Genomic DNA, 56,078 nt, shown 5'->3' with positions numbered 1-56,078 from the left:
ATGACATGCTCAGCGGCCAGTTATCCTACGCCATCGCCGGCCATACACTCGGCGGCGGCTATCAGACCTTGCGCGGGGATGCCGGGTTGCCCTACATCAGCGGCGCAACCGTGTACTCGTTCAGCAACGCCGGTATCGGCAAATTCATCGAGGAAGACGAAAAGACCTGGATGCTCAGCTACGGCTACAACTTCGCGGCCGCCGGGGTGCCCGGCCTGACCTTTTCGACACGCTACCTGAGCGGCGACGACGGCAAGTCCGCGACGACGGTCAAGGAGTGGGAGCGTGATACCGAACTGGCCTACGTGGTGCAAGCCGGCACGTTCAAGGGATTGGGGGTGCGCCTGCGCAACTACGTCTATCGCTCTGAATTCTCCCGGGGCCGCGACAGCAACCGCCTCTACCTCACCTATGACATCGCGCTCTGGTAGGTCGATGTTAGCGGCCCTGGTGGGCCGCTTTGCTGCGGCAAATCATGAAAAAGCTCGAGCAATACCTGCTCCAGGATGCCGAAGAAACATCGGATCTGCGCCTGCTTCAACGCCTGGGGCCGGGTGACCAGATAGACCTCCATATCGGGAAGTTCTAGCTCGGGGAACAGCTCGCTCAGGTCTTTGGCCAGGATACGCGGCAGGACAGCCACGCCCATCCCCTGGCGCACCGACTCCAGCTGTACGGCAAACGAGTTCACGCTGATTTGCGCACGGTCCAGGCCCGCCGCCTTTGCGGCACGCATTTGCGGCAACATATCCAGCGGAGGCAGCAAGGCGATATTGACCGCCGTCTCCAGGGTCACCGGTGGCGATCGCTTCAGATAGCCGGCATCCGCGAAGACGCCGTAGGCAAGCTTGCCGATGGGCCGATAGATCAGCGATGGCTCGCCCAGGTGCACGGTGCGGATCGCGATATCCGCCACGCCACGGACGATCTTGTGAAACTCGGCGGTGACCTGTAACTCCACGGAGCAGCGCGGATGCAGGGCCGTAAAACGCCGTGCGGCCTCCAGCACACCGGCAGAAAACCCTTCACCGGCACTGACCAGGACACTGCCCTGTAGTGTTGTGTGCTCCCCGGACAGGTCCACCGCCGTTTGACGCCGCAAGCCCTCCTCCGCAGCCAGGGCGACCTCCACCAGGGATTGGCCACGCGAAGTCAACCAACACCCTTCAACACCTCGCTCCACCAGCGGCTCACCGAGGGCCGCTTCCAGCTGGGTCAGGCGACGGGACACGGTGGACGCCGCGATACCCAGCAACTGGCCCGCCTGCAGAAAACTGCCACGCCGCGAGACGGCCAACAACAAACGAAGATCGTCCCAATTTGCCTGCACCGCCATACCCCTGATCCTCCATGGTCTGCAAATATGCAAAGCCATTATGCAGCAGTCGCTGTTTTTCAGGCGTGGCCTCAGCGGTATATCTACCGCCCTTCGAAACGACTGGAATGAAATGTATGACCAAGGGCCTCGACCATGACGCAGAACACGCGGTGATGCGCAACGTATTCGTTACGGGATCAACCGGCTTGCTGGGAAACAACCTGGTACGGGAACTAGTCGCACGGGGCTACGCCGTCAAAGCGCTTGTCCGCTCAAAAGCCAAAGGTGAACAGCAGTTCAATGACCTCCCCACCGTGCAACTAGTGGTTGGCGACATGGCCGACATCGACGCGTTCGCCCCCTCGTTGCGCGGCTGCGATACGGTGTTTCATACGGCAGCGTTCTTTCGCGACAACTACAAGGGCGGCAGCCACTGGGAAGCGCTCGAAAAAATCAATGTCGCCGGTACGCGAGACCTGCTTGACCAGGCCTACCGCGCGGGGGTCCGCCGGTTTGTGCATACCTCGTCGATTGCCGTGCTCGACGGCGCCCCAGGCTCCGCTATCGATGAGACATGCCTGCGTGCCGAAGCCGATGCGGATGACTACTACCGCAGCAAGATCCTCGCCGACCGTGTGGTGTTGACCTTTCTTGAAACGCATCCCCAGATGTTCGCCTGCATGGTGCTGCCGGGCTGGATGTGGGGCCCGGGTGATATCGGCCCGACCTCCTCCGGACAATTGGTCAAGGATGTCGTCAACGGCAAGTTGCCCGGGCTGATCCCCGGCACCTTCTCCGTGGTCGATGCCCGTGATGTGGCCTGGGCTCTGATTGCCGCGGCGCAAAACGGACGACGGGGCGAGCGCTACCTCGCGGCCGGTCGGAACCTGACCATGCGCCAGTTGGTGCCTGCCCTCGGCCGGATCGCCGAGGTCAAAACCCCTGCCCGGCAACTGCCACTGCCCGTGCTCTACCTGTTGGCGGCGGTGCAGGAAGTGTATGCGCGCCTGACCGGCAAGCCGGTTTTGCTGAGCATGGCGACGGTGCGCCTATTGGTAAGAGAGGAGCACCGCACCGGCTTCAACCCTCGCAAGAGTGAACAAGAGCTGGGCCTGAGTTTTCGAGGGCTGGAGCAGACCCTTTCCGACACCGTGGCCTGGTATCGCAAGCATGGCGGGTTCAACAAAAACCAGGGCGCAACAGACAAGGTCTGATGCGTCACGGTCCTGCACAGAACCGTGAACAGCGAATGGAATCATGCCGTCCGGGCGGCAATCGCTTCCACTTCCACCAGCGCACCGGGCAACGGCAAGGCCACCACTTGCAACGCGGTGCGCGTCGGTTTGTTGGGCTGCTGCGGCGTGCCGAAGAACTGCGTATAGCCGCGCTGCAGCCCGGCGAAATCCAGCTGGCCGGCGGTTTCCTCGGCGCCCACCAGAAACACGCGCAGTTGCACGATATCGCCCAGGTCGAGGTCTTGCTGGCGCAAGATCCTGCGGATTTTGTTGAACACCGAGACCGTCTGTATTTCGGTGGTGCCGTAGGCGGCCGGGACGTTAGGATCGACCAGGTCCGGCAAGGTACCGCTGACAAACACCAGGCTCGCCGATGCGGGCACGGTGACGGTCTGCGAGATCGGGAAATCACCGATACCGGTGCGTTGAATGCTGTCGCTCATGGTGTTGCTCCTTATGAAGCGGCCACTGCCGCCATCTGTCGTTGATGAGTCACCCGTTCAGCCAGTTGCCCGACCACATGCCGCGCCGAGTTGGCCGCCGATTCCTGCCAGATACCCACGCCGCTCTGCACCAGGCCGTCACCGGCGAAATACACACGGCCGTGGGGTTGCTCCAGCAAGGCGCTGGCGTCGGCCGGAAAGTGTTCGCGTTGCAGCCAGGGGCCTTCGCTGTAGGGGATCTGCTCCCACGACACCGCCAGCGGGTGGCGCAGGTGCCTGGAGTAACCCGGATGCAGCCACTCCACGGCGTCCCTGGAGGTGGCGTACTGCTGGGCCAACGCCTGTGCGCCAAACACGTCGGCGCCCTCCCCGGTCACGTAACCGGCCACCAACACACCTTCACGGGTGTTGAGGTCGTTGCTCGGATACCACAGCAGGCGTGCCGGGTGTTCGATCCAAGAGAGGCCGCCGTAGGTGCGGTAGTCGGTCTCCCAGAAGCGCGGGGATTGCCACGCCACCTTGGTCGCCTGATCGCTGCGCGTGCTATGCAAGGCGGCCTTGATCGGGTCGCTGAAGTCGGTGTCGAGCCTGGCCAGGAGCGGCAACGGCAAGGTCGAGACCAGATAATCAGCCCGCACCACCTGTTCGCGCCCGCTGCGCGAGTCGTGGTAGGTCACCGCCACACCGTCTTCAAGCTGGCGGATCTGCCGCACCTGGGCGCCCAGCTGCACCTGCCCACGCACGCGCTCGTAGAACGCCTCGGTGATGCGGTCCATGCCGCCCACGGGCTGGAACATGGTGGCCGAGAATTCCGGAAATTCGGTGTGCAACAACGCGCCCCAGAGTTCGGGGTGCAGCAGCCGATCCAGCGCCAGCGGGCGGCGGCTGGCGGGCAAGGCGCCGGGATGGGCCGGTGAGTCCAGGTGGCCTGAACGAAGCGTGCCTTCGAACGCCAGCTCTTGGGACAAGTCGCCATACACCTGCAAGAACGCCAGCAACCGGGTGCGTTCTTCGCCGCTCAAGACATCATCGAGGGCATCGCGTTGCACCGCCTTGGCCAGCAAACCGGACAGGTGTCCACGCGTGTCGTTGATCGCCTGGCCCACCGTGAACGCCGGCTGTTGCAGGTCCGGTCGCACCAGGGCGCCATGGCTGCTGTTGACCAGCACTTCCAGCGCCACCCCCAGCTCGCTGCAATAGTCGAGTATCGTGCGATGCTGGCTGGGAATCCGCGCCGGCCCCGCATTGAAGTAGTGGCCTTGGTCAAAGGCGGCGGTTTGCGTACGGCCGTCCAGGTAGTCCACGCGGTCGCCATTACGGATTGTCCACGTGCGCCCGCCGACTCGCTCGCGAGCCTCCAGCACTTGCACGCTGAACCCGGCGCGGCTCAGTTCCAGGGCGCTGACCAGCCCGGCGATGCCGGCGCCGAGCACCAGCACGCGGGTGCCCTGCCCCAAGCCTGCGTTGAGTTTCAGGGGTTGCGGCCGGCGGTGCGACGAAGGCCCCAGGCCCAATACCGCCAGGGCATCCTTGACGGCGTGCTCGCCGCCTATTGCAGCAATCGTCGAGAGTGCTTCACGTCGTGTCAGTCCCATGTCGTTGCTCCTAGTCCGGCAGGCCCGGTGGGTTGATCCGCGACTGGTCGACACGCTCCACATCCAGGCCCCAACGTTGCAGCACCTGTTCGTATTGACCACCGGCAATGGCGCCCTCCAACGCAGTGTGGATCGGCTTGACCAGACCGTTGTCCTTGCGGGTGGTCACGGCGATATCCGCCTGCAGCGGCCAGCCGCCATTCACGGTGCCGACACGCTTGATGCCGCCGGTGATCGCCGCCGAATAGGCATACACCGAATTGGGCCCGAACAACGCATCGCTGCGCCCCGACTGCACCGCCAACTGGGCGGCGGCCTGGTCGTCGAAGTACTGCAACAACGCAGGCTTGATGCCGGCCTTTTCATTGGCTTCGTTCCAGGCCAGCAGGACTTTTTCCTGGTTGGTACCGGAGCCGACAATGATCTTCAGCCCGGCAATGTCCGAGGCCTGCTTGATCTGGCTGATCTGGCTGGTGCTCTTCACATAAAAACCGAGCACATCCTGGCGATATGTAGCGAAGTCAAAACGCTTCTTGCGCGCCTCGGTCACGGTGACGTTGCTGATCACCGCGTCGTATTTGCCCGAGCTGACGCCCAGGGGCCAGTCTTCCCAACTGGTCTGCACCACGTTGAGCTGCAGGCCCAAGCTGTCAGCGACCAACTGCGCGGTGTCGGCTTCGCTGCCGATGGTGGTCTTGTCGTCATTGGCCAGCAGCGCCAGGGGTGGCCCGGCCACGCCGGACACGGCCACCGTGAACTTGCCCGGCTGGGCGAACTTGAAGCCCGGCGGGATCTGCGCGATGGCGGTTTCATTACGCGGCGCATGAATGCGCACGCGGTCGGGGCTGAGGTCGACCTGTTGCACGGCGTACACGCTATGCGCGGTGCCGACGGCGAGCGTGAGCAAGGCCAGGCGGGCGGTGTGGATGAGCATGGGCAGTCACTCCTTGAGCTAAAGCACTTTGCCGAGAAAGGCCACGGTGCGGGGATGTCGGGGTTGGCGGAAGATCTGTTCGGGCGGGCCTTCTTCGATCAGTTGACCGTCGCAGAGAAACACCACGTGGTCGGCCACTTCGCGGGCAAAACCGATCTCGTGGGTGACGATCACCAGGGTCACGCCCAGTTGGGTCAGGCCCTTGATCACGTCGAGCACTTCGCCCACCAGTTCCGGGTCGAGTGCCGAAGTCGGCTCATCGAACAGCAGCACCTTGGGGTCCAGCGCCAAGGCTCGCGCAATGGCGACCCGCTGTTGCTGGCCGCCGGAGAGCTGGCGTGGGTAGGCATCGGCCTTGTCCGCCAGGCCGACCTTGGCCAGCATCGCGGCCGCCTTGGCCGGCGCCTCGGTCTTGCTCCAGCGCTTGTGGGCCAGAGGCGCTTCGGCGATGTTTTCCCAGGCGGTGAGGTGCGGGAACAGGTTGAAGTTCTGGAACACGAAACCGACGTCGAGACGACGCTTGAGAATCTCGCGTTCCTTGAGCTCAAACAGCAGGTCGCCCTGGCGTCGATAGCCGACGTATTCACCATCGATGGTGATATGCCCGCTGTCGATCTTCTCCAGATGGTTGATGGTGCGCAGCAACGTGGATTTGCCCGAGCCGGAGGGCCCGAGGATCACCGTGACTTTGCCCGGGTCGATGGTCAGGTCGATATCCCGCAAGACCTGCTGGTGGCCAAAACGCTTGCCCACGCCCTGGATCTGAATGCGCCCGGCGCGTGCTTCAGCCATGGGTTTTCTCCTTGAACCAGCCGCGCACGCGTTGCAGCGGCGTGGGCGGCAATACGCGCGCGGTGCCACGGGCAAAGTGGCGCTCGACGTAGTACTGGGCGCTGGTGAGCACGGTGGTGATGATCAGGTACCACACGGTCGCCACGATCAGCAGCGGGATGACCGCCTGGGTGCGGTTGTAGATGACCTGCACGGTGTAGAACAGCTCGGGCAAGGCCAGCACGTAAACGATGGAAGTGCCCTTGACCAGGCCGATGATTTCGTTGAAACCCGACGGCAGGATCGAGCGCAGCGCCTGGGGCAGGATGATGCGAAAGATGCGCCGCGAGGCGGGCAGGCCCAGGGCTGCCGCCGCCTCATGCTGGCCGGCGTCGACACCGATCAGTCCGCCACGAATGATCTCCGCCGCATAGGCCGCCTGCATCAGGCTCAAGCCCAGTACCGCTACGGTGAATTGGCTGAGCACATCCACCGTCGACCACTCGGCGAACACCACCTCGGTGAACGGCACAGCGAGCACGATGTGGTCATACAGATAGGCGAAGTTGTAGAGGATGATCAACACCAGCAGTGCCGGTATCGAGCGGAAGAACCAGATGTAGCCCCAGGCCAACGCCGCCAGCAGCGGCGACCCCGACAGCCGCGCCAACGCCAGCGCGGTGCCGAGGATGACGCTGAACACAGTACTGAGCAGCGTCAGCAGCAAGGTCTGGCCCAAGCCGCGCAGCACCGACGGCGAGAAGAACCACTGGCCGAACACACCCCACTCCCAACGCGGGTTGGTGGCCAGGGAATGCACAATGGCGAGTAGCACCAATGCGGCGAATATCGACCCGGCCCAGCGCCAGGGATGCCGGGCGGGCACCACCTGCAGGGCCTTGATCGGCGGGGTGACGCGGGCCTGGCGAACCGGGCCGGCCTGATCAATCAGGTCATAGGATTTGGCGACGATCGGCATGTTCTGTTCCTCGCTCGTGCAGGCGTTAGAAGGCGTAGGTCAAACGGGTGTAGTAGTACCCGCCGGTAAAACCGTAGGGCGAATAGGTGCCGTAGCTGGCGAGCATGGTGCTGCTCGGCACGCCTTGTTTCTTGGGGTAAAGGTCGAACAGGTTCTTGGCACCGACGGCGATGTTCAGGGCTTTGGTGAGGTTGTAGCCAAGGTCGAGGTCGGTGATCCAGCGGGCGTTGTAGACTCGGTCGAGGTCACGATTGGCCGAGGAGTTGACCTCCTTGTACGACCCGTAGCGGGTCAACGCCAGGTTGAGGTTGAAACGGTCGATGCTCCAGTCGCCGCCCAGGATCAGCTTGGTGTTGGGTTGCACACCGGTGATCAGGTTGCGGGCCTGACGGTCCATCAAATCGTAGGCGGTGCCCAGAATGGTGGTGGATGCCTGGTAATTGAGGATCCGGGTCTGGTTCCAGTTGAACGCCGCCGTCCATTTCAACGCGCCGAATTGGCCGAGGTCCTGGTTGTAGTTGCCCACCAGGTCGAGCCCCTTGGTGCGGGTGTCGGCACCGTTGATGAAGTACTGGCCGCCGGACGTGGAATTGATGCCGTTGTTCTGCAACACCTGGGTGACTTCGGGGCCGAGCAAGGTACCGGTGAGGGTGATGCGGTCGCGCAAGTTGATCACGTAGGCATCGGCGGTGAAGTTCAAGCGGTCGGAGGGCGTGAAGGTGAGACCGAGACTGAAGTTGGTCGAGCGCTCGGGCTTTAGATCCTGCGCGCCGAGGGCTTTGGCCGCCGCCGAGCCCACCGGCAATACGCCGTAGTTGATCGATTGATACACACCATCAACCACGCCGTATGTGGTGGAACGCGCACTGAACAGGCTGTTAGCCAGGGACGGCGCACGAAAACCATTGCTGACCGTGGCCCGCACGGCCAGTTGCGGCGTGAAATCGTAGCGGGTGGTCAACTTGCCGCTGCGGGTGGCGCCCACGCCTTCGTTGTAATGCTCATAACGAAAGGCCGTGCCGACGTACCAGTCCGGCAGCGGGTTGAAACCCACATCGACGTAACTGGCCAGGCTGTTGCGCGAGGCGCTGCTTTCTTCAGCCGGCGAAATGCCGTTGGTGACCTGGGCCCCGGACGAGGCGCAATTACCCGGCGCCACGCAGTAGCCGCCGTTGGCATAGGAGGCGTAGTCACCGGCCTGCACCTCATACGTGTCGCGTCGATGCTCGAAGCCGTAGGACAGATCGAGCGGCTTTTGCAGGCCGATATCGAAGCCGCGCTTGAAGTCCAGGTTGGTAGTCAGCTCGGTGGAAACCCAGGTGCCGGAGGTAAAACTGTTCGGCGTGGCTTCACCCAGGGATGGGTTCTGGTTATGGGTGGTGCCCTGCTCCGCTTCGTTGCGCCCGTAGGTGGTGGACAAGTCCCAGTTCCACTCACCGACGCTGCCTTTGCCGCCGACGGCCGCCTGGAAATCGTCTTCGTCGATATACCAGGTAGGCGTGTAACCGGCCGGGTAACCATTGGGCCCGGTGGTGATGGTGTTGGTGATGGTCGGCAGGCGAAAGTTCTGGCCCTGCTCGGCCTTGCGCCGCGAATAGGTGGTGAAGGAGTACAGGCTGAGGCTGTCATCAATCGGCAGCTCGGCGTTGTAGCCCAGGGTCAGCAGATTGGTCTTGGGCGTGCCGTAGCCGCCATAAGTAGCCTTGCCCGCCAGGCCATACGCCTGCTCATAGGTGTAGCCGTTGGCGCTGGCTTTGTTGTCGTCATTCTGGCTGCGCGCATCCAGCGCCAGTTGCAGGATACCGCCGTCACCGATCTCGAAGCCTTTGTTGAGGCTTTGCTGCACGGTCTGCTTCTTGCCGTCGTAACCCTGGCCGATATTGGTGACCGAGGTGCCGCCGGTGTCGGCCTTGAGAATCACGTTGATCACGCCGGCAATGGCATCGGATCCGTACTGGGCGGCGGCGCCGTCACGCAGGACTTCCACATGGTCGATGGCACTGATGGGGATCAGGTCGAGATCGGCCGGCGCCGCCCCCGTGTTGATACCGTTGATGTTCAGCGTGGCGCTGGTGTGGCGGCGCTTGCCATTGACCAGCACCAGCACCTCGGCGGCGCTCAGGCCACGCAGATTGGGCGCACGGGCAATGCCGCTGGCGTCCCAGCCGGTTTTTTCCGGCAGGGTGAGCGACGGAATGACCGCACTCAAGGCTTCCATCAGGCCGGGCTTGCCGGTGCTCTGCAACTGCTTGGCGCTGACCACATCGATAGGCACCGGGCTGCTGGTGACCGTACGCTGCTCGGCGCCACGGTTGCCGGTGACGACCACCGTGGTCAGGGTACTGTCGTCCTGGGCTTGTGCAGCGTTGGCCAGCATGGCCAGTGCCAGCGCGGCGGTGGGTTGCAAGACTTGTTTCATATCCACTCCAGCATTTCCAAATCGCGAAGTCAGGCAGACACGCCGTCGTGGTGACGGCGCGGTGTCAGAAGGTGTTTCGGCGGTTTGGGCTAGGTGTGGCGAGGGGGTTGAATCGGCAACATGGGTTGAGCTCCCTTCCAACGATTCGCGGCGGGCTCAGGGGTTGATCACCCTGGCATGGTGCGCGGAATCTGAATCACGCTGGGTACCATCCGGGGTCAGGGGTAGGCTGTTGAGTCCAAACATAACGGAATGGATTTTAAAAATATAATGCTGTTTTGGTATAAGCTAATATTCTCTAATTTTATTATTTATAAAAATCTTTATTCATATTAAGAATGTTTTATGGATGATCTGAGTCCTGGTGATACTCGTGTGCTTTCGCGTTCGATCAAGTGGCACTCCAACCGACTCAATCGTTGCACCTCATGTTCAACCGGCAGTACGCCGAGACTTTCCAGCACGCGGGTCGCGGCCAGAACACCTATCTCCAATGCGGGCGGCTTGATCGTACTCAGGCTGGGCAACAGCATTTCGGCGAACGGATAATCGCCGAAACCCAGCACTGCGCAGTCCTGGGGGATGTTCACACCGGCGCGCTGACCGGCGAGCAATCCGCCGGCGGCCAGGTTGTCATTGCCAAAGAAGATTGCATCAGGCGGCGTGGCGTGGCGCATGAGCGCGTCCATTGCCTGCTTGCCGGCTTCGAACGGAGCGCTGCCGGCATCGGGGGTAAAGACTCTGGGTTGCACGCCCAGCTCTATCAGCGTCGCGGCAAAACCTTCACCTCGCTCCATCGCACTGAAGTCACCGATGGCGCTGTTCTGTACAAAAGCGATGCGGCGGTAGCCCTGGCCGTGCAGGTAACGCGCAGCGGTGACGCCCACTTCGTAATGGGAGAAGCCGATCTGTAACGGTTCGCGCTCGGGCACGTAATCCCAGGTTTCCACCACTGGAATATCGACGTCAGCGATCATCTTTTCGGTGCCGGCACTGTGAAAACGGCTCGTCAGCACCAGCGCCGCCGGCGACCAACCGAGGAATGCGCGCACCGCCCGTTCTTCCTGCTCGGCACTGAAGTAACTCGATGCCAACAAGAGCTGATAACCATGCTGAGCGAGGGTGTCGCTGACCCCCTGTAGAGTATTGGCGAAGATCGGCCCGGAAATATTCGGGATCACCATCGCCACGATGCGCCCTCGAGCCGACGCCAGCCCGCCAGCGACCAGGTTGGGCACGTAACCCAACTCGGCCACCACCTCGGCAATGCGTTCGCGGCGCTCCACCGAGACTTGCTCCGGCTGGTTGAAATAGCGTGACACGGTGATCGCCGACACGCCTGCCTGCCGGGCGACGGTGTTGAGGGTAACGCGCCCTGCGCCACGACGTTTACGCGGTTTCTCTTCGCTCACAAGGCCATCCTGATAAAAACCAAAAAGAATATAGGGCTAATTTTTAAATATTTGACGTTCTAAAACGCGCCCAACAATAATGTCGATGTTAGCGCTAACAAAGCGTAATGTCTGCTACTCGCTCGAGCGAATGCCAAAGACGATTTCACAGGCGTTACCGTCGTAGAACGGTAACGGTCCAGGGCATTTTTTGAGCGGGCAAAGCATGTACAACTTTCCAAGACACTCTCAACTACTGTTTCTCGCCGGCCTCACCATGCTGCCCTTGCCGGGCGCATTTGCGGCCGACGAGCAGGAACCGACGCTCAACGCCGTGACCGTCACTGCCACTCGCCGTGAAGAATCGCTGCAGAAAGTCCCAGTGGCCGTCTCCGTGCTGGATGGCGAACAACTGGAGCGTGACAACCGCAACGGTGTGGCCAGTATCGCCCAGCAGGTACCGTCGCTGAACTTCCGCACCGGCGCCTCGAACAAGGACACCTCGCTATTCGTGCGCGGCGTGGGCACCATCTCCACCTCCCCCGGTGTCGAGCCGACGGTGGCTACGGTGATCGACGGCGTGGTCTACGCCCGCCCCGGCCAGGCCACCCTGGACTTACTGGACCTGGAGCGCGTCGAAGTGCTGCGCGGCCCGCAAGGCACACTGTTCGGTAAAAACGCGTCGGCCGGTGTGCTGAACATCACCAGCAAAGCGCCCAGCGCCGAACCCCACGGCTATATCGACCAGTCCTGGTACGGCGGCAACGAAAGCCGCACCCGTTTCGGCATCGGCGGCAGCCTGGTGCCGGATGTGCTCAAGGGGTCGATCAGCACCTTGTTCGGCAGCTACGACGGTAATGTCGACAACAAGCATAACGGGCAAGAAGTAAACGGTTACAACCACAAGGGCATCCGCGGCAAGTTGGAATTTACCCCCAACGACGACGTGAAATTGACCCTGATCGCCGACTACATGCAGTCCCACGACGACGCGCCAAACGGCGTGGTGAGCAGGTCCCTGACCCCGGCGTTCGCCAACGCGCTGGCGCCGGTGCGCGCTTCCGGCGACAACCGCGACATCAACACCGACACCCGCAGCCATGTGGAAGACACCAACAAGGGGCTTTCGGCCCAATTGGACTGGAACCTTGGCGACTACACCCTGACCTCGATCACCGCGTGGCGCGGCTGGGATAACACTCAGTACCAGGACGGTGACCGCCTGGGCACGGTGACTTCCCCGTTCCCCGGCACCGCCGACAAAGGCGAGCTGGCGTTCGATCAATACTCACAGGAACTGCGCCTGGCCTCACCCAAAGGTGAGTTTCTTGAATACGTCGGTGGCCTGTTCTACATGCACGGCAAGGATGAAGAAACCTATCAGCGTACACTGACGACTCCGTCGCGCACCGACCGTGGCGTCGCCGACTACAGCACCACCAGCGACAGCAGTGCGGTATTCGGCGAGACCACGCTGAACTTCACCTCGCGCTTTCGCGGCATCGCCGGACTGCGCTACACCCACGACGAGCTGAAATATGCTCACCGTCGTGTCTCCACCTCGGCCACCACGGTCAGCGGGATTCAACCTGCCACGTCCAGTTCGGGCTCGGTGAACGAGGATGGATGGTCCGGCCGCCTGGGCGTGCAGTACGACATCAGCGACAACCTCACCAGTTACCTGACTTACTCGCGTGGCTACAAAGGCCCGGCGTACAACGTGTTTTTCAATATGCAACCGCGTGACACCAGCGCGCTCAAGCCAGAAACCTCCAACACCTGGGAAGCCGGGGTCAAGGCCACGGCCTGGAACAACCGCCTGACGACCAACCTGGCGGTGTTTCACAGCGACTACGACAACTATCAGGCCAACTTCTTTGACACGGTTGCCGGCCAGGTCGTGACACGCTTGATCAACGCCGGCAGCGTCAGCACTGAAGGTGTCGAGCTGGATTACGCCTTGCAGGCCACCCAACAGCTCAAACTCTCCGGCGCCCTGGCGTATACCCGTGCGCGCATCGATGAGTTCGCCTGCCCGGCCGGCGCAGCGGCAACCTGCAACGTCAATGGCAAGCCATTACCCTTCAGCCCGGACTGGAAAAGCTACGTCCGCGCCGACTACAGCATCCCGTTGGACAACGGCCTGGATATCGAACTGGGTACCGACTACAGCTGGCAGAGCGAAGTGCAGTACGACATCAGCCAGAACGTCGACACCCGACAAGGCGCCTACGGGATCTGGAATGCCAGCGTCGCCCTGGCCGACTACAGCCATGGCTGGCGCGTGGCCCTCCTCGCCAAGAACCTTGCCGACAAGTCCTACTCGCCGCTGCTGGCCAGCGGTGGCAACTACATCTACCGCGCCGTGCCCCGTGACGATGAACGTTACTTCGGCGTGCAACTGCGCAAGGACTTCTGAGCATGAGCCGTCAACTGAAGCTCGGCGCCTTTCTCATGGCCACCGGTCACCACGTCGCCGCCTGGCGTCACCCGGATGTACCGGCCAATGCCGGGCTGGATTTCGCCCAATACAAACATTTGGCACGCGTGGCCGAAGCGGCAAGATTCGATGCCTTGTTCGTGGCTGACAGCATTGCAGCGGCCACGGGCGAGATTGCCAGTCATATGGCGCGCTCGGACCATTTTGAGCCGCTGACCTTGCTATCGGCGCTGAGTGCCGTGACCGACCACATCGGCCTGATCGCGACAGCGACCACCACGTACAACGAGCCCTACCATGTGGCGCGCAAATTCGCCTCGTTGGATCACTTGTCCAATGGGCGGGCGGGCTGGAACCTGGTGACGTCTGACGCTGCCGCCGAGGCGCAGAATTTCGGCCGCGACGAACATCTGGGCCATGCTGAGCGCTACAGCCGTGCCCGGGAATTTCATCAGGTAGTGACCGGGCTGTGGGACAGTTGGGAAGACGATGCCTTCGTGCGCGATAAGGCCAGCGGCACCTACTACGACCCGGCGAAGCGGCATGTGCTGGACCACGTCGGCGAGCACTTTCGCGTCAAAGGCCCACTGAATGTGGCGCGCTCGCCACAGGGCCAGCCCGTGATCGTGCAGGCGGGCTCATCAGAAACCGGTCGTGAGTTGGCGGCGCAAACCGCCGAGGTGGTGTTTACCGCGCAGACGTCACTGGAACAGGCCCAGGCATTTTACGCCGACCTCAAAGGGCGCCTGGAAAGCTACGGGCGCGCGCAGGATTCGCTGAAAATCATGCCGGGCATGTTTGTCGTGGTCGGGCAGACCGAAGCGCAGGCGCAGGCGAAATTCGAGGCATTCCAGGCGCTGGGCGAGCCGCAAGTCGGCGTGGCATTACTGGGGCGCATGCTGGGCAATTTTGACCTGTCGGGCTACCCCCTCGACGGGCCACTACCCGAGCTGCCCTTGACCGACAGCGGCCAGCGCAGCCGTCAGCAACTGCTCAGCGAGCTGGCCAGTCGCGAGCACCTGACCCTGGCGCAACTGGGCCGGCGCATTGCCGGTGGCCGCGGGCATTACAGCGTGATTGGCACACCTGGGCAGATCGCCGATGAGCTGCAGCACTGGTTCGAAAACAACGCGGCCGATGGTTTCAATATCCTGGTACCGCACCTGCCGGGCGGGCTTGAAGATTTCACCCGGTGGGTGGTGCCCGAACTGCAACGGCGTGGCCTTTTCCGCACCGAATACACCGGCTCTACCCTGCGTGAAAACCTCGGTTTGGCGCGCCCTGCCAATCGTTTTGAAAGGACCTGACATGGGGATTTGTCTGCCGGAACCGCCTGCTGCCTAAAGTCATTGAAGTCAAAAACGCTGTCGATGGCGGCATTCGTGGATAAGATGGCTTTGCTGAAAAAATGCCGTCACCCAAGGCCGAGCACCTTGATCGCATTCTCTTTCAGTATCAAAGCATGGACTTCCTCTTTAAAACCGGCCTGGGTGAAATCCTTCATCCAGCGATCCGGGGTAATCAACGGATAGTCAGAACCAAACAACATCTTATGTTTCAGCAGGGTATTGGCGTACTGCACCAACTGAGGTGGGAAGTACTTGGGCGACCACCCCGACAGGTCGATGTAGACATTCGGTTTGTGCAGGCACACCGACAGTGCCTCATCCTGCCAAGGCCATGAGGGGTGCGCCAGGATGATTTTCATCTCGGGGAAGTCCGCTGCGACATCGTCCAGGTGCATAGGGTTGGAGTACTTCAAGCGCAACCCTCCTCCCCCCGGCATGCCACTGCCGACACCTGAATGGCCACTGTGGAAAATGGCCGGCAAGCCATATTCCGCAATGACCTCGTACAGTTGATAGGCCATGCGATCGTTCGGGAAAAAACCCTGGCAGGTCGGATGAAACTTGAACCCTTTGATGCCGAAATCCTCGATCAGACGGCGCATTTCCCGAACCCCCATTTTTCCTTTATGGGGGTCCACACTGGCGAACGCCATCATCATGTCAGCGTTGTCCTGAGCGGCGCGAGCCACCTCTTCGTTGGGCACCCGCCTGCGCCCGATCTCGAATTCCCAGTCCACGGTGAACATCACCAGACCAAGCTTGCGCTCACGGTAATAAGCAATGGTTTCGTCGATGGAGGGTGGTGAACCGGATTTGAAGTATTTGCGTTTGGCGTCTTCGAACTCGATGCGATAGTCATCATCCGGCTCATGACAGGAGAACTCGGCATGGGTGTGCACATCGATAGCGACCAGATCGGCGATGTTCATTTCAGCTCCTTCAACAGTCAGGCAAACGGCAAGCTAGCGGCGAACATTCGCCAGTTGCCGATCCGGAACGGTACCGGCATGCGGCGCCTCGGTTTTTTGGCGCGTCTACCGTTTTTGTTGAGGCGAAATTAGCTTTTCAAATTAGTTATGTCAATTAATTGTTTTCTACCGAAGAGCAAACCGACTGACTCGCCTTGACTCCAACACCCCTCCTCCAAACCTCGTAAATCTTGCAATATTAGACGACATCAGATCATTAAAATCAGGCTGACTTAACATTGACGAGGCCGTTTCCGACATCTAAAACCGAAAACTAGTTAATTAAATAAACCAAATAAAGGGCCCAGCGTTCATCTCCCGGGAGGGCAGCGGCTGCGACGCCTACCGCGAATGGCAAGTTTACGCCTGACCCGACCAAGCTCTCGTGCCAAACTCCAGCGACTCCTAAACCACGAACGGTGTTGAAATGGTGCGTTTGCTTGCTGTCTCGGGAAGTCTGCGTCAGGCCTCTTCCAACTCAATTTTGTTACGAGCAGCGGAGCGTCTCTGCCCCGAAGGGATATTGATCACGCATTACGAAGGCATCGGAGAATTGCCACACTTCAACCCGGACCTGCTCGAGGATCCCCCCGAGACCATCATGGCGCTACGCTCGATTATCTGACTGCCGGATAGACGAAAGAATGGGCCTCCAGTTCAGGGGAGGCCCAGCTTCTTAGCGCTTTTTATCATTCCTTCCGCTTGCTGCCGCTCCGACACCGAAGGATTTCGGTTGCCAGGCTGATTAACGCACTGAGTAACATCAACCACTCTGTGAGATGTGCCATGCATTACTCCTCTGGGAAAAACTCCCAACAGGTGATGCATAACGTCGGCAAATATCGTCGCCCCCCACTCCACCGCCCGGGCATGGCCCGGCAAGGACTACCCCATGCCTACAGAAAACAAAATTGAAGCTTTCTTTGCACTGTTGAGTGCGGATGACTGAGGGCCAGGATGAGGCGGTCTAAACGCGGATCAATCGACTTGCCTGGTGATCATCTATGGTAGGTATAAATCCACGACGCTTTTGCTGCTCAAGCCAAGCTCTGACCAACTCCTCATCGAAGCTCCAATCGCGAGACCTCAGCAGAATGAGCGCCGCGCTCGTGATTCGATAGTGCCCGCATTTTTGACAAATTCTTTCTTCGTAATCCTTGCCAACATCGGTTGCGAGCGCTTTTTCGCCGCAAATAAAGCATGTCATAGATCTGTCCTTAGGGATCATCTTCGAACTGTAGCCGACTCTTTAAACCTAACCACCTCCCGGGCATCGCCCGGCAAGCACTTTTCGTGAAGCGGGATTACCTCAGCGGCCCCGTGACCGGCCTGCCTGACGGTTGTGAAATCTCGTTATGTGGTCTGTTAAGACTTATTCGAAATTGCCGCATCCAGAAGAAACTTCACCCACTTGGAGTGAGCAGCATCGTAACGAGCGATCGCTTGAACCCATTCGACGCCTGCCGTCTTTCGGGAGGCAACGAGCTTCATCAATTCGGCAACTGAGGCATCAATTTCGAGCAGATGTTTGTGTGATTCAAATCGAAGATCGTCATTGTTGATCATGGTCTGAGCACCTGTTGTACGAAGTGAATGCTACCAGAAATAGTTGTACAACAACCTAGACCACGTACAACTTTTGAAAATTCCCTCCCCCTTCAAAGTCAGCCGCTATAGCAGGAACAGTCATGTCTGAAGAAAGCGTCTTGATCCAGCGGGCTGCCGTAGAGCGTGACAAGGACGGCTAGTGGTATCACCCCCGATATTCCAAGCTTCGGCGGTGGCGAAGACCCTGCGCCATACACTCAATGGACGAAAACACAAGGCCTTGAGTTGAAGGGATGGCATATAGATAGCGATCTGGATGGCCACCCATACGAATACGGAGCGGCTCACTATAATGGCTGGAACCCCGAATCACCTGGGCCTGAGTGGTTCCTGATGGGGATCTTCGATACGGAGGACGGTCCGTACGCCCAGTGGGCGCGCCGGGTGAAGCTATGATCGCCACCCCTGGTTCGCCTACGTCTTCATCTACAGGGGCCAAGGCAATGACACAGACAATGCAGGATCAGTTCGAGCAGGCATTCAGCGACGATAACGGCAAGATGCCGGTGGCATTCATCAAACTGCAGCGCCTGGGCGACAGCTACAGCGTGCCGCGCGTTGCCCGAGCTTGGTACTGGTTCAAGCGCCCGCGGGAAACCCTGGTGGTGCTGAATAGCGTGGCTAGGTCGATCATTGAAAAGCAGCGCGGTATCAGCAAAGAATGGGTTTTCCATACAACGGAACCGCGATGCACCGTATGAACGACTCGGCCTGGAAGAAGGCACGGGTGAGAGCGGCGAAACTCTGGCAGGAGGAATACCTTCGCCCCGCTCACCCTGGGTATGCATCCATAAGGACCCATGATCTCAAACACACGTTTGGCCGCCGACTGCGCGCAGCGGGCGTAACCGAGGAAGACCGCAAGGCACTGTTTGGACACAAGAACGGCAGCATCACCAGTCACTACTCGGGCGCTGAGCTCGGGCATCTGATCGAAGCTGCGAACATGGTATCAGCAACCGATTCGCGAGGACCGGTCCTGACAATTTTGAAGAGGAAGCAGGCGTGAAAATTGGACAAGTCACCCAAATGTCACGCACATGAAAAAGGCCGACGCTGTGAACATTGGCCTAAGTCATTGAAATATATGGTCGGGACGGAGTGATTCGAACACTCGACCCCTAGCACCCCATGCTAGTGCGCTACCGGACTGCGCTACGCCCCGACTAGGCGTGTTACTGGGTTCGCTTCGCAACGAAGCGATGAGGAATATACCGCAAGCTTTTGAAATGTGGAAGTATTTTAAAAGCCGGAATTATTTCTTCAAAACCACCAGCACATCTTCGAGTTCGGAGATCATCTGGCGGATCAGTTGCTTGTATTGGGTAGTGTCGTCTTTGGCTTCATCACCGGACATGCGCTGACGCGCGCCGCTGATGGTGAACCCCTGGTCGTACAGCAACGCACGGATCTGTCGGATCATCAGCACGTCCTGGCGCTGATAATACCGACGGTTCCCGGTGCGTTTGACGGGGTTGAGTTGAGGAAACTCCTGCTCCCAATAGCGCAACACGTGCGGTTTTACCGCACAGAGTTCGCTGACTTCACCAATGGTGAAGTAGCGTTTGCCTGGGATGACGGGTAGCTCGTCGTTATGACTTGGTTCCAGCATAAGCCTCAACTCGGGCCTTCAACTTCTGCCCTGGACGAAAGGTGACCACACGGCGAGCCGTGATCGGGATTTCTTCTCCCGTTTTTGGATTGCGGCCAGGCCGCTGGCGTTTGTCCCGCAGGTCAAAATTGCCGAAACCGGACAGCTTGACCTGCTCATTGTCTTCCAGAGCGTGCCTGATTTCTTCAAAAAACAGCTCGACCAATTCCTTGGCCTCGCGCTTGTTCAGACCCAGCTCTTCGTACAGACGTTCCGCCATCTCAGCTTTCGTCAAAGCCCCCATACGTCACTTCCTTAACGTGGCGTTCAACCTTTGTTCGAGCGAGGTGAGGATATTTTGTGTCGTGGTATTCACCTCATCGTCATTAAGAGTGCGCGATGGATGCTGCCAGGTCAAGCCAACTGCAAGGCTTTTTCTATGCGGATCAATGCCTTTACCCTGATAGACGTCAAATAGCCTGAGGTCTGTCAGCCATTCCCCTGCATTTTCACGGATTACATCCAGAACGGCAGTGGCGGCGACTTCACGGTCAGCGATCAGGGCCAGGTCGCGACGCACTTCAGGAAAGCGCGACAACTCGCTGAATTTAGGCATTTTGCCCGAAGCCACTTCAGCCAGGACCAGCTCGAACACGAAGACCGGACGATCAAGGCCCAGGGTTTTCGACAGCTCGGGGTGAATGGCACCCAGGAAGCCGACCAGGCGCCCTTCTCGCTCGATGCGCGCGGTCTGGCCTGGGTGCAACGCCGGGTGGCTGCCTGGCACGAACGTAAAGTCGCCCAGTGCACCGGCGAAGCCCAATACCGCTTCCACATCAGCTTTAACGTCGAAGAAGTCCACGGCATCGCGGCCTTGCGCCCAGCCTTCCGGCAAGCGACTACCGCAGACGACACCGGCCAGCATCGGCTCTTGCTTCAGCCCGTCCAGTTGCCCCACAAACCGCAAGCCGCTTTCAAACATGCGCACGCGATCTTGCTGACGGTTCAGGTTGTGCGAAAGTGCTTTCACCAGACCCGGCCACAGCGACGAACGCATGGCCGCCATGTCGTTGGAGATCGGGTTTGCCAGCAGCAGCGGTTCAACACCTGGGTTGAACAGTTCGAACTGTTTCGGATCGATGAAGCTGTAGGTCACCGCCTCCTGATAGCCACGGGCGACCAGCAGACGACGCAGCTCAGGCAGGTGCGCACGCGCCTCGGCCTTGGGTTGTGGCGCCAGGCGTGCTTGCGGATAACGAACCGGCAAGCGGTTGTAACCGTACAGGCGGGCCAGTTCTTCGATCAGGTCAACTTCCAGGCTGATATCGAAGCGATGGCTCGGCACTTCAACGCGCCACTGGCCTTCCCCACTAGAGGAAATGCCCAGGCCGAGGGCCGACAACAGTTGCTCGATTTCAGCGGGGTCAATGACCAGGCCAAGCATCTGTTCAACGCTTTTGGCACGCAGGGTGATCGGCGCAACGGACGGCAGGTGCTGCTCACTGACGGTTTCAGTGATCGGACCGGCTTCGCCACCGGTGATTTCCAGCAGCAGGCCAGTAGCACGCTCCATGGCTTCACGGGCCAGCTTCCAGTCCACGCCACGCTCGTAGCGATGCGAAGCGTCGGTGTGCAGGCCGTAGGAACGCGCCTTGCCAGCGATAGCAATCTGATCGAAGAACGCGCTTTCCAGGAAAACATCGCGAGTGGTCGCAGATACGCCGCTGTGCTCGCCCCCCATCACGCCGGCAATCGCCAGGGCGCGGGAATGGTCAGCGATGACCAGGGTATCGGCGCGCAGGGCAACTTCCTGGCCGTCGAGCAGAACCAGCTTTTCGCCTTCCTCAGCCATGCGTACGCGGATACCACCGTTGATTTCGGCGAGATCGAAGGCGTGCAGCGGCTGGCCCAACTCCAGCATCACGTAGTTGGTGATGTCGACGGCAGCATCAATACTGCGCACGTCGGCACGGCGCAGACGCTCAACCATCCACAACGGGGTTGGCTTGGACAGGTCGACGTTACGGACCACGCGCCCCAGGTAACGTGGGCAAGCGTTTGGCGCCAGCACTTCAATGGAGCGCACTTCGTCGTGCACTGCCGCTACCGGGGTCACAACCGGGCGCGTGACGGGTGCGTTGTACAACGCGCCGACTTCACGCGCCAGGCCCGCCAGGGACAGGCAGTCGCCACGGTTCGGAGTCAGGTCGACCTCGATGCTGGCATCTTCCAGCTCCAGGTAAACGCGGATGTCCTGGCCCACCGGCGCATCAGCCGGCAGCTCCATCAGGCCATCATTGCCCTCGCCCACCTGCAGTTCAGCCTGGGAGCACAGCATGCCGTTGGACTCGACACCGCGCAGTTTGGCCTTCTTGATCTTGAAGTCGCCGGGCAATTGAGCACCGATCATCGCGAACGGAATCTTCAGGCCCGGGCGCACATTCGGTGCCCCGCACACGACCTGGAAGGTTTCGGCGCCATTGCTGACCTGGCACACACGCAATTTATCGGCGTCGGGATGCTGCTCGGTGCTCAACACCTCGCCCACCACCACGCCGCTGAAAACACCGGCGGCCGGCGTCACACTATCGACCTCAAGGCCGGCCATCGACAGACGGGCAACCAGCTCGTCGCGATCTACCTGCGGGCTTACCCAGCCACGCAGCCATTGTTCACTGAATTTCATCCTGCTCTCCTAAAGATTCGTTACGACTAGCGAAATTGCGCGAGGAACCGCAAGTCGTTGTCGAAGAACAGACGCAAGTCGTTCACGCCGTAACGCAGCATGGCCAGACGCTCAACGCCCATGCCGAAGGCAAAGCCCGAGAACTCTTCCGGGTCGATCCCGGACATACGCAGCACGTTAGGGTGCACCATGCCGCAGCCCATCACTTCCAGCCAGCCGGTCTGCTTGCAGACGCGGCAGCCTTTGCCGCTGCACATCACGCATTCCATATCAACTTCGGCGGATGGCTCTGTGAACGGGAAGAACGAAGGACGGAAGCGCACCGCCAGCTCTTTCTCGAAGAACACCCGCAGGAACTCTTCGATAGTGCCTTTGAGGTCGGCGAAATTGATGTCGCGATCGACCAGCAGGCCTTCGACCTGGTGGAACATCGGCGAGTGGGTGATATCCGAGTCGCTACGGTACACACGGCCTGGGCAGACGATGCGGATCGGCGGTTTGTTCGCTTCCATGGTGCGGACCTGTACCGGCGAGGTATGGGTGCGCAACAGCATGTTCGCGTTGAAATAGAAGGTGTCGTGCATCGACCGGGCCGGGTGATGGCCTGGGATGTTGAGCGCCTCGAAGTTGTGATAGTCGTCTTCGACCTCAGGACCTTCGGCAATGCCGTAGCCGATATGGGTGAAGAACTGTTCGATACGTTCCAGAGTCCGGGTGATCGGATGCAGACCGCCCGAGGCCTGGCCACGGCCAGGCAAGGTTACGTCAATGGACTCGGCCGCGAGCTTGGCTGCAAGGTCAGCCTCTTCGAGCGACGCCTTGCGCGCATTGAGAACCTCTGTGACACGCTCCTTGGCGACGTTGATCAGCGCACCGACTTGTGGGCGCTCTTCAGCCGGCAAATTTCCCAGGGTCTTCATCACCTGAGTCAATTCACCCTTCTTGCCAAGGTAGTGAACCCGGATTTGCTCCAGGGCATTGATATCTTCAGCGCTTTGCACAGCCTCAAGAGCTTGAGCGACGAGCGCGTCCAGGTTTTCCATGTACAGACTCCAGATACAAAATAGGGGAAGAGCTTGAAGGCTCTTCCCCTATTTAAGACGTTTACCACCTTGGGCTGCAGGAGCAGCCCAGGGTGACTGTCGGGGGTACTTAAGCCAAGGTGGCTTTAGCTTTCTCGACAATCGCAGCAAACACCGCTTTTTCGTTCACGGCCAGTTCAGCCAGAACCTTACGGTCGATTTCGATGGACGCTTTTTTCAGGCCAGCGATGAAACGGCTGTAGGACAGACCGTTAACACGAGCACCAGCATTGATACGAGCGATCCACAGAGCGCGGAACTGACGTTTTTTCTGACGACGGTCACGGTAGGCGTATTGGCCTGCCTTGATTACCGCTTGCTTGGCAACACGGAATACGCGTGAACGCGCGCCGTAGTAGCCTTTAGCAAGTTTCAGAATTTTTTTGTGACGCTTACGGGCAATGACGCCACGCTTTACACGAGCCATGAGTTACTTCCTCTATTCTTGATCCAAAAATTAACGAAGGCGCAGCATGCGCTCGACTTTTGCCACGTCAGACGGATGCAGCAAGCTGCTACCGCGCAGTTGACGCTTACGCTTGGTCGACATTTTGGTCAGGATGTGGCTCTTGAAAGCGTGCTTGTGCTTGATACCGTTAGCAGTTTTCAGAAACCGCTTAGCAGCACCACTTTTAGTCTTCATCTTTGGCATGTTCGGATACTCCGCATTCAGTTGATAAACATAATCAGAAGGCCTGCCGTGCCCTGTTGATTACTTCTTCTTTTTCGGGGCGATGACCATGATCAGCTGGCGTCCTTCCATCTTAGGATGCTGTTCGACCGAACCGTACTCGAGCAGGTCTTGTTCAACCCGCTTGAGGAGTTCCATCCCCAGCTCCTGGTGGGCCATCTCACGGCCGCGGAATCGCAAGGATACCTTGGCCCTGTCCCCATCACTCAGGAAACGTACCAGGTTGCGCAGTTTTACCTGGTAATCCCCTTCCTCCGTCCCTGGACGAAACTTGATTTCTTTTACTTGAATCTGCTTCTGGTTCTTCTTCGCCGCAGCAATCTGCTTCTTCTTTTCGAAGATCGACTTGCCGTAGTCCATCACCCGGCAAACAGGCGGGACTGCGTCGGCGGAGATTTCCACCAGGTCCAATTTGGACTCTTCAGCGATACGAAGCGCTTCATCAATCGAGACGATGCCAATCTGCTCGCCGTCAGCGCCAATTAACCGAACCTCGCGTGCCGAGATATTCTCGTTGATCGGGGCTTTCGGTGCAGCTCGTTTATCTTGTCTCATTTCACGCTTAATAATAATTACTCCGAATCTGGGCGACCACGCCGGGAAACCGCTTGCGCGAGGAACTCAGCGAACTGGGCGACAGGCATCGAGCCCAGGTCAGCACCTTCACGAGTACGCACAGCGACAGTCTGCATCTCGACTTCCCTGTCTCCAATAACCAAAAGATAGGGAACCTTGAGCAAGGTATGCTCGCGGATTTTAAAGCCGATCTTTTCATTTCTCAAGTCGGACTTGGCACGAAACCCGCTTTCGTTGAGAGTTTTTTCAACTTCAGCGGCAAAATCTGCCTGTTTATCAGTGATATTCATGATCACTGCCTGGGTCGGAGCAAGCCACGCCGGGAACGCACCCTCGTAGTGCTCGATCAGGATCCCGACGAACCGTTCGAACGAACCGAGGATCGCTCGGTGCAACATAACCGGGTGTTTACGGCTGTTGTCTTCGGAGACGTATTCGGCGCCCAGACGGATCGGCAGGTTAAAATCGAGCTGCAGGGTACCACACTGCCAGACGCGACCAAGGCAATCTTTCAGCGAGAACTCGATCTTCGGACCGTAGAACGCGCCCTCACCCGGCTGCAGATCGTACGCAAGCCCCGCACTATCGAGCGCTGCGGCCAGTGCCGACTCTGCGCGATCCCACAGCTCGTCGGAACCGACGCGTTTTTCCGGACGAGTGGACAGTTTCATCTCGACTTCGGTAAAGCCGAAATCGCGATAAACTTCCATGGTCAACTTGATGAACGCGGCGGATTCGGCCTGCATCTGCTCTTCGGTGCAGAAGATATGCGCGTCATCCTGAGTGAAGCCGCGCACACGCATGATGCCGTGCAGCGCACCCGAGGGCTCGTTACGGTGGCAGGCACCAAACTCGGCCAGGCGCATCGGCAGCTCGCGGTAGCTCTTCAGGCCCTGGTTGAACACCTGCACGTGGCAAGGGCAGTTCATCGGCTTGATGGCGTAGTCGCGGTTTTCCGACTGGGTGGTGAACATGTTGTCGGCATAGTTGGCCCAGTGCCCGGATTTCTCCCACAGGCTGCGGTCAACCACCTGAGGCGTCTTGATCTCCAGGTAGCCGTTTTCGCGCTGGACCTTGCGCATGTACTGTTCAAGCACCTGATACAGAGTCCAGCCGTTCGGGTGCCAGAACACCATGCCCGGCGCTTCTTCCTGGAGGTGGAACAGGTTCAGGCGCTTGCCGATCTTGCGGTGATCGCGTTTTTCGGCTTCTTCGATGCGCTGGATGTAGGCTGCCAGCTGCTTCTTGTCAGCCCACGCAGTGCCGTAGATCCGCTGCAGCTGCTCGTTCTTCGCATCACCACGCCAGTAGGCGCCGGACAACTTGGTCAGCTTGAACGACTTCAGGAAGCGCGTGTTCGGCACATGCGGACCGCGGCACATGTCGACGTATTCTTCGTGGTAGTACAGGCCCATGGCCTGCTCGTCCGGCATGTCTTCGACCAGGCGCAGCTTGTAGTCTTCGCCACGGGCAGTGAATACGTCGATCACTTCGGCGCGCGGCGTGACCTTCTTGATCACGTCGTAATCTTTTTCAATCAGCGCATGCATGCGCTGCTCGATGGCCGCGAGGTCGTCCGGAGTAAAAGGACGCTCGTAGGCGATATCGTAATAGAAGCCTTCGTCGATGACCGGGCCGATGACCATCTTCGCGGTCGGATACAGTTGCTTGACCGCATGGCCAATCAAGTGTGCGCAAGAGTGGCGAATGATCTCCAGCCCCTCTTGATCCTTGGGCGTGATGATTTGCAGGCTGGCATCGCGGGTGATCAGGTCGCTGGCGTCAACCAGCTTGCCGTCGACCTTGCCGGCCACGGTGGCCTTGGCAAGGCCCGCACCAATGGATGCGGCGACCTCGGCTACGGAAACCGAATGATCGAATGAACGTTGACTGCCGTCGGGAAGAGTAATAGTTGGCATGGCGCCTCCTCTCCTAGTGGTGACCCCTACCAAAGGTCACGTGGGTTGGGATGAGCCAGTACAAGATCCAACACCAGGCCGTTCAGTGATGAACGCCTGCCTTACAGCGGCAGGAGCCTTTCGGCCAACCGATAATCGAACCAGAGTGACTGGAGTGAGCTAAAAAGACATGGCGAGGCGGCAAATGACGCGCCTTGGAATAGCCAGGAGGCGGATGCTAGCACAGATGAACGGTCATCGTGCTGGCACCTCTTCATGCAATAGCAAATTCCAGGCTTTATGGTCGCGAAAGTGAACTTGAGCTGTACGCTACCCCTCAAACCCACTGAGAATTGCCGTTCGTCCTCAAACCCCAGGAGCATTTCATGATGCGTTTTACCTCCAGCCTCGCCCTCGCTGCCTCCCTGACCCTCCTTTCGCTCGGTGCGCAGGCAGCAGCCCCCTCGAACTGGCCAGCGGGCGCACGGGACAGCTTTATTAATGACTGCAGCGCGGCAGCCAGCCAAAACGTGGATGCCAAAACCGCAAAGACTCACTGCGAATGCGGCGCTGACAAGATCAACGCAGAATTGAGCACCGCCGAAATCAAGGAACTCATGACCAACCAGAACGCCAGCCCGGAGCTTAAAAACAAAGCCGTCGCGGCAATTTCGTCCTGCAAAGTCGTGAAGAAAAAGTAAGATTTTCCACTGACACCACTGCTTTGCGCTGAGCAAAACAGCCCAAAAACTGCCATTTCTCACAAAATACGCAGCTTTTACGGCTTTTTTTATCAGTTGATATTTCGAGCCAAAGCCCCGTAGATCGGGGCTTTCAGCCGATCCAAACCCGCAATGCAGCGCTATTGATGAGCAAACAGTGCCTTGGGGGGGCTCCCAAGTCGAACATTTCGACTATGATAGCTCGGTGTGCCCAGTTGGCCTGAGCAGCACAGTACTACTGAAAATATATGTTTCTTGGAGATACACCATGTCTAATCGCCAAACCGGCACCGTTAAATGGTTCAACGATGAAAAAGGCTTCGGCTTCATCACTCCTCAAGGTGGCGGTGACGACCTGTTCGTACACTTCAAAGCTATCGAAAGCGACGGTTTCAAAAGCCTGAAAGAAGGCCAAACCGTTTCCTTCGTGGCTGAGAAAGGCCAAAAGGGTATGCAAGCTGCACAAGTTCGCGGCGAGTAATTCCCCGCTGAGCTAAAAAAACCCCGTCCATGTGATGGGGTTTTTTATGGGCGCTATAAAAGAGGCGCTATCAGCCGCAATTGACCCGCGTGATCACCAGGTTGTCGTCGGTGTTCAGGTTCAAGCGGTCGGAGCGATACTCCAGCGTGATCATATCGTTGGGCTTGAGGATACGTGCGTTCTGCGCGCCGGCACGCGTACGCGCCTGCTCCAGCAGTTGCGGCGAGGCTTTCTGGCCGATCGCGAACTCGGCGGCCTTCGACTCACAGCGGCTATGACCGGCATCGGTCACGGTGGCATCTTTGCCTGGCTCAGAGGCACCCGGGGTGCTGCAACCCGCCAACGCGAGTGCTGCCAACAAAGTACCGAATGATGCGAGCTTCCAAGGCATGAAGCCTCCTATGATAAAAAATGGACAGAGATCGTGCGACAGCAGTCAAGGCGATTGGTTTCAAGACGTTAACCGCCTGCGCGCAAGTCTGCCTGACTCACGGCCGGCAGGCGCCCGGTCAATCGTGACTAGATATGAACGTATTCAGTAGATGTCGATGTAGTCAGACGCTGGTTTTGGCCAGTTCTGTTTGAGCGCGTTGAAAATCTGCATGACCCAGACTTCATCGCTGGCCGCCACGATGCCGACATAGCCGGACCCTTTGGCCCAGGTCTCCAGGCGAAACAGCAGGCCATCAACCTCAGCCCCTCCGACCACCCCTGACGAAATGTAGGCGATGCCCGCCTTGCTGACCCGCAATTGGGTATGTTCATCGTCACTGGCGCTGCCAAGCAGTTGGCGCACAGCCTCCAGCGTAAGGTTATCGGGCTTGTTCAAATCGATTTGCACGCGCAGTTTCCCGGCCGTTAAACAGGGCGCCAGTGTCGCACAGCCCCCTCCCTCATGCCTAAGTAGCAGTGCCAAATGCCCCGCAAAATGCTTAACTGCGCCCGCTGGAACCGCTTTCCAGTGCATTGCCTCGTATTTTCAGCCCGTGAGATTTCCATGACCACCGTAACGCTCCAAGCCGATATCAAAGCCAAATGGCCCCAAGGCCAAAGCTCCTACAGCCCTGGAAGCGCTGAAGAACTGGCGATCATTGGTATCGACCTGCTGGTCAAGGAACTGGGCACACAGGCGGCACAAGCGTTCATCGGCCAGGTATTCGAGAAATACCCGGCCGACTACATGGGGGCGCAAACGCGCGATTAAGGACCGGACGACGAACGTCGACCGGGTCAAGCACCCTACTTCAGACGCGCCAGGCGCTCGGTCAGCAGATCGAAAAAGCCCTGGGCGTCGCCGTTCTCGACCCAGAACACATTCTTCGGCTGCTTGAGGCCATCGTACCAGTCGACGATGGTCTGGCCGAAGGTGGGGCCCTCACGGCTGTCTACGACCATATTGGCCTCGCGACCGCTGAACAGCGAAGGCTTGAGCAGGTACGCCACCACGGTAGCATCATGGACCGGACCACCCGGAATCCCGTAGTGCTCCATATCGCCTTTGACATACTCATTCAGAATGGCGCTGACCACCTTGCTCGCGTTGTTATTCAGGTCGGCAATCTTTTTAAGGCGGGCGTCGCTGGTGAGGACCTTATGAGTCACGTCCAGCGGCAGGTAAGTCAGCTTCACACCACTTTTGAGCACAATCTCAGCCGCGACCGGATCGGCGAACAGGTTGAACTCGGCCACGGGCGTAATATTACCGCCATTGAAATGCGCGCCGCCCATCACAACGACTTCCTTGATGCCCTGGGTGATTTCCGGCGCCTGGGTCAACGCCAGCGCCAGGTTGGTCTGTGGGCCAAGCATGGCGATGGTGATGCTGTGCGGCGCGGCGCTGCTCAGGGTCTTGATCAGGTAGTCAACGGCGTTACCTTCGGCCAGGCCCTTCTTGGGCTCATGCACGGTGACGCCGGAAATCCCTTCTTTGCCATGAATATTCTCTGCGTAGATCGGTGTGCGCAGCAGCGGTTTTGGCGCACCTGCGTACACCGGAATATCTTCGCGCCCTGCCCACTCACGCGCCAGGCGCGCATTGCGAGAGGTCTTGTCCAGGCGCACATTACCGGCGACGGTGGTCAGCGCACGAATCTTCAACTCCTCCGGCGAGGCCATGGCAAACAGCAACGCCACCACATCATCGGCCCCAGGGTCGGTGTCGATGATCAGGTCGATTTTTTCCGCCGCTTGGGCGCTTGCAGCAGTGAGCGCGGACAAAAGCAGAACACTCCGGAAAAGGTTTTTCAGGGTATGCATAAAACACTCCTTGTCATAAGGGGGGACGCTAGAACGTTACGCCGGACACCAGCGCGATATTGCAATAAGGTTGGCACTCGCCCGTGCGCACGACCGCGCGGGCATTGCGGCTCAGTTGCTTGAATTGGTCATGGCTGAGTAGGCGCCTTTCACCCAGCGCCGCCTGCTCTGCGAGCGCATCAAGCTCGCCCAGTGCAGGCGGTTGTTTAAGCAGGATTTCCTCCGCCAGCACGTGGCTTTCAACCTGCATTTCGCTCAGCACGATGCGCAAGGTGCTGATGAAATCCGGAATACCCTGGGTCAGCGCCAGGTCGATCAGCTCCACGCCGGGAGGCACCGGCAGACCCGCATCACCGATAACCAGGATGTCACCATGGCCCAGCGATGCGATGACCCGCGACAGGGCGATATTCAGCAAAGGTGTCTTTTTCATGAGGGCACAAAACCTTGTACGTCTTGCAGTGTAGGAATGGATGGCTGAGCACCGGCACGGGTCACTGACAACGCCGCCGCCACCTGGCCGAAACGGATCGCCTCGGCCTCGCTCTTGCCTGCGGCCAGCGCGGCGGCAAAGCCACCGACAAAGGTATCGCCAGCGGCCGTGGTATCGACCGCCTTGACCTTCGGCGCCACCCACTGTTCGAAGCCTTTGCCGTCGGCAAACAGTGCTCCCTGGGCGCCAAGGGTGATGATGACCTTGCCCGCCCCCGCCTTGATCAGCGCGGTCGCGGCGACCTTGGCGCTGTCGAGCGAGTCGACCGTCACACCGCTGAGGGCAGTGGCCTCACTTTCATTGGGGATCAGGTAATCGATCGAGTGATACCACTCGGCAGGCAACGGTGCGCTCGCCGGGGCGGGGTTGAGAATGACTGTCTTGCCCAGCTCACGCCCCCGCTTGAGTGCCTGCCCAACGGTATCCATCGGCACCTCAAGCTGACAGATGATCACATCTGCCGCCTGTAACACCGCGTCGCAGCTTTTCAGAGACGCTGGCGTCAACTGGTCGTTGCTGCCCGCCACAATCACAATGGCGTTCTGGCTGCTGTCATCCACCACGATCAACGCCACACCGCTGGAGCCTTCCACGGCACTGACCGCCTGGCAATCGACCCCCTCCACCAGCAGCGCTTCCCGCAATTGGCTGCCGTAGGCGTCAGTGCCGACGCAACCGACCATCGCGACATCCGCGCCCAGACGGGCCGATGCGACGGCCTGGTTCGCGCCCTTGCCGCCGGGAACGGTGGAAAACGTCTGGCCGATCAGGGTTTCACCGGCACGTGGCAAACGACTGGCGCGGGTGACCAGGTCCATGTTCAAGCTGCCTATTACCACTACTTTTGCTGGCATACATCAGTACTCATCAATTCGGTTCAGCGGTATTGGGCGAACACATCGGCCAATGGCGCGGTCGACTCACGCAAAACAATGCTGGGCGTCACGATGCGTTGATCGATCGGCAGTTGGGGGGTTGCTATTCGTTGCAGTAATAATTCGGCCGCCGTCTCGCCCAATTGCAGGATCGACTGCCCGACCGTCGTCAGCGCGGGGTAGACATAGCGCCCCATCTGAATGTCATCGAAACCGATCACCGACAGCTCGCCCGGCACACGCAGATTGCGCTCCGCGGCGGCGCGCAGCACGCCAAAACCAATCATATCGTTGCTGGCGAAAATCGCACTGGGCGGGTTTCCCGACAACAACTGCACGGCTGCGGCATAACCTCCGGTGCTGGTGAAGTCACTTTCCAGGATACGGCTGGCCGACACTTCGACCCCCGCCTCGCGCAACGCGCGCTGGTAACCCGCCAGACGCATCTGTGCTACCCGGGTATGCACCGGGCCACCGATACAGGCGATGTCCCGATGCCCCAGTTCCAGCAGGTGGCGGGTGGCGAGATAAGCGCCCTCTTCGTGATCGATGCGTACCAGATCGACATCAATGCCATCCAGCGCCCGGTCGACAATCACCATGGGCGTGCGCACCGCACTCAAGCCGGCGGCAAGACCACTGTCATCGCCGCCCACAGACGTCACGATCAAGCCGTCGACGCGTTTTTCCAGCAACACGCGCAAATAACTGCGCTGTTTTTCAGCGTCGTCGTCGGAGTTGCAGAGAATCACGCAGTAGCCATTGCGCTCGCAGTAATCCTCGATGCCACGCGCCAGCTCCGCAAAGTACGGGTTGAGGCTATTGGGCACCAGCAAGCCAATGGTGGCCGTGGTCTTGGCCTTGAGCGAGCGCGCAACGGCGCTGGGCACGTAGTCCAACTGCTTGATCGCCGCCTCGACTTTGACGCGTACCGGCTCGCTGACCGGGCGCGTCTTGTTCACCACATGGGACACCGTGGTATAGGAAATACCCGCAAGCGCCGCCACATCCTTGATCGTTGCCATGGTTCAGCCCCGCCGACTGGCGCGCTGGCTGCGATAGGTATCGAGGACCACGGCAATCACAATGACAGCACCGGTAATGATGCGTTTAGTGGGTTCCGTAGCACCGATCTGCGCAAGGCCAGCCGCCAGCACCGAAATAATCAACACCCCGAAAAAGGTACTGATGACCGAACCGCGCCCACCCATCAGGCTGGTACCGCCGATCACCACAGCGGCGATCACTTGCAGCTCCAGGCCGGAACCGGCGTTCGGGTCTGCCGCTTCAAGGCGCGAGATCTGGAACAACGCCGCAACACCGGCCAACAAGCCCATCAGGCTGAATACCAGGATTTTGTAGGGCTTGGGATTGATCCCCGCCAGACGCACAGCCTCCTCGTTTGTGCCGATACCAATGAGGTAGCGACCGAATACCGTTCGGGTCAACACCAGTTGCGCCGCGATGATCACCAGCAACGCAATGATGAACGACGGAGAAATACCAAAGGCAATCGGGTTGGATAACCAGGCAAACGAGTCACCGATGTAAGCGGTGCGCGAGCCGGTCATCTGATAGGCCACGCCCCGCGCCATTTCCAGCACACCGAGCGAGACGATGAACGACGGAATCCGCCAGGCCACGGTGATCGAGCCGGTGATAGTGCCGGCCAGCGCCGCGCAACCCATGCCGAGTATGGCGGCCGGCAACACGCTCCAGCCCCAGCCGAGAATCGCCACGCTGACCGCCGATGCGGCCAACGCCAGCACCGAGCCCACCGACAGGTCGATACCGCCGATGATCAGGATGAAGGTCATGCCCACCGCCAGCACCATCAGGTCCGGAATCTGGTTGGCCAGGGTGCTGAAGGTGTCATAGGACAGGAAGTGGTCGCTGAGCACCGAGAACAGCGCAATCATCGCCAGCAAGGCACCGGCCAGGCCCAGGTAGGTACCCAGGCCGTAGAAGTTACCGCCGGTTTTGCCGGGGGAAGTTATTGTTTTCATGGGGTATCCCTAAGCACTGCGTCGTTGAGCAGCGCATCACGTTTTTGATAGCCGGCAAAGGCGGCGGCAAGCAGTTCGTCCTGGGTCCAGCTGTCGCGCTCGAAGGTTTCGATCAGGCGTCCGGCGGAGAGCACGCCGATCCGATCACAGATCAGCATCAGCTCTCGCAGATCGCTGGACACCACCACCAGCGCCTTGCCCTGGCGAGTCAGCTCGCCCAGCAAGGCATAGATGTCGAACTTGGCACCAACGTCGATGCCACGGGTCGGTTCGTCGAACAGCATCACCGCACAATCGCGCTCCAGCCAGCGACCAATCACGACTTTCTGCTGGTTGCCACCCGACAGCTCGCTGACCAATTGCGCCGGGCTGGAGCTGCGGATGCGCATGGCATCTACCTGACGCTTGGCCAAGGCGGTTTCGTCACGGTTGTTCACCACGCCACCACCGGAAATCTTGGGCATGTTGCCCAGCGCGATGTTGGCACTGATGGATTGGGTCAGCAGCAAACCTTCACCTTTGCGGTCCTCGGTGATCAAGGCAATCCCATGCCCCACCGCGTCCACTGGCGAACGAATGCTCACTACCTGGGCAGGCGAGCCCAGGGCAATGGTGCCGCTGTCGGCCAGATCAGCACCAAAGATCAGGCGCAACAGCTCGGTGCGGCCGGCGCCGATCAAGCCGGAGATGCCATAGATTTCGCCGGCGCGCACTTCAAAGGACACATCGCGAACCTTGTCCGAACGGGTCAGCCCTTTCACGGTCAGGGCGGGACCACCAATGGTCCGCGGGCCCAGGTCAATCTGCTCACCCAACTCACGGCCCACCATCAGGGTGACCAGTTGCTCGCTGTTGTAGTTGGCCATCGGCTCGACGCAGACCAGCTTGCCATCACGCAGTACCGCAATGCGCTGGGCAACACGGGCCAGCTCCTCGAGCCGGTGCGAGATGTAGATGATCGCCACGCCGCGAGCCTGCAAGCGGGTGATTTGCTCGAACAGCATCTCGACTTCACGCGCGGTGAGCATGGCCGTGGGCTCGTCGAGGATCAGCACATGGCAATCGCCGATCAGGTTGCGCGCAATCTCGACCATTTGTTGATGCCCGATACCCAGGCTGCCGACGAGGGTGTCCGGGTCGATGGCGTCCAGGCCAACCTGGGCCATGGCTTCGATTGCGGCCGTGCGCAGTTGCTTGCGGCTGATCCAGCCGCACCGGCTGGGCAGGTTATCCAGGAACAGGTTTTCGGCCACGGTCAGCGTCGGCAGCAAGTTGAGTTCCTGCATGACCATGCGCACGCCCAGCTCTTCGGCCTGGGTACGGCTGGCCGGGCGGTAATCCTGACCGTTGAACTGCATGTGCCCGGTGGTCGGCGTGACCAAGCCGCCGATAATCTTCGACAGCGTGCTTTTACCTGCACCGTTTTCACCGGTCAGCGCCAGCACTTCCCCGCGATTAAGCGTCAGGGTGATGTCGGCCAGAACCGGTTGGGCATAGGTTTTGCCGATACCGCTGACCGAGAGGACAGCGTTCGGGGCGGAAGATGACATAGGAAAATCTCCAGGCGCCCGCTCAGGACGAGCGGACGCTGTTGGGTACTGCCAGGATTACTTCTTGAGGACGAGTTCGACAGGGGTTTCGATCACGCCGTCTTTGGCATCGACTTTCTCACCCTTGACCAGCTTGAGCGCGTTCTGGATACCGAACACGGCTTGCTGGGCAGCAGCCTGGTCGGCGGTCGCAAGTACACGGCCGTCTTGCAGCATCGGCTTGATGGCTTCGATGTTGTCATAGCCGACCACCTGCACTTTGCCAGTCTTGCCTGCGGCACGTACGGCAGACACAGCGCCCAGCGCCATGTTGTCATTGCCGGCCAGCAGTGCCTTGAGGTCTGGGTGTTCGCTCAACATGGCGGACGCCACTTTCTGGCCCTGGTCGATTTCCCAGTTGCCGGACTGGGTGGAAACGATCTTCATACCGGCAGCGTCCATCGCATCCTTGAAGCCTGCGGTGCGCTGCTGGGCATTGGTGGTGGTGGGTACGCCTTCGATGATCGCGACTTTGTCACCCGAGGTCAGGTGCTTGGCCAGGTAATCGCCTACCAGCTTGGCGCCTTTGCGGTTGTCCGGGCCTACGAACGGAATGTCGAGGTTTTTGCTTTTCAGGACGTCAGGGTCCAGGCGGTTATCAATGTTGACGACCTTGATGCCCGCGTCCGAAGCCTTCTTCAGCACGGTAACCAGCGCCTTGGAGTCGGCAGGAGCAATCACGATGGCGTTAACCTTGGCGAGGATCATCTGGTTGACGATATCGATCTGCGCGCTGGTATCGGTTTCGTTCTTGATGCCGTTGGTGATCATGTCGAAGTCGGCGGCGTGGGCTTTCTGGTAGTCCTTGGCACCGTCCTGCATCGTGACGAAAAACTCATTGGCGAGGGACTTCATGACCAGGCCGACCTTGGGTTTGAGGGCGGCATCATCGGCAAATGCAGAGGAGAGAGGCAGGGCAGCGGATGCGGCGGCAAGCACAGCGACAGCAAGAAGGCGTCCAGCAAATGGCAGCTTCATGGGTTCACTCCGATCTTATGATTATTGTGAGCAACGCTTGCACCGAAACCCTCTTCGGCAGCCGCCCCACCCGGGGGGCTGAAACGAGCGGTCACGACACACCAGAAGCGCTTCGTGAAACATCTCGCAAACGTTTGCGTTATTCAAACTATGAGAACCTTGTCGAGGTTTGTCAACGGGGTAATCCGTCTTTCATCCAAGGTCCTCAGCGCCGCAGATGCGCACCCTGAGATGTGTTTGAACATCGACTCACCAGGTCCTGCGCCGAAACGACAGGCTGTGACACCAAGGTCATGCAGGAGCCAGGAATATTCCGTCATCTTTTTCGGACAACCGAACGAAATACCCGCGCACTGTTCGGAAAGCCGGACAAGCGTCCTTTTCGCACCGTCAGAAAGTCAAATTAAGTTGTTTTAAATCAATACGTTAATTTATATCCCTGCGCACAATCCGCCTGGTACAAATCCTGCTCTTTCTCAGCACCCGAGGCGTTCAGAGTCGCCCGGGTGTTCTGGATGAAACTGCCACCGCACTCATCAAAAACCAGAGAGAAAAATAATGAAATCTGCATTGAAGAACTTTGTTCCGGGCGCCCTCGCCCTTCTGCTGCTGTTCCCTGTTGCCGCCCACGCAAAAGAAGTTGAAACCAAGACCAAACTGTCCAACGTGGTGATCCTCGCCACCGGCGGTACCATCGCCGGCGCTGGCGCCAGTGCCGCCAACAGCGCCACCTATCAGGCAGCCAAAGTCGGCATCGAACAACTGATCGCCGGCGTTCCCGAGCTCTCCCAGATCGCCAACGTGCGTGGCGAACAAGTGATGCAGATCGCCTCCGAAAGCATCAACAACGAAAACCTGCTGCAACTGGGCCGCCGCGTGGCCGAACTGGCCGACAGCAAGGACGTTGACGGCATCGTGATCACCCACGGTACCGACACCCTTGAAGAAACCGCCTACTTCCTGAACCTGGTGGAAAAAACCGACAAGCCAATCGTGGTGGTCGGCTCCATGCGCCCAGGTACCGCGATGTCCGCGGACGGCATGCTTAACCTGTACAACGCCGTGGCCGTGGCCGGCAGCAAAGATGCGCGTGGCAAGGGCGTGCTGGTGACCATGAACGACGAGATCCAATCGGGTCGCGACGTCAGCAAAATGATCAACATCAAAACCGAAGCGTTCAAGAGCCCATGGGGCCCGCTGGGCATGGTAGTGGAAGGCAAATCCTACTGGTTCCGCCTGCCAGCCAAACGTCACACCATGGATTCGGAATTCGACATCAAGACCATCAAGAGCCTGCCTGACGTTGAAATTGCCTACGGCTACGGCAACGTAAGCGATACCGCCTACAAAGCATTGGCCCAAGCTGGCGCCAAGGCCATCATCCACGCCGGTACGGGTAATGGTTCGGTATCGTCCAAGGTCGTGCCAGCGCTGGTGGAACTGCGCAAGCAAGGCGTGCAGATCATTCGCTCCTCCCACGTCAACGCCGGCGGCATGGTGCTGCGTAACGCCGAACAGCCGGACGACAAATACGACTGGGTCGCCGCCCTTGACCTGAACCCACAGAAAGCCCGCATCCTGGCAATGGTTGCCCTGACCAAGACCCAGGACAGCAAGGAACTGCAACGGATGTTCTGGGAATACTGATTCCTGGAGACACTGCGGTAGAGGCAGATTTATCTGCCTCTACCCACTCGTAGCCCCCGCGATAAAAGCCCCCCGCCCTACCCCAAAAACCAGCCCCACCGACAGTATCGGAATGACGCTTTCATAACGTCAGCTGCCTATTGTTTCCTCAGTGTCTAAGTGCTCGTTGAGCATCCATACGTTTTTCCCACAGCTACCAAGAGCGCAGGCTTGAAGCCTGCCGCGGGAGATGCCTTAATAAGCAAGCTAACAGTTTCAATATTATTGAGCCCACAATGACGTATGCAAACAAAAGCCTGGATAACTCGACTTCGCGCTCATCCGAACATCTCTTGAGACACCTTAAAACCCACGGCACATGCAGTACGGCGGATTTGTCAAAGGTGCTGGGGGTGACATCCGAAGCAGTGCGCCAACAAATGGTCAAGTTGGTCGAACAAGGCTTGGTCGATAGCGTGGTCGCACGTTCAGGCGTTGGTCGCCCCAAACAGCTGTGGCAATTGACTGACTCCGGTCATGCGCGATTTCCCGATACGCACGCCCAACTCACCGTGCAAATCATCGAGTCGGTAACGCAGTTGTTTGGGCAGGTGGGCATAGATAAAGTCATCGAACTACGCGGCTCGCAACAATTAGCCGAGTATCAAGCGCAACTGGCATCGGCGAGTTCCTTGGCCGAACGCGTCAAGCGACTGGCCGATGCGCGAGATGCGGAAGGCTATATGGCACGGGTTGAAAGCGATGGTGATGATTTTTTATTGATCGAGGACCATTGCCCGATTTGCGCCGCCGCAACCAAATGCCAAGGATTCTGCGCATCAGAACTGTCGCAATTTCAAATGCTGATGCAGGGCTGGGGCCAGGTGACGCGCGAAGAGCATTTACTGCGTGGCGGTCGCCGCTGCGTGTACCGCATCCGTAAATTGGCCGACCGATAGACCACTGGAACCTTGAATACCCCGCCTTCCAGAACCTCTTGAATTTTAAGTAGTTGCGAAAACGCCCACAGTTAAATACTGTATGTGCGTACAGCCTACCAAGGAATTCTCTGTGGCAAAGTCTTCTTCCGCAGCGCCCACATCGCCAGACGCCTACGAACGCCTGGCGCTGCGCGTGCAAAAAATCATCAATTCAACCAACGCCCAAAAAGCCAAGGCAGCGTTGATCTTCCGTCTGCCGGATGAGCCTGTGGATGAGTGGGAGCGCCTGCTGGAAGAGATCGCCGAAAACGATAACGTCACCCTCGCCTATCGGGATGACGGTGGCGTGCAGATTTTCTGGGTTGTGCCGAAGGAAGATTGATTGAATGAGTGTCCGTTTTATCGCTGTGTGCTGCCTGTTTTTTGCCCTCACCGCCAACGCCCAAGCCCCTCGCACCTTCAGCGAAGCCAAGAAAATCGCCTGGAAGCTCTACGCTCCGCAATCCACCGAATTTTATTGCGGCTGCAAATACACCGGTAACCGGGTGGACCTGAAAGCCTGTGGTTACATCCCACGCAAAAATTCCAACCGCGCCGCGCGTATTGAGTGGGAACACATTGTACCGGCCTGGCAAATTGGGCATCAGCGCCAATGCTGGCAAAATGGAGGGAGAAAAAACTGCACGCGCCACGATGATGTGTTCAAGCGGGCCGAGGCGGACCTGCACAACCTGGTGCCGAGTATCGGCGAAGTGAATGGCGACCGTAACAACTTCAGCTTCGGCTGGCTGCCAGTGCAAAGCGGGCAATACGGCTCATGCCTGACCCAAGTGGACTTCAAGGCCAAGAAGGTCATGCCACGACCGTCGATTCGCGGAATGATCGCACGCACGTATTTTTATATGAGCAAACAATACGGGTTACGCCTGTCAAAACAGGATCGCCAGCTGTACGAAGCCTGGAACAAGACCTATCCGGCACAGACCTGGGAGCGCCAGCGCAATCAGACAGTTGCCTGCGTGATGGGCCGCGGCAATGAATTTGTGGGCCCGGTGAACTTGAAAGCCTGCAGTTGAACGTGGGCGGTATTCCCGCCCAGCCCGCCTACTATTGCGCGGCCTTGTGCTCGATGACTTGCGACTCGGTGTCGTTCTTCTTGGCGCGGGCCAGCTTTTCAGTCAGCAGTGCCTGCTTGGCTTCGGCCTCAGCTTTGCTGGCGAACGGCCCCAGAAACACCTCGTCCTTACCGTCCACTTTCACAATATAAAAACTGAAGCCGTGTTCCAGCAACCACGCGGTCAGGTCGGTGATCGCCTGCAGTTTGTGATCCGGCGGGCCTACCCACACATCCCATTCCTGAGCGGCAATCGCGCCGGTTTGTGGCTGGCTTTCGGTCACGGCAGGCTTGGCCTTGGGGGCATCGACAGGTTTGCCTTCACCGCAACCGGTCAATGCCAACACCGCAATCGCCATCGCTACTTTACGCACTGCCCTGCTCCTTTGAGGATAAAGAGGCAACTTTACCATTCACTGTCTATTCTGGCCGTCATAAACGTTGGCTTAAACAATGCGAATGATGTACCGCAGACCTGTATGATGCCGCCATGGGAATTAATGTCGCCTCTATGCGTCCTAAAAGAGGCAGTCACAGGGAAGCGCTTAGCAGTAAGCTACACACATCTGACACCTACCCTGTCTGGAACATGTGTCCTTAAAAGTAATCAAGGAGAAGTCCATGCTTATACTCACCCGCAAAGTCGGTGAAAGCATAAACATCGGTGATAACATTACGATCACCATCCTGGGCGTCAGCGGCCAGCAAGTTCGAATCGGCATCAACGCTCCCAAAGACGTCGCCGTGCATCGTGAGGAGATTTATCAGCGCATCCAGGCCGGCCTCACTGCGCCGGACAAAAACCAGACGCCTTGAAGCGCCCCGAGTAGCCAGCCTTTTCGTTCACAGTGACGGCTGGCGAAAACCCATTCAGCCTGCTCGCGTATGCTTACGCGTTCAGCGCGCCTCCTGCATTTCCCTCGCGGTGAGATAAAACTGTCATAAAGCCTGGAACTTGCGGCGTTATTCGTAGCCGAACCTTCTGACAATCACCCTGCCATCTGTCTGTGTGCATTCAGGAGCACGTCGATGAGGCATCGAGCAACACAGCCGCTTATTTCCAGATCCTGGATGATCACCCTGTTGATAGGGCTGATTTTCCTGGCTGCCGGATATGGCCTGAGGTTCGAAATTGACCGCGTCAGCGATCCCGGCACTCACTCTTCGCTGGACCTGGCGTTACTGCTCTGTGGCTACTTGCTGGTGTTTTGCATCAGGCCGATCCAAAAGACTGTTTTGCGCAAGTTGTGCCAACGCGCGGCCCATCGTGAGTATCGAAAAACCATACGCTGACGTTGCCACGCTATCAGATTGCCGGTATTTACAGACCCACAGTAGCACCTATGCTTGGGCTGGCGCGGACAGTGAAAGGTGCTAAAAGCCGATGGACACCCTCAGCAAATCTCAAATCGAACAAGCGCTGGCGGCACGCCTGCCCAGCTACACGGTGACCTGCACGCTGCATGCTGACGGCACCCTGTCAGCCATTCTCAGCGGCCCGGAAACCGACCACTTTGCGATTACCGGAATCGTGCGCGCGCACTATCGCGGCACTGAAGCCATTGCCCGGCTCGCCAACGAGATACTCAGGGAAATGGTGCTCTCGCGCCAGGGCATGAGAAGCAGCCGGTTACAAGCATCAACCGATCCCGCCTTGTGTGAAGACCACCGAGACCGATAACCGACTCGGTGTGTTCAGATCACTTTGCCAACCGCCTCAAGGACAACCAGCCGTCAGCATCGTACAGGGCCTGTAATCCCTCATACCCTGTTATGCAAGCATGCGCTGTCGCCAGGGGCGTGAGATGCGTCGAGGTGACCACCATCACATCTGCTCCCGCAGCCTCCCCCGCTCGAATCCCTACCGCAGCATCCTCGAACACCAGGCAGTCCTGCACCGGCACGCCCAGGCGCTGCGCACCGAGCACATAACAGGCGGGGTCAGGTTTACCGCGCGCGACATCTTCAGCCGTCACCAATACCACCGGCGCAGCAATGCCCGCTGCCTCCAACCGACGCAATGCCAACGCCTTGGGTGCAGAGGTCACCAGCGCCCATCGATCACCTGGCAAGCTGTTCAGAAACTCGACTGCACCGGGAATCGCCACAACACCCTGGACATCGTCGATTTCAGCCGCGGTGATCCACTGCGCTTCGACCTGCGGATCAATGCCCGGTAACGCCTGGCGGGTGATGGTATCGATGGCCCTGGCACCATGGATCGTGGCGAGGAACGCCTCGACATCCAAGCCATGCCGCGTCGCCCAGCGGCTCCACACACGTTCGGCAGCGGCAATGGAATTGAGCAGGGTCCCATCCATATCGAACAGAAAGGCACGGTAGCGCTGGGTCAATACGGAGGGGCCTGGAGCGGACACTGCTGGTTTTCCTTCTATTGGCGAACATTGGCTGACCCCGATGCAATCTACGGATCACGCCATTGCATCGCAACCTCGGAATAACGCGGCAGGCCGCCCATCCCCCCGGCCTGAAACGCTCCCCGCCCCAAAAATCACCTCTCTGATCCTAGAAACCTTCGGGCCTCAGGCACTTCATTACAAACTTGTCATGATTCTGTTGGTTGGCTGTTCGGGGTGCCTGGTTACCGTGAACTCACTGCCGGAACCTGGCAGCCATCCCTTGGAAAGAGACACCATCATGAAACTGTTGACCCTCGGCTTTGCCACCTTGCTCGCCACCGGTTCGGCATTCGCCGCCGACACAGCCCCTGCAACAAACGTGATCCACGACAAAACCGGCTTCTTCGTTCACCTGGACATCGACAAAGTGTTATCGAGCACCGACACCTACGGTGTGTGCGGCATTGTCCCCGCTCGTCTCAACTACCTGGACCATCAGGGCCGCGAACACGTACTCGACTACCAGGTGCAAGGCATCGGTTGTGCCAGTGAGAATTGATCGGGCTACACTTGCGCCACACATCGAACCAAGGCACCTGCCATGAATATCCTCGTAGTCGAAGACGAACCCAAGGCCGGCAACTACCTGCTCAACGGACTGCGGGAGTTGGGTTACTCGGTGAGCCTCGCCCGTGACGGTGTCGATGGACTGCATCAAGCGCTGGAAGCGGCATTCGATGTGATCGTGCTGGATGTGATGATGCCGAAAATGGACGGTTGGGAAGTGCTGCGCCGCCTGCGCAAGGAAGCCGATACGCCGGTGCTGTTTCTCACCGCCCGCGATGACATTGCCGACCGTATCAAGGGACTGGAGCTGGGCGCCGATGACTATCTGATCAAGCCCTTCTCGTTCGCCGAGCTGGTGGCGCGCCTGCGCACCCTGACCCGCCGCGGCCCCAGTCGCGAAGAAGAACAGCTGCAAATCGCCGACCTGCAAATTGACGTCCTGAAACGCCGTGTCACCCGTGCCGGTACGCGCATTACGCTGACCAATAAAGAGTTTGCCCTGCTGCACCTGTTCGCGACTCATCAAGACCAGGTGTTATCACGCTCGATGATTGCCTCGCGGGTGTGGGACATGAACTTCGACAGTGACACCAACGTGGTGGACGTTGCCGTACGGCGCCTGCGCTTGAAAATCGATGATCCGTTCCAGCTCAAGCTGATTCACAGCGTGCGGGGCATCGGCTACCGCTTCGATACCCAGCCATGAGCAACCGTCGCCATTATTCATTGACCCTGCGCCTGGCGCTGATCTTCGCCTTGCTCGCCTTCGCCCTGCTCGCCACATTAGGCGTGGCGCTTTACCGCGAGCTGGAACGTGAACTGATCAAGCGTGACGACGCTTCGCTGATCTATCGCGCCGACCAACTGCGCAAACTACTCAACGACAGCAACACCCTGGACCTGATCAAGACCAAGCCGGAGCTGTTCCAGAACATGCTGGGCAACAGCGAATCGGTGCTGAGCATCGCAGCACCTGGCCAGAAGCCTTTGTTGCTGGTCAACCCAGGAAACATTAAAATACCGTCCGTGCCCCCGGCGCCCAAAGACCGCGAGCTGGGCTTCGCCGACGTGCACCATCTGCCCGGTGTAAATGGCGTGCCCTTCGCCACCGTCGCTGCGTCGATCGACTCGGGAGACCTTGGCAGCCTGCAGGTCACCACCGGGCGTCTGATGACCGAACGCACCAGCATGCTCGCCAGCTATCGCTTGAACGTGTTTATCCTGGCAAGCATCGCCGCGATCATCCTCGCGGTGGTGGGTTACCTGCTCGTGCACCGTGGCCTGCTGCCGTTACGTCGCCTGGCCCGGCACACTCAAGGGATCGGCGTGGGCAACCTGGCCGAACGGCTCGATAGCCACGGCACGCCGAAAGAACTGCTGCCCATGATCGATGCGTTCAACACCATGCTCGAACGGCTGGCTAAAGGCTTTGTGCAGTTGGGCCAGGTGTCTACCGATATGGCGCATGAACTGCGTACACCGATCAACAACTTGCTGGGAGAAACCCAGGTGGCCCTGCAACAAGGCCGCAGTATTGAAAGCTATCAACAACTGCTGGCCTCCAATGTAGAAGAGCTTGAGCGCCTGGCACGGATGCTCGACAACATGCTGTTCCTAGCCCGCACCGACCCCGCCAGCGCGCTGCGCCAACGTCAGGAGTTGAGCGCGGCGGATGAAGTGGAACGCATCGCGGATTACTTCGAAGGGCTGGCCGGTGATGTGCACATGCCCATTTTTGCCTCGGGCGAAGGGGTGATCTGGGCTGAACCGATGCTGCTGCGGCGTGCCTTGGCGAACCTGTGCGCCAACGCCATCAAGTACGGCGCGCCGGGTTCGGAACTGAGCATCCAGGCGATCCCTGATGACGCGGGTATCCATCTGAAAGTGAGCAACCACGGCCAGACCATTCCCGCCGAGCATCTGCCACGCTTGTTCGAACGGTTTTACCGGGTGGATGAATCCCGCGAACGGTCGTCCCAGTCCAACGGACTGGGGCTGTCGATCGTGGCAACCATCATGCACTTGCATAACGGGCGATACCGCGTGAGCAGTGAAGATGGCGTGACGTGCTTTGAGTTGTTTTTCCCAGGCCGTGAGGTCTGAGGGAAAGCCCGTCGTCAGCTTACCTGACCACCGCCCAGCACGATGTCGACGTGGGTTTGCCAGGCTGCCGAAACCGCAACACGCAGCCCCTCCACTACCGTCGATAACGCCATCGACGGCTCGCCCGATTCAGGCAGGCCCGGTACATGAATAAACCCACTGCGCACCGCAGCCCCCGCCAGTGCATGCTGCAACCGATAAAACACCTGGTTGCACACAAACGTCCCCGCTGTCTGCGAAACCGAGGCCGCAATACCCGCCTCGCGCACCGCCCTGACCATGCTCTTGATCGGCAATGTCGAGAAGTACGCAGCCGGGCCGCCGTCCAGCACTGGCGCATCAATCGGCTGCGCCCCAAGATTGTCGGGAATGCGCGCATCGTTAACGTTGATCGCAATACGCTCGATGGAAATATCGCTACGCCCAGGGCCCAAGCCCGTGGCGATGACCATGACCGGGTGCAATTCGTGGATCCACCGGAGCAGGCTCTCGGCAGCGGTGGCGAATGCGCAGGGCAAGCAACGCGCAACTATCTGCACATTCTCGCTCAACAGCACGCCATCCAACTGGCGCACGGCCTCCCACGAGGGGTTCACCCGGTCGTTATCAAAAGGCTCGAAGCCCGTCAGCAGCACAATTTGCATAGTGGCCTCACATCAACAGGTAAAGCAGCACGATATTGACCAGAAGCATCATCAATGCAGTCGGTATCTGCGCCTTGATCACCGCATTTTTATCGGGCAACTCCAGCAACGCCGCCGGAACGATATTGAAGTTGGCCGCCATCGGCGTCATCAGCGTTCCGCAGTAGCCGGAAAACATACCGATGGCGGCCATCACCGCCGGGTTGCCGCCGTAAATTCCCACCAGTACCGGCACGCCGACACCGCCGGTCATGACAGGGAACGCGGCAAACCCATTGCCCATGATCACGGTAAACAACGCCATGCCCAGCACATAAACCATCACCGCCACCCACTTGTAATCCAGGTTGATATAGGTAGTAGTGACGTGGGCGACCGCAGTGCCTACCCCGGCCTCGTTGAACAGCAACCCGAGCATTGCCAGCATCTGCGGCAATACCATGGCCCAGCCCAGGGCTTCGGTCAGACGGCGCGATTCACGCAAGGCTTGTACAGGCGTATCACGGGTCAGCCAGCAGGCCAGGCCAAGCGCAATCAGGCAGCCGATGCCCAGGGAGACAAAGGTCGTGTTCTTCGGGTCCAGCAGAGGTACGCCCCCGATTTCAGTGTGCTTGAGCAACACCGAGCCGATCACCGTGGTCAGCGGTATGGCCAACGCCGGGATAAACAGCTTGTGGCCCAGGCGCCCGGCACTGGCACGGGAAGCCTTGTCATGCAGCTCGGCGTGCTGGCCACGGCCAACGCCGCCCAGACCCGCGATCAACGCCATCACCACCACTCCGACGCCGATGACCACCGAGGGCAGGCGCTCCCCCACCAGAAACGGCACAGCAAACAACAACCAGAACACTGCGCTGGACCAACGCTTGGGGTGGGTACGGTCGAGCAGGATCATGCCCGCGGTGATCAGCAACAGGACACCCGCCAGCCAGTAAAGGTATTGAATGGAAATGATCATTGAGCGGCCTCCACCGGGACGCCGGCGGGGCTCATCTCGCGGGTCAGTCGTCGATCGAAGCGATGGAGCCGGATCGCATGAATGATGAAGGCGCAGATCGCCGTCGGGATGCCCCACACCGCAATGTGCAACGGTTCCACATCAATTCCCGAACCCAGCAAAAAGGTGTGCATCAACGCAATCGCACCGAAGGCGACAAAGATGTCCTCACCAAAAAACAACCCGACGTTGTCGGTGGCGGCGCACATGGCCAGTACCTTGTGGCGCAGCTTGTCCGGCAGCTTGCCAAAGCGTTTTTCCGCTGCGCCTTCGGCCATCGGCGCCAAGAGCGGCCGCACCATTTGCGGATGGCCACCCAGGCTGGTCAGCCCCATGGCCGCCGTGGACTCACGCACAAACAGATACATGATCAGCAAACGCCCGACCGTGGCACGTTCGAAGCGGGCGATCCAGTTTTGTGCATGCAGGCGCAAGCCATGGCGCTCCAACAAGCCGATCACCGCCAGCGGTAATAACAGAATCAATTGCAGGGCGCGGGTCTGAAGAAAGCCATCCCCCATGGAAGTCAGTATTTTTTCCAGCGGGAATTGGGCGGCGAGCCCGGTGGCGATGGCGGCGGCGGTGACCACCAACAGCGGATTGAAGCGCAATACAAAGCCGACCACGATGACGAGTACGCCGATCAACGGCCATAAGTTCACAACTGTTTGCATGGCGGAGAGGTCCTTTAGTGCGCGCTGCGGCGCCATTACAGCAGGATGTGGGCAAAGGGCTCACAGCATGAAAGTGGCGTGCAGTCGGCTAGGTTTTTTTATTGTTGACCTGGAAGGTCGAGCGACAGTGGCGGCATCTTTGCCGCTTGGGCCGGGGGGTGTCCAACAAGAAAAATTGTTGCTGCAAACCAATAAATTTTGTGGGTGATCGGCGCCGGTTTACCTGGCGCGGTGCAGTCATTCAGCCCCGGCGACACCTCCATGGCCGAGAGTCGAATTCAGTCGTGAAAATTCTGGATCAGCGCCTACACTCAATAATGCAGTGCTGTATCTGGGCAAAATCCACAGCGCCAGTACCGATCAAGAGGCTAGCCGATATGTATGCCGGGCAAATGAGTAAGGCAACAGCGACGTTGGGCGAGATCCGCTGCCAGGTGGTCGTCCAGATTATCTGCCTGCTAGGAGTGGCACAGCTTTTCTGCTGACGACCTCACACACATGGGGCATAGGGATCCGTATAGCGGTTCAGGTTATGCGGGTAATCCGACCGTCGTGCCCAGTATCAAGACCGGCCCTGGTTGATTCCAAGGGCGTACCCGGTAGCGCCTGATTCATATATGCCGCTGTCGAATTCCCCAATCATTGATCGAGTACCTGGAGACGGGCGCGAACTGGCGTCCTGAGGTGGGTGTTTGCGAACGCTGTGCAAATCGCGGACAACAAAAAAGGGCCCACCTTTCGGTGAGCCCTTCCAGACCGCCCAGCAGAGCTGGATTTTGTTTGGTCGAACCAACGACCCCCACCATGTCAAGGTCTGCTAGGAACAAGCTCCCAGCCCTGGTGCTCTTGGATTTCACAGAACGCCCATTCACATTATGAGGCGTCAACAATGGCCAATATTCGCTTGCTTCCGTCCGGTAACTGGAACGCTCAGGCACGGGTAAAGGGTAAATCTGCACAGTCAAAAACCTTCACTACCAAAGCCGAAGCTCAGTCATGGGTCATTCAGCTTGAAGCCATGACGATGGATCACAAGCATCACCACACCATTTAGACGCTGGGCATGACCTATTGCGAAACCATGCTCAGGGGAAAGGTAGCTACGACCCGCGCGCTGAAAATCGTCGAACACCTAGGTAGGCACTTCACCCAACCCATTCACGAAATCACGCCGCAAATGATCAACGACTTCAAGATCGTGCGATTGAGGAAGGTAAAGCCTTCCACGTGCAGAACTCAACTCGCATTCATGTCGCGGTTCTACCGGTTTGCCAAACGCGGCCTGCTGATCGAAACTCATAACCCTGTGAGTGATATCGCATCCAAAACCAGACCGGTCTTCTGACAAGGTGATCAGGGCAAGTGAGCTTGAGCGTTTGCTGGAAGAGCTCTCTCCCACAATGAAACTCATCGTAGAACTAGCATACAAAACTGCGATGCGACGCTCTGAAATCCTGAAGCTAACGAAAAACTGCCTGCACCTCATTGATCGCATTGCCGATGTGATCGACGGGAAGAACGGCACACGGTCTGTCTCCCTCACCCGCCGCGCTGTTGAAACTCTCCACCCCGCCCAACTTTGGGCCACTGTGGGACGTCACTCAAACGGACAAGTGTTCACCGTCACACCGCACGCCGTAACTCAGTCTGTGCGCTTAGCGCGCGTAAAGGCAGGTTTAGATAGTAGCGTCAGGCTGCATCAACTCAGGCATACCAGAATGACGAGCGTCGCGAAAAAGGGATTCAACAACGCTCAGATCATGGTAGTGTCTGGGCACCGTGATACACGATCCGCTGCGCGATACTCCCATCTAAACGTGAGAGACGTATTGCACCTGATCGATTAATCAAACCAAGCGGCCCGCGATGTTGAATTACGAGCTGGCTGCCCCTCCCCATTTACATGGATCGGTAGATGCAAGGTAAAGTTCTTAGCCACCAAACTAAGAAAACTTCCACAGTCTCTACAGCTTCCGTAACACAGTGATATGCGAGTGAGGCAGGTACGGTGCAAGTTCGCGAATACTCAACATGTTTTTGCCTTTCGACAAGCACCTCGTCTCAGGGTTTGGAGCCGTCGTAGATCCTTTTAGATATTCTGCCGACGCACTCAATGATAACTCGCAGGGCGCTGACCTGAACTCACACCTCCCTGTTAGCTTTCTCTACAGCACGCTATCGAGCTGTATTTAAATCCAGGAATTATACTTCCTCATCGAAAGTTTTCGACTCCTTACGGAACACCCGACCAGATCGCGAACCAAGTGTATTGGTCAAGCAAAAGCAACAACCTTTGCATAGGGTCTATAGTCTAAATTCCCCCTACGAAGAAGTCCGCTCTTTCCTTACCGTATTAGCTGAGTCGCTCTCGAACTTTCCTGCGATGCTACCTGAGCACTGGGCCCTGCTTAAAGAGTTAGATGAATGGATAGCATCAATTGAAGCCACAGACGCTTCTAGTACATTCTTTCGATATCCAGTTACAAAAGAAGCTGGGAGAGATAGTCAAAAATCCACGATTCGACGTGAGAAGATCGAATCCATGGAAGAGCGAATGCATGGTGATGGTCCTCCCGTTAAGGCCATGCTGATGGTTAATGATGATGGGGAGGTAGTTGGAGCGTATTCCCGCGACGACACTCAGAACAAGGACGAATCGCCACTCTTAGAAAGACGGTGAAGATACTCCATGACTTGCACGTAATGATGCCCTATACTTTCGTTGGCAGTAGATGATAATCGCGCTAGAAAGCTTAGAGCACATAAGTACGAATACACTTTGAATAGCGAACATTAACTGACACACATTGCGAATGCAATGCCATAACTCTCAATACTAATCTTGTCACACCCTAACCACGCACAGACCTTTAAAAACATGAATCACGTCCACGTCAAGCACTAAATAAGCCACCCTTGTATAGCAATTAGCAATTACCGTACAAGAGTGACTCAAACTCCGACAAAAACAACTAATCATTTACAAACTCAAATCACGATATATGAAGCAAATATTCTATCTAAGACATTCAGAGTTGTGACTCAAGTGATACGCCTGATGCTGCCTAAGCAAAGAAACAATATCACGCCGAGAACCATAACCTTCGGCTATCTTTTTGTTTAGTAAAGAATACAAAAAAGCCTCCGTGGCCTTAGTTACCTCATTACTCTCTCGCAACATCTCTATTACACAATATAAATAATTACCACTTTCCAACGACAATGTCATCTCGTCCAGTAAATCTGCCATGCGCAGCGCATCATTTGGAAGACAATCGAGTTTAGAAAGGGCAATTATAATGTATGCTTCTTTAAGATCTAGATCTTCTGTAGATTCAATAACCTCTATCGAGGTTGAGAAATCAACATCACGACCGACTCTCATTAGCTTGGACAACAAAACAACCCCATCCCTGAATACAGGTCTATTTTTTAAAAGCCCTGTAAGGTAATCGACTCTAATTTCCGAACTATCATACATCAATGACCCAACTTTACTGAGCAGCGCGCTTATGAGCTCAAGTATTTTAGGCGAATTCCAAAACTCCCTAGACATATGATTAAGCATCGTTAAGTCAACCCACTCTATTTCAGAAGATAAAAGAATGCCCGGTAATGCTTCACAGACATAGTCAGGAAGCTGGCTATCTTCGTCAATCACTGAAATCAAAGTCAACATAGAATTAGACAACAGTATTTTCGACGACTGGGGTATATCCATTTTATATAGTGCTAGAAGCTGATCAAACAGTTCGACTTCAAAATCATCAGCTCGCGTATCACTTTGAAACGAAAGTACAGGAAACCCGAACTGTGCAATATTAGAGTCAAAAGGTAATTTATTGCTAGAAACATAATTAATATCTTCAAATTTTAAACCTAAAGCCCCCCATCGTTCAGACGCGAGCCTCCAATCAGAAACATCCCCTAACTCGCCTTTTCGAATACAACTGCTAATTCTAATTAGCTCATCTGAAGAGTTGGTGGATCTCACAATGGCGTTGATTTGCCATGGCAATATCCAAACCCAAGTTTCCAGTTTAAACAGCTCACTTGTCATCATCAAACTTGATGCTTCAAGAATAATATCAGCTAACAAAATTTTATCCGGCACATGCAAAAATTTCGCACAGTTATAAAGCCACTTCCAGCCGGGATGAACCTCACCTATCTCGTGGCTCTCAAGTTTATTATCTGCACCATATACTAGATCTGCTACTTGAAAATATATATCATCTCCAACAGAGTTCATACTTACTTCACGACGAACTCCGGCCTTGATTTGCTTAGCTAAAAAGGAATACCAAGCTGGAACACTTATCGCCATATCCTCTGAGGTAGCATCAATAACACCTCCAAATTCAAGAAGATAGTGAAATGGCGCCGATGCTGGTGACGACAGTAATATTGCTGAAAACCATCTATCAACAAGCCAACGAGATGGATCCCTCGCTATCATCCGACTGGTGATACTTAAAATTTCAGCGGGATCATTAGGCCATTTTTTTTCTGCAAGTTCTCTTGCCCAAGATACATCTCGATCTGCTAATTCAATCAAGACATTCCATGCTCCTAACCTAGCAGTAAAATCAATTTGATCTAAACGCAGGAGGATAGATTCTCGATAAAGATCTTCAGCTTCCGGATAATAAGCCTGACTCAATCTGAGATGCAAAAGGGTCGGATGAAGCTCCAGTATTCGTAGAGCGAGCCTTGTAAATATTTTAAGCTGACTCGGCTGATTCGAAATAGCTCCGTCATCTAATATATCCAATGCAAGCTCACTACCCGTTAAAAGAACCTCGTTAACACAACTTACCAGATCTCTTGCCCCCTCGTTGAGTTCAGAACAAATTGCAAAAATACTATCTCTAAGATACTGCTTTTCATGAAAGCATCGACCTGCGGCAAATAGAAATACATTACGCCAATGAGATGCATGGGCGATAGACCTCAACCGCTCAATAATTTCATGATCCCTTCCGGATGTTATGGCTTGTGCAGCCATAAACTCCTGCAACGATCTAATTTCAAAGCCGACTCGCCCCTCTTGAGGTGCGACCAAAAAGACTAGACGCTCAAGTGCGGCTTCAATTATATCATTCTTGAGGCTTTCACCTTTCTCGCCAATATGTCCTTCAGCAACCAATCGATAGTTGATAATTTCTGAAAACTCATCTTCCTTCAAGAGCGCATCGGTTTTGCCTTTTCGCTCCGACTCAACCTGTAAATAAACGCCAACCTTTTGATGAATAAAGTCTATATCTGCCTGAAAGCTATTTAAAAGCTTTGCAGCTGGAATTTCACGCTCCTTTTCTCGGCGATTGATAACATTGTAATATTCATTAAACAACCTCCACCTTTCTTTAGGAGGTTCTCCAAGTGACTCCACCAGCAACGCCATGATTGTCACTTGCAAGGGACTTTTCATCAACCGAACTGTTGATTTTCCTTACATGCTCTCTGCATTCGACTTAATAAAGTTTGCACCTTATCTTCTTCTTCGCCCCACCGCCTATTTATCAACTTTTGAGCGTAATGCAAAGCATGATCAGCATCCAGTTCACTTAATCTAAAATGCGTGTAACTATTCTCTGAAAAGTCATTATCATATCCTTGAGGGCGACTGGTGGCTATCAACAATAGATCAGCATTGCAATCAGCGGCATCTATTAAAAAGTCTTGAATACTTCCGAGTACTTGGCTCCTATTTGATGACGCTGGCACTTCATCCAAACCGTCTAACGCAATCAGCCATGGGTAACTTGAAAGCCAGTTACGAAGGTCATCACTATTCAGCTCCCTTTCACTACGTTCCTTGATGCGATTCAGTATGAAACCAAATAACGAATTGCAGCCACCATTAGCAAGTGATGCCGCAAACTTGTTTAATTCCACTCGCAACGGGAACCTTGCATTTCGCGGCGCATCAATAGACTCATCTCTACATTGTGTTTCTACAATATGACAGGCTTCAGCCACCTCAGAGTTTAATGATTTCGTAGAATGTTGTTTAACAAAAGAGCATCGATGGAGCTGGCAAAAAAACTGCGTCAGCGTGCTCTTACCCTGCCCTGGCCCTCCGATAAAAACCACTTTCCCTGGATTTCGAGACATGCCATGAGTCAGCGAGGTTTGTCGCCTTGTAAAAGACTCTCCATCGAGTAGCTGGCCAGCAATCACACTTAACTTAGCTAGCGCTTTTATCCCCTCCCCCCTTTCACTGAATGAAAAAGTCGGAGAATATGATTTGTACTCTTTAGCCGAGGCTACTTCTCGAATCGGCAAGTCCACAAATACACTTGCTAAGGGTATGCGATCTTTATTGTTGTGCCCGGCTTGTCCCAAATTTACATACTGTTCCCCTCTCAATTCTTTTTGAACAAAATTGAGCATAATATCTCTAAAATTATCAGCTTGTGGTCGCATATAATCCAAAATCACCGCCAGTACGTCACCTGGAGTAATCCACGCTCTATACGCAGTGCGTATTGCAGGCAATATGTCTAAAAACGCACAAAGCTGATCATAGTCCCAAACTCGAAAATCTTTAATTCCAATTTCACTTTTATGTTTGTCTACGAGTGCTGAAATCCGATCTTTACCGCCAGTCCCAGCAACTGGCGTTAATACAACATTAGTCACAAATATATAATATTCAGGCTTTTTAATATCAGAAGCTTTAGCAAGTTTTGTCAACTCGCTTCTAAGCTCCTTTATCGCCCACGCGCCATTATGAGCGCCTGGTCTCTGGCGAAATTTTGCTTGAATTACCCCGTAGCCATTCCAAGAAGACTTTGCATTTGGAAAATCTTTGACATCTTCAAAAGTGGCCTCGCGCCCGCCATCCGGACCATCACCAAATACGGTTACCCCACCACCAAGCACCGCGAGAGAGATCGACTGCACCAGCTGTTCGAACGAACGAGTAGACAATCTACTGAAATCGTAATCCATTAATCTTCCTTTTATTTACGGATAGCGAGCGTGATTATTCAATATGTATGGCTAAGCGACTCCATAGAGCCGCCTTTAGAGTGATATCACATCACCACTACAGCCGCGACCCCTGAACGTGATTTTTATTCCAAACCACCCGTACGAACAGAAAACTTCTCAGCTGATTTCCAGTAAGTGAAACGATGGTCTCAACCTTAAAATGCAACGCGCCAACGACGAACCAGGTCTCGCTAAGAGGTCTTCAGGCGGGCAACCATCAAGCTTCCAATTGCTCGGAAAACTACATGTAATTTTGGATTCTTTATGCAATCTGAAGTGATACACGGCAATGGATTTTCGGGAGTATTCGAAGTGCCTTTACCCCCTGACCCTGAGACCGGTAAGCATGCACACATATCCGGCGGAGGGGGGCGGGAGGGGGCGAACGTGATGGACTGGATAATGTAGCCTGGGTTACGACGCCGCCCAATGGGTGGGGATTACCCTGCGGAATTGCTTACCAAAAAATTAAGCTCATACACCGCATGTTCTTAGATAACGGCGTCAGCGAAGTGAGGGAATACTCGTCTTACCTCGTTGATTTACAAGCAGGCAGACGTGATGAAGCGCGGTAAGTAATGAGCGCTGAAGGCATTCACATTGCCCCGTGTGAACGAACCCGGTATTTTGTGAAAGTTATGCATGAAATCCAAGACAACAAAAAAGGGCCCACCTTTCGGTGAGCCCTTCCAGACCGCCCAGCAGAGCGGATTTTGTTTGGTAGGCGCGATTGGACTCGAACCAACGACCCCCACCATGTCAAGGTGGTGCTCTAACCAACTGAGCTACGTGCCTGCTGTGAGGCGGCATTCTACGGAATTCCGGAGGGGTGTCAACATCTTTTTTGCAGCTAACCCTATGAATATGCGAATTTTTTATTTGCGGCGGGCATGCCCATGGTTTTTCGGTGGCTGGCAGGCAATTTTCAACTCAGGTAGGATCGGAGCACTCGTAAAAAATATAAAACAGAGGTTCCAGGATGGCGAACACCCCCTACCCCCAGTCGTATTACGCAGCGTCCGCCAATGCGGTCCCGCCTCGCCCGACATTGCAAGGCGAAGTCGAAACCGATGTGTGCGTGATCGGCGCCGGCTACACCGGTCTTTCCAGCGCGCTGTTCCTGCTGGAAAACGGTTTTCGCGTGACGGTACTGGAGGCCGCCAAAGTGGGGTTCGGCGCCTCGGGTCGTAATGGCGGACAAATCGTCAACAGCTACAGCCGTGACATCGATGTGATCGAGCGCAGTGTCGGCCCCAGGCAAGCCCAGTTGCTGGGACAAATGGCATTCGAAGGCGGCAAGATCATTCGCGAGCGCGTGGCCAAGTATCAAATCCAATGCGACTTGAAGGACGGCGGCGTGTTCGCCGCACTCAACAGCAAGCACATGGCTCATCTGGAGTCGCAGAAGCGCCTGTGGGAACGCTTCGGCCACACTCAGCTGGAATTGCTGGACGAACGCCGCATTCGCGACGTGGTGGCCTGTGACAACTATGTGGGTGGCATGCTGGACATGAGTGGCGGGCATATCCACCCACTCAACCTTGCATTGGGAGAAGCTGCGGCCGTCGAGTCCCTGGGGGGCGTCATTTATGAACAGTCGGCGGCGGTGCGCATCGAGCGCGGCGCCAACCCGGTAGTGCATACCGCCGAGGGCAAGGTCAGGGCCAAATTCATCATTGTCGCGGGTAACGCCTATCTGGGGAACCTGGTGCCGGAGCTGGCGGCCAAGTCGATGCCCTGCGGCACTCAAGTCATCACCACGGCGCCACTGGGCGATGAGCTGGCAAAGACACTGCTGCCGCAGGACTACTGCGTAGAAGACTGCAACTATCTGCTCGACTATTACCGTCTCACCCGCGACAAGCGCCTGATCTTCGGCGGCGGTGTGGTGTATGGAGCACGCGATCCGGCGAACATCGAAGCGATCATCCGACCGAAGATGCTCAAGGCCTTTCCGCAGCTCAAGGATGTGAAAATCGACTACGCCTGGACCGGCAATTTCCTGCTGACACTCTCCCGACTGCCGCAGGTCGGGCGCCTGGGCGACAACATCTACTATTCCCAGGGCTGCAGCGGCCATGGGGTGACGTACACCCACCTGGCAGGCAAGGTATTGGCCGAGGCATTGAAAGGCCAGGCAGAGCGTTTTGATGCGTTTGCCGACCTGCCGCACTACCCATTTCCGGGAGGACAACTACTGCGCACGCCGTTTGCGGCACTCGGGGCCTGGTACTACGGGCTGCGGGATAAGCTGGGGTTCTGACAGCACGGTGAGAGCCGGCTCGCCGGCTCTTCGGGCAGTTTTCCAAATCGCAGAAACAAAAAACCCCGGTCTTTCGACCAGGGTCTTTGCTATCGGATCAAAGTAGCCAGAGGCTTTCTTTGTGCTTCAAGGCGTTCAGTGGGCCTTGAGGCAGATATGGCGCAGCGGACGGGACTCGAACCCGCGACCCCCGGCGTGACAGGCCGGTATTCTAACCGACTGAACTACCGCTGCGTATCGCTTGACCAGCCAAGGCAAAACCTCAACTGTCTTGGAACATCTGATCGATCAGCCTTGGCTGTTCGATCTCAAGCCCGACATATCGGACCTGGAAAATATGGCGCAGCGGACGGGACTCGAACCCGCGACCCCCGGCGTGACAGGCCGGTATTCTAACCGACTGAACTACCGCTGCG

Annotated in this window: 53 protein-coding genes, 4 tRNA genes and 2 pseudogenes (1 of these 59 running past the window's edge); 21 read left to right on the top strand and 38 right to left on the bottom strand. The window is 57.4% G+C overall.

Annotated elements, in window-relative coordinates:
• Positions 1–431 carry the final stretch of an OprD family porin gene (locus ACQRBT_RS18470; protein WP_412046315.1) on the top strand. It extends 823 nt beyond the left edge of the window, so the window shows 431 of its 1,254 coding nt (coding positions 824–1,254); its start codon lies off the left edge, out of view; it ends in the stop codon at positions 429–431.
• On the opposite strand, the gene ACQRBT_RS18465 is transcribed toward ACQRBT_RS18470, so the two are convergent.
• Positions 410–1,336 (bottom strand): LysR family transcriptional regulator, encoded by a 927-nt coding sequence (locus tag ACQRBT_RS18465; RefSeq protein WP_412046316.1) that lies wholly within the window; start codon positions 1,334–1,336, stop codon positions 410–412. The two genes, ACQRBT_RS18470 and ACQRBT_RS18465, sit on opposite strands and share 22 nt — an antisense overlap.
• A gap of 155 nt (positions 1,337–1,491) precedes the next feature.
• On the opposite strand from ACQRBT_RS18465, the gene ACQRBT_RS18460 reads away from it, so the two are divergent.
• Positions 1,492–2,532: an SDR family oxidoreductase gene (locus ACQRBT_RS18460; protein ID WP_412046515.1), complete on the top strand. Its 1,041-nt coding sequence runs from the start codon at positions 1,492–1,494 to the stop codon at positions 2,530–2,532.
• Positions 2,533–2,573: 41 nt separating this feature from the next.
• Here the strand turns inward: ACQRBT_RS18460 and ACQRBT_RS18455 are convergent, their stop codons facing one another.
• The 7 genes from ACQRBT_RS18455 to ACQRBT_RS18425 all read right to left on the bottom strand — a co-directional run bounded on the left by ACQRBT_RS18455 (position 2,574) and on the right by ACQRBT_RS18425 (position 11,106).
• A complete protein-coding gene (locus ACQRBT_RS18455) occupies positions 2,574–2,996 on the bottom strand; it encodes a RidA family protein (RefSeq protein ID WP_412046317.1) in 423 nt (140 codons plus the stop codon).
• A gap of 11 nt (positions 2,997–3,007) precedes the next feature.
• Positions 3,008–4,591, bottom strand: coding sequence for a flavin monoamine oxidase family protein (locus ACQRBT_RS18450; RefSeq protein ID WP_412046318.1), 1,584 nt, complete (start codon positions 4,589–4,591; stop codon positions 3,008–3,010).
• Positions 4,592–4,601: 10 nt separating this feature from the next.
• Entirely contained in the window at positions 4,602–5,525 is a 924-nt protein-coding gene (locus tag ACQRBT_RS18445) for an ABC transporter substrate-binding protein (protein ID WP_104994280.1), read from the bottom strand.
• An 18-nt stretch (positions 5,526–5,543) separates the two neighbouring features.
• The gene (locus ACQRBT_RS18440) at positions 5,544–6,317 is read right to left on the bottom strand and encodes an amino acid ABC transporter ATP-binding protein (protein WP_060756885.1); all 774 of its coding nucleotides are present in this window, start codon (positions 6,315–6,317) and stop codon (positions 5,544–5,546) included.
• Positions 6,310–7,275 (bottom strand): amino acid ABC transporter permease, encoded by a 966-nt coding sequence (locus ACQRBT_RS18435; protein ID WP_244385449.1) that lies wholly within the window; start codon positions 7,273–7,275, stop codon positions 6,310–6,312. The genes ACQRBT_RS18440 and ACQRBT_RS18435 overlap by 8 nt, the downstream gene beginning before the upstream one ends.
• A 25-nt stretch (positions 7,276–7,300) precedes the next feature.
• Positions 7,301–9,694, bottom strand: coding sequence for a TonB-dependent receptor plug domain-containing protein (locus ACQRBT_RS18430; protein WP_412046319.1), 2,394 nt, complete (start codon positions 9,692–9,694; stop codon positions 7,301–7,303).
• A 332-nt stretch (positions 9,695–10,026) separates the two neighbouring features.
• A complete protein-coding gene (locus ACQRBT_RS18425; RefSeq protein ID WP_412046320.1) occupies positions 10,027–11,106 on the bottom strand; it encodes a LacI family DNA-binding transcriptional regulator in 1,080 nt (359 codons plus the stop codon).
• Positions 11,107–11,311: 205 nt separating this feature from the next.
• Between ACQRBT_RS18425 and ACQRBT_RS18420 the strand changes: the two genes are divergently transcribed.
• Together ACQRBT_RS18420 and ACQRBT_RS18415 are read left to right on the top strand one after the other, a co-directional pair.
• Positions 11,312–13,504 (top strand): TonB-dependent receptor, encoded by a 2,193-nt coding sequence (locus tag ACQRBT_RS18420; RefSeq protein ID WP_412046321.1) that lies wholly within the window; start codon positions 11,312–11,314, stop codon positions 13,502–13,504.
• Between the two features lie 2 nt (positions 13,505–13,506).
• Positions 13,507–14,832 carry an LLM class flavin-dependent oxidoreductase gene (locus ACQRBT_RS18415; RefSeq protein WP_412046322.1) on the top strand — a complete coding sequence of 442 codons (1,326 nt, stop codon included), beginning with the start codon at positions 13,507–13,509 and terminating at the stop codon, positions 14,830–14,832.
• Between the two features lie 107 nt (positions 14,833–14,939).
• On the opposite strand, the gene ACQRBT_RS18410 is transcribed toward ACQRBT_RS18415, so the two are convergent.
• Positions 14,940–15,803, bottom strand: a complete 864-nt coding sequence (locus ACQRBT_RS18410) for an amidohydrolase family protein (protein WP_412046323.1) — start codon at positions 15,801–15,803, stop codon at positions 14,940–14,942.
• Positions 15,804–16,269: 466 nt separating this feature from the next.
• On the opposite strand from ACQRBT_RS18410, the gene ACQRBT_RS18405 reads away from it, so the two are divergent.
• Positions 16,270–16,467, top strand: coding sequence for an NADPH-dependent FMN reductase (locus tag ACQRBT_RS18405; RefSeq protein ID WP_412046324.1), 198 nt, complete (start codon positions 16,270–16,272; stop codon positions 16,465–16,467).
• A 740-nt stretch (positions 16,468–17,207) separates the two neighbouring features.
• Here ACQRBT_RS18405 and ACQRBT_RS18400 read toward each other — a convergent pair.
• Positions 17,208–17,408, bottom strand: coding sequence for a hypothetical protein (locus tag ACQRBT_RS18400; protein WP_090369857.1), 201 nt, complete (start codon positions 17,406–17,408; stop codon positions 17,208–17,210).
• A 623-nt stretch (positions 17,409–18,031) separates the two neighbouring features.
• Between ACQRBT_RS18400 and ACQRBT_RS18395 the strand changes: the two are divergent.
• Positions 18,032–18,459 (top strand): annotated as a pseudogene (locus tag ACQRBT_RS18395) (tyrosine-type recombinase/integrase); the annotation flags it as partial.
• A 79-nt stretch (positions 18,460–18,538) separates the two neighbouring features.
• Here the strand turns inward: ACQRBT_RS18395 and ACQRBT_RS18390 are convergent.
• From ACQRBT_RS18390 to thrS, 9 genes are all read right to left on the bottom strand, one after another.
• Positions 18,539–18,615: transfer RNA gene (locus tag ACQRBT_RS18390), tRNA-Pro, on the bottom strand.
• Between the two features lie 90 nt (positions 18,616–18,705).
• Complete coding sequence (locus ACQRBT_RS18385) at positions 18,706–19,062, bottom strand: MerR family transcriptional regulator (RefSeq protein WP_003174972.1); 357 nt, start codon at positions 19,060–19,062, stop codon at positions 18,706–18,708.
• Positions 19,043–19,345 (bottom strand): integration host factor subunit alpha, encoded by a 303-nt coding sequence (ihfA, locus tag ACQRBT_RS18380; protein WP_002553164.1) that lies wholly within the window; start codon positions 19,343–19,345, stop codon positions 19,043–19,045. The genes ACQRBT_RS18385 and ihfA overlap by 20 nt, the downstream gene beginning before the upstream one ends.
• Positions 19,346–19,348: 3 nt before the next feature.
• Positions 19,349–21,727 carry a phenylalanine--tRNA ligase subunit beta gene (gene pheT / locus ACQRBT_RS18375; protein WP_104994306.1) on the bottom strand — a complete coding sequence of 793 codons (2,379 nt, stop codon included), beginning with the start codon at positions 21,725–21,727 and terminating at the stop codon, positions 19,349–19,351.
• A 26-nt stretch (positions 21,728–21,753) separates the two neighbouring features.
• Positions 21,754–22,770 carry a phenylalanine--tRNA ligase subunit alpha gene (pheS, locus tag ACQRBT_RS18370; RefSeq protein WP_034099107.1) on the bottom strand — a complete coding sequence of 339 codons (1,017 nt, stop codon included), beginning with the start codon at positions 22,768–22,770 and terminating at the stop codon, positions 21,754–21,756.
• A gap of 109 nt (positions 22,771–22,879) precedes the next feature.
• On the bottom strand, positions 22,880–23,236 hold the full coding sequence (gene rplT, locus ACQRBT_RS18365) for a 50S ribosomal protein L20 (RefSeq protein ID WP_003174975.1): 357 nt from the start codon (positions 23,234–23,236) through the stop codon (positions 22,880–22,882).
• A gap of 30 nt (positions 23,237–23,266) precedes the next feature.
• A complete protein-coding gene (rpmI, locus tag ACQRBT_RS18360; RefSeq protein WP_002553160.1) occupies positions 23,267–23,461 on the bottom strand; it encodes a 50S ribosomal protein L35 in 195 nt (64 codons plus the stop codon).
• A 60-nt stretch (positions 23,462–23,521) separates the two neighbouring features.
• Positions 23,522–24,073: a translation initiation factor IF-3 gene (gene infC, locus ACQRBT_RS18355; RefSeq protein ID WP_174554058.1), complete on the bottom strand. Its 552-nt coding sequence runs from the start codon at positions 24,071–24,073 to the stop codon at positions 23,522–23,524.
• The gene (thrS, locus tag ACQRBT_RS18350; protein WP_412046325.1) at positions 24,073–25,995 is read right to left on the bottom strand and encodes a threonine--tRNA ligase; all 1,923 of its coding nucleotides are present in this window, start codon (positions 25,993–25,995) and stop codon (positions 24,073–24,075) included. Before thrS ends, infC begins: the two co-directional genes overlap by 1 nt.
• A 365-nt stretch (positions 25,996–26,360) precedes the next feature.
• Between thrS and ACQRBT_RS18345 the strand changes: the two genes are divergently transcribed.
• Both ACQRBT_RS18345 and ACQRBT_RS18340 read left to right on the top strand, forming a co-directional pair.
• The gene (locus ACQRBT_RS18345) at positions 26,361–26,675 is read left to right on the top strand and encodes a hypothetical protein (protein ID WP_081087091.1); all 315 of its coding nucleotides are present in this window, start codon (positions 26,361–26,363) and stop codon (positions 26,673–26,675) included.
• A 289-nt stretch (positions 26,676–26,964) separates the two neighbouring features.
• A complete protein-coding gene (locus ACQRBT_RS18340; protein WP_003234260.1) occupies positions 26,965–27,177 on the top strand; it encodes a cold-shock protein in 213 nt (70 codons plus the stop codon).
• A 70-nt stretch (positions 27,178–27,247) separates the two neighbouring features.
• Here ACQRBT_RS18340 and ACQRBT_RS18335 read toward each other — a convergent pair whose 3' ends face one another.
• Both ACQRBT_RS18335 and ACQRBT_RS18330 read right to left on the bottom strand, forming a co-directional pair.
• The gene (locus tag ACQRBT_RS18335) at positions 27,248–27,568 is read right to left on the bottom strand and encodes an I78 family peptidase inhibitor (RefSeq protein ID WP_090369850.1); all 321 of its coding nucleotides are present in this window, start codon (positions 27,566–27,568) and stop codon (positions 27,248–27,250) included.
• Positions 27,569–27,712: 144 nt separating this feature from the next.
• Entirely contained in the window at positions 27,713–28,018 is a 306-nt protein-coding gene (locus ACQRBT_RS18330) for a hypothetical protein (protein ID WP_060756903.1), read from the bottom strand.
• A 156-nt stretch (positions 28,019–28,174) separates the two neighbouring features.
• Between ACQRBT_RS18330 and ACQRBT_RS18325 the strand changes: the two genes are divergently transcribed.
• Positions 28,175–28,381: a hypothetical protein gene (locus ACQRBT_RS18325; RefSeq protein ID WP_060756904.1), complete on the top strand. Its 207-nt coding sequence runs from the start codon at positions 28,175–28,177 to the stop codon at positions 28,379–28,381.
• Positions 28,382–28,416: 35 nt separating this feature from the next.
• Here ACQRBT_RS18325 and ACQRBT_RS18320 read toward each other — a convergent pair whose 3' ends face one another.
• From ACQRBT_RS18320 to ACQRBT_RS18290, 7 genes are read right to left on the bottom strand one after another with little or no spacing between them, the layout of a single operon-like run.
• Positions 28,417–29,433: a nucleoside hydrolase gene (locus ACQRBT_RS18320; RefSeq protein WP_205343516.1), complete on the bottom strand. Its 1,017-nt coding sequence runs from the start codon at positions 29,431–29,433 to the stop codon at positions 28,417–28,419.
• Positions 29,434–29,461: 28 nt separating this feature from the next.
• Positions 29,462–29,866: a D-ribose pyranase gene (rbsD, locus tag ACQRBT_RS18315; RefSeq protein ID WP_060756906.1), complete on the bottom strand. Its 405-nt coding sequence runs from the start codon at positions 29,864–29,866 to the stop codon at positions 29,462–29,464.
• Positions 29,863–30,780, bottom strand: a complete 918-nt coding sequence (rbsK, locus tag ACQRBT_RS18310; protein ID WP_104994310.1) for a ribokinase — start codon at positions 30,778–30,780, stop codon at positions 29,863–29,865. Before rbsK ends, rbsD begins: the two co-directional genes overlap by 4 nt.
• A gap of 23 nt (positions 30,781–30,803) precedes the next feature.
• Entirely contained in the window at positions 30,804–31,826 is a 1,023-nt protein-coding gene (locus tag ACQRBT_RS18305; RefSeq protein WP_060756908.1) for a LacI family DNA-binding transcriptional regulator, read from the bottom strand.
• Positions 31,827–31,829: 3 nt separating this feature from the next.
• On the bottom strand, positions 31,830–32,807 hold the full coding sequence (locus ACQRBT_RS18300) for an ABC transporter permease (RefSeq protein WP_060756909.1): 978 nt from the start codon (positions 32,805–32,807) through the stop codon (positions 31,830–31,832).
• The gene (locus ACQRBT_RS18295) at positions 32,804–34,357 is read right to left on the bottom strand and encodes a sugar ABC transporter ATP-binding protein (protein ID WP_060756910.1); all 1,554 of its coding nucleotides are present in this window, start codon (positions 34,355–34,357) and stop codon (positions 32,804–32,806) included. The genes ACQRBT_RS18300 and ACQRBT_RS18295 overlap by 4 nt, the downstream gene beginning before the upstream one ends.
• Before the next feature lie 57 nt (positions 34,358–34,414).
• Positions 34,415–35,374: a sugar ABC transporter substrate-binding protein gene (locus tag ACQRBT_RS18290; RefSeq protein WP_244385440.1), complete on the bottom strand. Its 960-nt coding sequence runs from the start codon at positions 35,372–35,374 to the stop codon at positions 34,415–34,417.
• A 558-nt stretch (positions 35,375–35,932) separates the two neighbouring features.
• On the opposite strand from ACQRBT_RS18290, the gene ACQRBT_RS18285 reads away from it, so the two are divergent.
• The 4 genes from ACQRBT_RS18285 to ACQRBT_RS18270 all read left to right on the top strand — a co-directional run bounded on the left by ACQRBT_RS18285 (position 35,933) and on the right by ACQRBT_RS18270 (position 39,017).
• Positions 35,933–37,021 (top strand): asparaginase, encoded by a 1,089-nt coding sequence (locus ACQRBT_RS18285; RefSeq protein WP_090369838.1) that lies wholly within the window; start codon positions 35,933–35,935, stop codon positions 37,019–37,021.
• A 275-nt stretch (positions 37,022–37,296) separates the two neighbouring features.
• The gene (locus ACQRBT_RS18280; RefSeq protein ID WP_104994311.1) at positions 37,297–37,959 is read left to right on the top strand and encodes a helix-turn-helix transcriptional regulator; all 663 of its coding nucleotides are present in this window, start codon (positions 37,297–37,299) and stop codon (positions 37,957–37,959) included.
• A gap of 82 nt (positions 37,960–38,041) precedes the next feature.
• Complete coding sequence (locus ACQRBT_RS18275) at positions 38,042–38,323, top strand: DUF1654 domain-containing protein (RefSeq protein WP_244699763.1); 282 nt, start codon at positions 38,042–38,044, stop codon at positions 38,321–38,323.
• A 4-nt stretch (positions 38,324–38,327) separates the two neighbouring features.
• Complete coding sequence (locus ACQRBT_RS18270) at positions 38,328–39,017, top strand: endonuclease (protein WP_412046326.1); 690 nt, start codon at positions 38,328–38,330, stop codon at positions 39,015–39,017.
• A gap of 31 nt (positions 39,018–39,048) precedes the next feature.
• Here the strand turns inward: ACQRBT_RS18270 and ACQRBT_RS18265 are convergent, their stop codons facing one another.
• Positions 39,049–39,414: an SPOR domain-containing protein gene (locus tag ACQRBT_RS18265; protein WP_060755765.1), complete on the bottom strand. Its 366-nt coding sequence runs from the start codon at positions 39,412–39,414 to the stop codon at positions 39,049–39,051.
• Between the two features lie 262 nt (positions 39,415–39,676).
• Here ACQRBT_RS18265 and csrA point away from each other — a divergent pair, with 262 nt between their 5' ends.
• From csrA to ACQRBT_RS18250, 3 genes are all read left to right on the top strand, one after another.
• Positions 39,677–39,871 carry a carbon storage regulator CsrA gene (csrA, locus tag ACQRBT_RS18260; protein WP_060755766.1) on the top strand — a complete coding sequence of 65 codons (195 nt, stop codon included), beginning with the start codon at positions 39,677–39,679 and terminating at the stop codon, positions 39,869–39,871.
• Positions 39,872–40,084: 213 nt separating this feature from the next.
• A complete protein-coding gene (locus tag ACQRBT_RS18255; protein WP_060755767.1) occupies positions 40,085–40,348 on the top strand; it encodes a hypothetical protein in 264 nt (87 codons plus the stop codon).
• A gap of 91 nt (positions 40,349–40,439) precedes the next feature.
• Positions 40,440–40,736, top strand: a complete 297-nt coding sequence (locus ACQRBT_RS18250; protein WP_104994313.1) for a hypothetical protein — start codon at positions 40,440–40,442, stop codon at positions 40,734–40,736.
• Positions 40,737–40,755: 19 nt separating this feature from the next.
• On the opposite strand, the gene ACQRBT_RS18245 is transcribed toward ACQRBT_RS18250, so the two are convergent.
• A complete protein-coding gene (locus tag ACQRBT_RS18245; RefSeq protein WP_412046327.1) occupies positions 40,756–41,433 on the bottom strand; it encodes an HAD family hydrolase in 678 nt (225 codons plus the stop codon).
• A gap of 280 nt (positions 41,434–41,713) precedes the next feature.
• Between ACQRBT_RS18245 and ACQRBT_RS18240 the strand changes: the two genes are divergently transcribed.
• From ACQRBT_RS18240 to ACQRBT_RS18230, 3 genes are read left to right on the top strand one after another with little or no spacing between them, the layout of a single operon-like run.
• Complete coding sequence (locus ACQRBT_RS18240) at positions 41,714–41,974, top strand: DUF2790 domain-containing protein (RefSeq protein WP_198762124.1); 261 nt, start codon at positions 41,714–41,716, stop codon at positions 41,972–41,974.
• Positions 41,975–42,016: 42 nt separating this feature from the next.
• Positions 42,017–42,688, top strand: a complete 672-nt coding sequence (locus ACQRBT_RS18235; protein WP_412046328.1) for a heavy metal response regulator transcription factor — start codon at positions 42,017–42,019, stop codon at positions 42,686–42,688.
• On the top strand, positions 42,685–44,085 hold the full coding sequence (locus ACQRBT_RS18230; protein ID WP_412046329.1) for a heavy metal sensor histidine kinase: 1,401 nt from the start codon (positions 42,685–42,687) through the stop codon (positions 44,083–44,085). The genes ACQRBT_RS18235 and ACQRBT_RS18230 overlap by 4 nt, the downstream gene beginning before the upstream one ends.
• Positions 44,086–44,099: 14 nt before the next feature.
• On the opposite strand, the gene pcp is transcribed toward ACQRBT_RS18230, so the two are convergent.
• From pcp to ACQRBT_RS18215, 3 genes are read right to left on the bottom strand one after another with little or no spacing between them, the layout of a single operon-like run.
• Complete coding sequence (gene pcp, locus ACQRBT_RS18225; protein ID WP_412046330.1) at positions 44,100–44,729, bottom strand: pyroglutamyl-peptidase I; 630 nt, start codon at positions 44,727–44,729, stop codon at positions 44,100–44,102.
• 7 nt (positions 44,730–44,736) lie between these two features.
• On the bottom strand, positions 44,737–45,687 hold the full coding sequence (locus ACQRBT_RS18220; protein ID WP_161549304.1) for a DUF979 domain-containing protein: 951 nt from the start codon (positions 45,685–45,687) through the stop codon (positions 44,737–44,739).
• A complete protein-coding gene (locus tag ACQRBT_RS18215) occupies positions 45,684–46,400 on the bottom strand; it encodes a DUF969 domain-containing protein (protein ID WP_090369815.1) in 717 nt (238 codons plus the stop codon). The genes ACQRBT_RS18220 and ACQRBT_RS18215 overlap by 4 nt, the downstream gene beginning before the upstream one ends.
• A gap of 889 nt (positions 46,401–47,289) precedes the next feature.
• Here ACQRBT_RS18215 and ACQRBT_RS18210 point away from each other — a divergent pair.
• Positions 47,290–48,247 (top strand): annotated as a pseudogene (locus tag ACQRBT_RS18210) (tyrosine-type recombinase/integrase).
• Between the two features lie 1,169 nt (positions 48,248–49,416).
• Here ACQRBT_RS18210 and ACQRBT_RS18205 read toward each other — a convergent pair.
• From ACQRBT_RS18205 to ACQRBT_RS18195, 3 genes are all read right to left on the bottom strand, one after another.
• Positions 49,417–51,804: an NACHT domain-containing protein gene (locus ACQRBT_RS18205; RefSeq protein ID WP_412046331.1), complete on the bottom strand. Its 2,388-nt coding sequence runs from the start codon at positions 51,802–51,804 to the stop codon at positions 49,417–49,419.
• 26 nt (positions 51,805–51,830) lie between these two features.
• Complete coding sequence (locus ACQRBT_RS18200) at positions 51,831–53,357, bottom strand: NACHT domain-containing protein (protein WP_412046332.1); 1,527 nt, start codon at positions 53,355–53,357, stop codon at positions 51,831–51,833.
• Positions 53,358–54,117: 760 nt separating this feature from the next.
• A tRNA-Val gene (locus tag ACQRBT_RS18195) sits at positions 54,118–54,194 on the bottom strand.
• A gap of 184 nt (positions 54,195–54,378) precedes the next feature.
• Here ACQRBT_RS18195 and ACQRBT_RS18190 point away from each other — a divergent pair.
• Entirely contained in the window at positions 54,379–55,662 is a 1,284-nt protein-coding gene (locus ACQRBT_RS18190; RefSeq protein ID WP_060755776.1) for an NAD(P)/FAD-dependent oxidoreductase, read from the top strand.
• 157 nt (positions 55,663–55,819) lie between these two features.
• On the opposite strand, the gene ACQRBT_RS18185 is transcribed toward ACQRBT_RS18190, so the two are convergent.
• Both ACQRBT_RS18185 and ACQRBT_RS18180 read right to left on the bottom strand, forming a co-directional pair.
• Positions 55,820–55,896 (bottom strand) — tRNA-Asp (locus tag ACQRBT_RS18185).
• Between the two features lie 104 nt (positions 55,897–56,000).
• Positions 56,001–56,077, bottom strand: a tRNA-Asp gene (locus ACQRBT_RS18180).
• Between the last annotated feature and the right edge of the window lies 1 nt (position 56,078).

It is taken from the genome of Pseudomonas sp. R19M (assembly GCF_050312585.1).
Lineage (GTDB): Bacteria > Pseudomonadota > Gammaproteobacteria > Pseudomonadales > Pseudomonadaceae > Aquipseudomonas > Aquipseudomonas palleroniana.
This window is presented reverse-complemented; position numbering and strand designations above follow the sequence as displayed.

What these genes read in the sequence shown, in the direction of transcription:
- ACQRBT_RS18335 (WP_090369850.1), bottom strand. Translation starts at nt 27,568, where the DNA reads ATGCCTTGGAAGCTCGCATCATTCGGTACTTTGTTGGCAGCACTCGCG.
- ACQRBT_RS18240 (WP_198762124.1), top strand. Translation starts at nt 41,714, where the DNA reads ATGAAACTGTTGACCCTCGGCTTTGCCACCTTGCTCGCCACCGGTTCG.
- rpmI (WP_002553160.1), bottom strand. Translation starts at nt 23,461, where the DNA reads ATGCCAAAGATGAAGACTAAAAGTGGTGCTGCTAAGCGGTTTCTGAAA.
- ACQRBT_RS18280 (WP_104994311.1), top strand. Translation starts at nt 37,297, where the DNA reads ATGACGTATGCAAACAAAAGCCTGGATAACTCGACTTCGCGCTCATCC.
- ACQRBT_RS18420 (WP_412046321.1), top strand. Translation starts at nt 11,312, where the DNA reads ATGTACAACTTTCCAAGACACTCTCAACTACTGTTTCTCGCCGGCCTC.
- ACQRBT_RS18450 (WP_412046318.1), bottom strand. Translation starts at nt 4,591, where the DNA reads ATGGGACTGACACGACGTGAAGCACTCTCGACGATTGCTGCAATAGGC.
- ACQRBT_RS18415 (WP_412046322.1), top strand. Translation starts at nt 13,507, where the DNA reads ATGAGCCGTCAACTGAAGCTCGGCGCCTTTCTCATGGCCACCGGTCAC.
- rbsD (WP_060756906.1), bottom strand. Translation starts at nt 29,866, where the DNA reads ATGAAAAAGACACCTTTGCTGAATATCGCCCTGTCGCGGGTCATCGCA.
- ACQRBT_RS18190 (WP_060755776.1), top strand. Translation starts at nt 54,379, where the DNA reads ATGGCGAACACCCCCTACCCCCAGTCGTATTACGCAGCGTCCGCCAAT.
- ACQRBT_RS18320 (WP_205343516.1), bottom strand. Translation starts at nt 29,433, where the DNA reads ATGCATACCCTGAAAAACCTTTTCCGGAGTGTTCTGCTTTTGTCCGCG.
- rplT (WP_003174975.1), bottom strand. Translation starts at nt 23,236, where the DNA reads ATGGCTCGTGTAAAGCGTGGCGTCATTGCCCGTAAGCGTCACAAAAAA.
- ACQRBT_RS18215 (WP_090369815.1), bottom strand. Translation starts at nt 46,400, where the DNA reads ATGCAAACAGTTGTGAACTTATGGCCGTTGATCGGCGTACTCGTCATC.
- ACQRBT_RS18345 (WP_081087091.1), top strand. Translation starts at nt 26,361, where the DNA reads ATGATGCGTTTTACCTCCAGCCTCGCCCTCGCTGCCTCCCTGACCCTC.
- ACQRBT_RS18460 (WP_412046515.1), top strand. Translation starts at nt 1,492, where the DNA reads ATGCGCAACGTATTCGTTACGGGATCAACCGGCTTGCTGGGAAACAAC.
- ACQRBT_RS18275 (WP_244699763.1), top strand. Translation starts at nt 38,042, where the DNA reads ATGTGCGTACAGCCTACCAAGGAATTCTCTGTGGCAAAGTCTTCTTCC.
- ACQRBT_RS18300 (WP_060756909.1), bottom strand. Translation starts at nt 32,807, where the DNA reads ATGAAAACAATAACTTCCCCCGGCAAAACCGGCGGTAACTTCTACGGC.
- ACQRBT_RS18385 (WP_003174972.1), bottom strand. Translation starts at nt 19,062, where the DNA reads ATGCTGGAACCAAGTCATAACGACGAGCTACCCGTCATCCCAGGCAAA.
- ACQRBT_RS18445 (WP_104994280.1), bottom strand. Translation starts at nt 5,525, where the DNA reads ATGCTCATCCACACCGCCCGCCTGGCCTTGCTCACGCTCGCCGTCGGC.
- ACQRBT_RS18430 (WP_412046319.1), bottom strand. Translation starts at nt 9,694, where the DNA reads ATGAAACAAGTCTTGCAACCCACCGCCGCGCTGGCACTGGCCATGCTG.
- ACQRBT_RS18235 (WP_412046328.1), top strand. Translation starts at nt 42,017, where the DNA reads ATGAATATCCTCGTAGTCGAAGACGAACCCAAGGCCGGCAACTACCTG.
- ACQRBT_RS18465 (WP_412046316.1), bottom strand. Translation starts at nt 1,336, where the DNA reads ATGGCGGTGCAGGCAAATTGGGACGATCTTCGTTTGTTGTTGGCCGTC.
- ACQRBT_RS18400 (WP_090369857.1), bottom strand. Translation starts at nt 17,408, where the DNA reads ATGATCAACAATGACGATCTTCGATTTGAATCACACAAACATCTGCTC.
- ACQRBT_RS18220 (WP_161549304.1), bottom strand. Translation starts at nt 45,687, where the DNA reads ATGATCATTTCCATTCAATACCTTTACTGGCTGGCGGGTGTCCTGTTG.
- ACQRBT_RS18455 (WP_412046317.1), bottom strand. Translation starts at nt 2,996, where the DNA reads ATGAGCGACAGCATTCAACGCACCGGTATCGGTGATTTCCCGATCTCG.
- pcp (WP_412046330.1), bottom strand. Translation starts at nt 44,729, where the DNA reads ATGCAAATTGTGCTGCTGACGGGCTTCGAGCCTTTTGATAACGACCGG.
- ACQRBT_RS18205 (WP_412046331.1), bottom strand. Translation starts at nt 51,804, where the DNA reads ATGGCGTTGCTGGTGGAGTCACTTGGAGAACCTCCTAAAGAAAGGTGG.
- ACQRBT_RS18290 (WP_244385440.1), bottom strand. Translation starts at nt 35,374, where the DNA reads ATGAAGCTGCCATTTGCTGGACGCCTTCTTGCTGTCGCTGTGCTTGCC.
- rbsK (WP_104994310.1), bottom strand. Translation starts at nt 30,780, where the DNA reads ATGCCAGCAAAAGTAGTGGTAATAGGCAGCTTGAACATGGACCTGGTC.
- ACQRBT_RS18200 (WP_412046332.1), bottom strand. Translation starts at nt 53,357, where the DNA reads ATGGATTACGATTTCAGTAGATTGTCTACTCGTTCGTTCGAACAGCTG.
- ACQRBT_RS18305 (WP_060756908.1), bottom strand. Translation starts at nt 31,826, where the DNA reads ATGGCAACGATCAAGGATGTGGCGGCGCTTGCGGGTATTTCCTATACC.
- ACQRBT_RS18440 (WP_060756885.1), bottom strand. Translation starts at nt 6,317, where the DNA reads ATGGCTGAAGCACGCGCCGGGCGCATTCAGATCCAGGGCGTGGGCAAG.
- thrS (WP_412046325.1), bottom strand. Translation starts at nt 25,995, where the DNA reads ATGCCAACTATTACTCTTCCCGACGGCAGTCAACGTTCATTCGATCAT.
- ACQRBT_RS18270 (WP_412046326.1), top strand. Translation starts at nt 38,328, where the DNA reads ATGAGTGTCCGTTTTATCGCTGTGTGCTGCCTGTTTTTTGCCCTCACC.
- pheS (WP_034099107.1), bottom strand. Translation starts at nt 22,770, where the DNA reads ATGGAAAACCTGGACGCGCTCGTCGCTCAAGCTCTTGAGGCTGTGCAA.
- ACQRBT_RS18230 (WP_412046329.1), top strand. Translation starts at nt 42,685, where the DNA reads ATGAGCAACCGTCGCCATTATTCATTGACCCTGCGCCTGGCGCTGATC.
- ACQRBT_RS18285 (WP_090369838.1), top strand. Translation starts at nt 35,933, where the DNA reads ATGAAATCTGCATTGAAGAACTTTGTTCCGGGCGCCCTCGCCCTTCTG.
- ACQRBT_RS18265 (WP_060755765.1), bottom strand. Translation starts at nt 39,414, where the DNA reads ATGGCGATTGCGGTGTTGGCATTGACCGGTTGCGGTGAAGGCAAACCT.
- ACQRBT_RS18405 (WP_412046324.1), top strand. Translation starts at nt 16,270, where the DNA reads ATGGTGCGTTTGCTTGCTGTCTCGGGAAGTCTGCGTCAGGCCTCTTCC.
- ACQRBT_RS18325 (WP_060756904.1), top strand. Translation starts at nt 28,175, where the DNA reads ATGACCACCGTAACGCTCCAAGCCGATATCAAAGCCAAATGGCCCCAA.
- ACQRBT_RS18340 (WP_003234260.1), top strand. Translation starts at nt 26,965, where the DNA reads ATGTCTAATCGCCAAACCGGCACCGTTAAATGGTTCAACGATGAAAAA.
- ACQRBT_RS18250 (WP_104994313.1), top strand. Translation starts at nt 40,440, where the DNA reads ATGGACACCCTCAGCAAATCTCAAATCGAACAAGCGCTGGCGGCACGC.
- ihfA (WP_002553164.1), bottom strand. Translation starts at nt 19,345, where the DNA reads ATGGGGGCTTTGACGAAAGCTGAGATGGCGGAACGTCTGTACGAAGAG.
- ACQRBT_RS18435 (WP_244385449.1), bottom strand. Translation starts at nt 7,275, where the DNA reads ATGCCGATCGTCGCCAAATCCTATGACCTGATTGATCAGGCCGGCCCG.
- ACQRBT_RS18410 (WP_412046323.1), bottom strand. Translation starts at nt 15,803, where the DNA reads ATGAACATCGCCGATCTGGTCGCTATCGATGTGCACACCCATGCCGAG.
- ACQRBT_RS18255 (WP_060755767.1), top strand. Translation starts at nt 40,085, where the DNA reads ATGAGGCATCGAGCAACACAGCCGCTTATTTCCAGATCCTGGATGATC.
- ACQRBT_RS18295 (WP_060756910.1), bottom strand. Translation starts at nt 34,357, where the DNA reads ATGTCATCTTCCGCCCCGAACGCTGTCCTCTCGGTCAGCGGTATCGGC.
- pheT (WP_104994306.1), bottom strand. Translation starts at nt 21,727, where the DNA reads ATGAAATTCAGTGAACAATGGCTGCGTGGCTGGGTAAGCCCGCAGGTA.
- csrA (WP_060755766.1), top strand. Translation starts at nt 39,677, where the DNA reads ATGCTTATACTCACCCGCAAAGTCGGTGAAAGCATAAACATCGGTGAT.